This is a genomic window from Amycolatopsis thermalba (assembly GCF_003385215.1).
Taxonomy (GTDB): domain Bacteria; phylum Actinomycetota; class Actinomycetes; order Mycobacteriales; family Pseudonocardiaceae; genus Amycolatopsis_E; species Amycolatopsis_E thermalba.
This window is the reverse complement of sequence record NZ_PQHW01000017.1, coordinates 1-57,105: the sequence shown is the minus strand read 5'-3', so window position 1 is coordinate 57,105 and position 57,105 is coordinate 1. Positions and strand designations below refer to the sequence as shown.

54 protein-coding genes (1 of these 54 only partly in view) are annotated in these 57,105 nt (G+C 73.2%); 8 read left to right on the top strand and 46 right to left on the bottom strand.

Features of this window, described 5'->3' with window-relative positions:
- On the bottom strand, window positions 1–218 hold the 5' portion of the coding sequence (locus D0D15_RS10160; RefSeq protein ID WP_094008087.1) for an ArsR/SmtB family transcription factor. 67 nt of this gene lie to the left of the window's left edge; the window shows 218 of its 285 coding nt (coding positions 1–218); its start codon is at window positions 216–218; its stop codon lies beyond the left edge, outside the window.
- 157 nt (window positions 219–375) lie between these two features.
- Here D0D15_RS10160 and D0D15_RS36960 point away from each other — a divergent pair, with 157 nt between their 5' ends.
- Window positions 376–633: a hypothetical protein gene (locus D0D15_RS36960; RefSeq protein WP_233157467.1), complete on the top strand. Its 258-nt coding sequence runs from the start codon at window positions 376–378 to the stop codon at window positions 631–633.
- A gap of 173 nt (window positions 634–806) precedes the next feature.
- Here D0D15_RS36960 and D0D15_RS10145 read toward each other — a convergent pair whose 3' ends face one another.
- The 4 genes from D0D15_RS10145 to D0D15_RS10130 form a co-directional block, all read right to left on the bottom strand.
- Entirely contained in the window at window positions 807–5,249 is a 4,443-nt protein-coding gene (locus D0D15_RS10145; protein WP_115944385.1) for a hypothetical protein, read from the bottom strand.
- Between the two features lie 10 nt (window positions 5,250–5,259).
- Window positions 5,260–6,060 carry a hypothetical protein gene (locus tag D0D15_RS10140; RefSeq protein WP_094008088.1) on the bottom strand — a complete coding sequence of 267 codons (801 nt, stop codon included), beginning with the start codon at window positions 6,058–6,060 and terminating at the stop codon, window positions 5,260–5,262.
- A gap of 82 nt (window positions 6,061–6,142) precedes the next feature.
- Window positions 6,143–7,615, bottom strand: coding sequence for a hypothetical protein (locus D0D15_RS10135; protein WP_094008089.1), 1,473 nt, complete (start codon window positions 7,613–7,615; stop codon window positions 6,143–6,145).
- Between the two features lie 11 nt (window positions 7,616–7,626).
- A complete protein-coding gene (locus D0D15_RS10130; protein ID WP_094008130.1) occupies window positions 7,627–8,091 on the bottom strand; it encodes a MarR family winged helix-turn-helix transcriptional regulator in 465 nt (154 codons plus the stop codon).
- A 34-nt stretch (window positions 8,092–8,125) separates the two neighbouring features.
- Between D0D15_RS10130 and D0D15_RS10125 the strand changes: the two genes are divergently transcribed.
- Window positions 8,126–8,563 (top strand): PPOX class F420-dependent oxidoreductase, encoded by a 438-nt coding sequence (locus D0D15_RS10125; protein ID WP_094008090.1) that lies wholly within the window; start codon window positions 8,126–8,128, stop codon window positions 8,561–8,563.
- A 43-nt stretch (window positions 8,564–8,606) separates the two neighbouring features.
- Complete coding sequence (locus tag D0D15_RS10120) at window positions 8,607–9,308, top strand: 2OG-Fe(II) oxygenase (RefSeq protein ID WP_115944384.1); 702 nt, start codon at window positions 8,607–8,609, stop codon at window positions 9,306–9,308.
- 145 nt (window positions 9,309–9,453) lie between these two features.
- On the opposite strand, the gene D0D15_RS10115 is transcribed toward D0D15_RS10120, so the two are convergent.
- The 4 genes from D0D15_RS10115 to D0D15_RS10100 form a co-directional block, all read right to left on the bottom strand.
- A complete protein-coding gene (locus D0D15_RS10115; RefSeq protein WP_094008131.1) occupies window positions 9,454–10,482 on the bottom strand; it encodes a glucosyl-3-phosphoglycerate synthase in 1,029 nt (342 codons plus the stop codon).
- 153 nt (window positions 10,483–10,635) lie between these two features.
- Window positions 10,636–11,163 (bottom strand): GerMN domain-containing protein, encoded by a 528-nt coding sequence (locus D0D15_RS10110; RefSeq protein ID WP_094008092.1) that lies wholly within the window; start codon window positions 11,161–11,163, stop codon window positions 10,636–10,638.
- A complete protein-coding gene (locus D0D15_RS10105) occupies window positions 11,160–12,578 on the bottom strand; it encodes a sensor histidine kinase (protein ID WP_094008093.1) in 1,419 nt (472 codons plus the stop codon). The genes D0D15_RS10110 and D0D15_RS10105 overlap by 4 nt, the downstream gene beginning before the upstream one ends.
- Entirely contained in the window at window positions 12,575–13,249 is a 675-nt protein-coding gene (locus tag D0D15_RS10100; protein ID WP_094008094.1) for a response regulator transcription factor, read from the bottom strand. The genes D0D15_RS10105 and D0D15_RS10100 overlap by 4 nt, the downstream gene beginning before the upstream one ends.
- 102 nt (window positions 13,250–13,351) lie before the next feature.
- Here D0D15_RS10100 and D0D15_RS10095 point away from each other — a divergent pair, with 102 nt between their 5' ends.
- Window positions 13,352–14,146 carry a serine hydrolase gene (locus D0D15_RS10095; protein ID WP_094008095.1) on the top strand — a complete coding sequence of 265 codons (795 nt, stop codon included), beginning with the start codon at window positions 13,352–13,354 and terminating at the stop codon, window positions 14,144–14,146.
- Window positions 14,147–14,554: 408 nt separating this feature from the next.
- Here D0D15_RS10095 and whiA read toward each other — a convergent pair whose 3' ends face one another.
- From whiA to D0D15_RS10070, 5 genes are read right to left on the bottom strand one after another with little or no spacing between them, the layout of a single operon-like run.
- Complete coding sequence (gene whiA / locus D0D15_RS10090; protein WP_094008096.1) at window positions 14,555–15,541, bottom strand: DNA-binding protein WhiA; 987 nt, start codon at window positions 15,539–15,541, stop codon at window positions 14,555–14,557.
- A gap of 9 nt (window positions 15,542–15,550) precedes the next feature.
- Window positions 15,551–16,516 carry a gluconeogenesis factor YvcK family protein gene (locus D0D15_RS10085; RefSeq protein WP_094008132.1) on the bottom strand — a complete coding sequence of 322 codons (966 nt, stop codon included), beginning with the start codon at window positions 16,514–16,516 and terminating at the stop codon, window positions 15,551–15,553.
- An 8-nt stretch (window positions 16,517–16,524) separates the two neighbouring features.
- Complete coding sequence (gene rapZ, locus D0D15_RS10080; protein WP_094008133.1) at window positions 16,525–17,382, bottom strand: RNase adapter RapZ; 858 nt, start codon at window positions 17,380–17,382, stop codon at window positions 16,525–16,527.
- Window positions 17,383–17,417: 35 nt separating this feature from the next.
- Window positions 17,418–19,361 (bottom strand): excinuclease ABC subunit UvrC, encoded by a 1,944-nt coding sequence (uvrC, locus tag D0D15_RS10075; RefSeq protein WP_094008097.1) that lies wholly within the window; start codon window positions 19,359–19,361, stop codon window positions 17,418–17,420.
- A gap of 51 nt (window positions 19,362–19,412) precedes the next feature.
- Window positions 19,413–20,258: an esterase/lipase family protein gene (locus tag D0D15_RS10070; protein WP_094008098.1), complete on the bottom strand. Its 846-nt coding sequence runs from the start codon at window positions 20,256–20,258 to the stop codon at window positions 19,413–19,415.
- 108 nt (window positions 20,259–20,366) lie between these two features.
- On the opposite strand from D0D15_RS10070, the gene D0D15_RS10065 reads away from it, so the two are divergent.
- The gene (locus D0D15_RS10065) at window positions 20,367–21,005 is read left to right on the top strand and encodes a TetR/AcrR family transcriptional regulator (protein ID WP_094008099.1); all 639 of its coding nucleotides are present in this window, start codon (window positions 20,367–20,369) and stop codon (window positions 21,003–21,005) included.
- 13 nt (window positions 21,006–21,018) lie between these two features.
- Window positions 21,019–21,795 (top strand): exodeoxyribonuclease III, encoded by a 777-nt coding sequence (locus D0D15_RS10060; RefSeq protein WP_094008100.1) that lies wholly within the window; start codon window positions 21,019–21,021, stop codon window positions 21,793–21,795.
- A gap of 401 nt (window positions 21,796–22,196) precedes the next feature.
- On the opposite strand, the gene D0D15_RS10055 is transcribed toward D0D15_RS10060, so the two are convergent.
- From D0D15_RS10055 to pyrR, 22 genes are all read right to left on the bottom strand, one after another.
- Window positions 22,197–22,661 carry a PH domain-containing protein gene (locus tag D0D15_RS10055; RefSeq protein WP_094008101.1) on the bottom strand — a complete coding sequence of 155 codons (465 nt, stop codon included), beginning with the start codon at window positions 22,659–22,661 and terminating at the stop codon, window positions 22,197–22,199.
- Complete coding sequence (gene ribH / locus D0D15_RS10050) at window positions 22,658–23,164, bottom strand: 6,7-dimethyl-8-ribityllumazine synthase (protein ID WP_094008102.1); 507 nt, start codon at window positions 23,162–23,164, stop codon at window positions 22,658–22,660. The genes D0D15_RS10055 and ribH overlap by 4 nt, the downstream gene beginning before the upstream one ends.
- The gene (locus tag D0D15_RS10045; protein WP_094008103.1) at window positions 23,161–24,438 is read right to left on the bottom strand and encodes a bifunctional 3,4-dihydroxy-2-butanone-4-phosphate synthase/GTP cyclohydrolase II; all 1,278 of its coding nucleotides are present in this window, start codon (window positions 24,436–24,438) and stop codon (window positions 23,161–23,163) included. Before D0D15_RS10045 ends, ribH begins: the two co-directional genes overlap by 4 nt.
- A gap of 29 nt (window positions 24,439–24,467) precedes the next feature.
- Window positions 24,468–25,103, bottom strand: coding sequence for a riboflavin synthase (locus D0D15_RS10040; protein ID WP_094008104.1), 636 nt, complete (start codon window positions 25,101–25,103; stop codon window positions 24,468–24,470).
- A 23-nt stretch (window positions 25,104–25,126) separates the two neighbouring features.
- Window positions 25,127–25,816 carry a ribulose-phosphate 3-epimerase gene (gene rpe, locus D0D15_RS10035; protein ID WP_094008105.1) on the bottom strand — a complete coding sequence of 230 codons (690 nt, stop codon included), beginning with the start codon at window positions 25,814–25,816 and terminating at the stop codon, window positions 25,127–25,129.
- A 44-nt stretch (window positions 25,817–25,860) separates the two neighbouring features.
- Entirely contained in the window at window positions 25,861–26,370 is a 510-nt protein-coding gene (locus tag D0D15_RS10030) for a flavoprotein (RefSeq protein ID WP_094008106.1), read from the bottom strand.
- Entirely contained in the window at window positions 26,367–27,782 is a 1,416-nt protein-coding gene (locus D0D15_RS10025; protein ID WP_094008107.1) for an RsmB/NOP family class I SAM-dependent RNA methyltransferase, read from the bottom strand. Before D0D15_RS10025 ends, D0D15_RS10030 begins: the two co-directional genes overlap by 4 nt.
- Entirely contained in the window at window positions 27,779–28,705 is a 927-nt protein-coding gene (gene fmt / locus D0D15_RS10020) for a methionyl-tRNA formyltransferase (RefSeq protein WP_094008108.1), read from the bottom strand. Before fmt ends, D0D15_RS10025 begins: the two co-directional genes overlap by 4 nt.
- Window positions 28,706–29,000: 295 nt before the next feature.
- Complete coding sequence (gene ggt, locus D0D15_RS10010) at window positions 29,001–30,776, bottom strand: gamma-glutamyltransferase (protein WP_094008110.1); 1,776 nt, start codon at window positions 30,774–30,776, stop codon at window positions 29,001–29,003.
- Between the two features lie 63 nt (window positions 30,777–30,839).
- Window positions 30,840–32,903 carry a primosomal protein N' gene (locus D0D15_RS10005; RefSeq protein ID WP_115944383.1) on the bottom strand — a complete coding sequence of 688 codons (2,064 nt, stop codon included), beginning with the start codon at window positions 32,901–32,903 and terminating at the stop codon, window positions 30,840–30,842.
- 30 nt (window positions 32,904–32,933) lie between these two features.
- Window positions 32,934–34,136 (bottom strand): methionine adenosyltransferase, encoded by a 1,203-nt coding sequence (gene metK / locus D0D15_RS10000; RefSeq protein ID WP_094008134.1) that lies wholly within the window; start codon window positions 34,134–34,136, stop codon window positions 32,934–32,936.
- Between the two features lie 57 nt (window positions 34,137–34,193).
- Window positions 34,194–35,414: a bifunctional phosphopantothenoylcysteine decarboxylase/phosphopantothenate--cysteine ligase CoaBC gene (gene coaBC / locus D0D15_RS09995; RefSeq protein WP_244214944.1), complete on the bottom strand. Its 1,221-nt coding sequence runs from the start codon at window positions 35,412–35,414 to the stop codon at window positions 34,194–34,196.
- Window positions 35,407–35,679 (bottom strand): DNA-directed RNA polymerase subunit omega, encoded by a 273-nt coding sequence (gene rpoZ / locus D0D15_RS09990; RefSeq protein ID WP_017983069.1) that lies wholly within the window; start codon window positions 35,677–35,679, stop codon window positions 35,407–35,409. Before rpoZ ends, coaBC begins: the two co-directional genes overlap by 8 nt.
- A 4-nt stretch (window positions 35,680–35,683) precedes the next feature.
- Window positions 35,684–36,361, bottom strand: a complete 678-nt coding sequence (gene gmk / locus D0D15_RS09985; protein WP_094008113.1) for a guanylate kinase — start codon at window positions 36,359–36,361, stop codon at window positions 35,684–35,686.
- Window positions 36,358–36,675: an integration host factor, actinobacterial type gene (gene mihF / locus D0D15_RS09980; RefSeq protein ID WP_017983071.1), complete on the bottom strand. Its 318-nt coding sequence runs from the start codon at window positions 36,673–36,675 to the stop codon at window positions 36,358–36,360. The genes gmk and mihF overlap by 4 nt, the downstream gene beginning before the upstream one ends.
- Window positions 36,676–36,793: 118 nt before the next feature.
- Window positions 36,794–37,603 (bottom strand): orotidine-5'-phosphate decarboxylase, encoded by an 810-nt coding sequence (gene pyrF, locus D0D15_RS09975; protein ID WP_094008135.1) that lies wholly within the window; start codon window positions 37,601–37,603, stop codon window positions 36,794–36,796.
- Between the two features lie 19 nt (window positions 37,604–37,622).
- Complete coding sequence (gene carB / locus D0D15_RS09970) at window positions 37,623–40,937, bottom strand: carbamoyl-phosphate synthase large subunit (protein WP_094008114.1); 3,315 nt, start codon at window positions 40,935–40,937, stop codon at window positions 37,623–37,625.
- Window positions 40,937–42,067, bottom strand: a complete 1,131-nt coding sequence (gene carA / locus D0D15_RS09965; RefSeq protein ID WP_094008115.1) for a glutamine-hydrolyzing carbamoyl-phosphate synthase small subunit — start codon at window positions 42,065–42,067, stop codon at window positions 40,937–40,939. Before carA ends, carB begins: the two co-directional genes overlap by 1 nt.
- Window positions 42,064–42,570: a PH-like domain-containing protein gene (locus tag D0D15_RS09960; RefSeq protein ID WP_094008116.1), complete on the bottom strand. Its 507-nt coding sequence runs from the start codon at window positions 42,568–42,570 to the stop codon at window positions 42,064–42,066. The genes carA and D0D15_RS09960 overlap by 4 nt, the downstream gene beginning before the upstream one ends.
- Window positions 42,570–43,865, bottom strand: a complete 1,296-nt coding sequence (locus D0D15_RS09955) for a dihydroorotase (RefSeq protein WP_094008117.1) — start codon at window positions 43,863–43,865, stop codon at window positions 42,570–42,572. The genes D0D15_RS09960 and D0D15_RS09955 overlap by 1 nt, the downstream gene beginning before the upstream one ends.
- The gene (locus tag D0D15_RS09950) at window positions 43,862–44,794 is read right to left on the bottom strand and encodes an aspartate carbamoyltransferase catalytic subunit (RefSeq protein ID WP_094008118.1); all 933 of its coding nucleotides are present in this window, start codon (window positions 44,792–44,794) and stop codon (window positions 43,862–43,864) included. The genes D0D15_RS09955 and D0D15_RS09950 overlap by 4 nt, the downstream gene beginning before the upstream one ends.
- On the bottom strand, window positions 44,791–45,381 hold the full coding sequence (gene pyrR, locus D0D15_RS09945) for a bifunctional pyr operon transcriptional regulator/uracil phosphoribosyltransferase PyrR (RefSeq protein WP_094008119.1): 591 nt from the start codon (window positions 45,379–45,381) through the stop codon (window positions 44,791–44,793). The genes D0D15_RS09950 and pyrR overlap by 4 nt, the downstream gene beginning before the upstream one ends.
- Window positions 45,382–45,616: 235 nt before the next feature.
- Here pyrR and bldD point away from each other — a divergent pair, with 235 nt between their 5' ends.
- Window positions 45,617–46,105 (top strand): transcriptional regulator BldD, encoded by a 489-nt coding sequence (bldD, locus tag D0D15_RS09940; RefSeq protein WP_020422358.1) that lies wholly within the window; start codon window positions 45,617–45,619, stop codon window positions 46,103–46,105.
- 170 nt (window positions 46,106–46,275) lie between these two features.
- On the opposite strand, the gene nusB is transcribed toward bldD, so the two are convergent.
- Genes nusB through D0D15_RS09925 form a run of 3 tightly spaced genes read right to left on the bottom strand, consistent with a single transcriptional unit; the run spans window position 46,276 to window position 48,424 of the window.
- Complete coding sequence (gene nusB / locus D0D15_RS09935; RefSeq protein ID WP_094008120.1) at window positions 46,276–46,731, bottom strand: transcription antitermination factor NusB; 456 nt, start codon at window positions 46,729–46,731, stop codon at window positions 46,276–46,278.
- A gap of 1 nt (window position 46,732) precedes the next feature.
- Window positions 46,733–47,290, bottom strand: coding sequence for an elongation factor P (efp, locus tag D0D15_RS09930; protein WP_094008121.1), 558 nt, complete (start codon window positions 47,288–47,290; stop codon window positions 46,733–46,735).
- A gap of 36 nt (window positions 47,291–47,326) precedes the next feature.
- A complete protein-coding gene (locus D0D15_RS09925) occupies window positions 47,327–48,424 on the bottom strand; it encodes a M24 family metallopeptidase (protein ID WP_094008122.1) in 1,098 nt (365 codons plus the stop codon).
- A gap of 69 nt (window positions 48,425–48,493) precedes the next feature.
- On the opposite strand from D0D15_RS09925, the gene D0D15_RS09920 reads away from it, so the two are divergent.
- On the top strand, window positions 48,494–48,913 hold the full coding sequence (locus tag D0D15_RS09920) for a hypothetical protein (RefSeq protein WP_094008123.1): 420 nt from the start codon (window positions 48,494–48,496) through the stop codon (window positions 48,911–48,913).
- A gap of 10 nt (window positions 48,914–48,923) precedes the next feature.
- On the opposite strand, the gene D0D15_RS09915 is transcribed toward D0D15_RS09920, so the two are convergent.
- From D0D15_RS09915 to D0D15_RS09880, 7 genes are all read right to left on the bottom strand, one after another.
- A complete protein-coding gene (locus tag D0D15_RS09915) occupies window positions 48,924–50,405 on the bottom strand; it encodes a glycoside hydrolase family protein (RefSeq protein WP_233157472.1) in 1,482 nt (493 codons plus the stop codon).
- Between the two features lie 71 nt (window positions 50,406–50,476).
- Window positions 50,477–51,394, bottom strand: a complete 918-nt coding sequence (locus D0D15_RS09910; RefSeq protein ID WP_094008124.1) for a GNAT family N-acetyltransferase — start codon at window positions 51,392–51,394, stop codon at window positions 50,477–50,479.
- A complete protein-coding gene (gene aroQ, locus D0D15_RS09905; RefSeq protein WP_094008125.1) occupies window positions 51,391–51,822 on the bottom strand; it encodes a type II 3-dehydroquinate dehydratase in 432 nt (143 codons plus the stop codon). Before aroQ ends, D0D15_RS09910 begins: the two co-directional genes overlap by 4 nt.
- 270 nt (window positions 51,823–52,092) lie before the next feature.
- Window positions 52,093–53,202 carry a 3-dehydroquinate synthase gene (gene aroB / locus D0D15_RS09895; RefSeq protein ID WP_094008126.1) on the bottom strand — a complete coding sequence of 370 codons (1,110 nt, stop codon included), beginning with the start codon at window positions 53,200–53,202 and terminating at the stop codon, window positions 52,093–52,095.
- The gene (locus tag D0D15_RS09890; RefSeq protein WP_094008127.1) at window positions 53,199–53,702 is read right to left on the bottom strand and encodes a shikimate kinase; all 504 of its coding nucleotides are present in this window, start codon (window positions 53,700–53,702) and stop codon (window positions 53,199–53,201) included. Before D0D15_RS09890 ends, aroB begins: the two co-directional genes overlap by 4 nt.
- A complete protein-coding gene (gene aroC / locus D0D15_RS09885; protein ID WP_198958354.1) occupies window positions 53,699–54,910 on the bottom strand; it encodes a chorismate synthase in 1,212 nt (403 codons plus the stop codon). Before aroC ends, D0D15_RS09890 begins: the two co-directional genes overlap by 4 nt.
- Before the next feature lie 350 nt (window positions 54,911–55,260).
- Complete coding sequence (locus D0D15_RS09880) at window positions 55,261–55,731, bottom strand: prepilin peptidase (protein WP_094008129.1); 471 nt, start codon at window positions 55,729–55,731, stop codon at window positions 55,261–55,263.
- Between the last annotated feature and the right edge of the window lie 1,374 nt (window positions 55,732–57,105).

The window sequence follows — 57,105 nt, the reverse complement described above, 5'->3', positions numbered from 1 at the left end:
CGCGGGCCCTCGTCGCGTTGTTCGATCAGGCCGGCTGCGCGCAGGACGGCGAAGTGGTGGCTGCGGGTGGCCTTGGTGACCGGCAGGTCGAACGTGCCGCACGCCTTGGTCCAGTCGGGCGGCTCCGCCAGCTCGCGCAGGATCGCGCGGCGCACCGGGTCGGCGACCGCGGTCAACGCGTCCCGCAGCGGCACGTCCTTCGGGTGGACGTGGGTCAGCCCGCGCGCCTTCGGCCCGTCCTCAACCGCCTCGACGCGGCCACCGGGCTGGGCATCGAGGGCGCGCTGGCCGCGCTGGAGATGGACCGACGACGCGCTGGCGCAGCTGAACAACCCGCTCGGCGGGATCCTGCGCGGCGGCGCGGACATCGCCGCGTTGTACGACAAGGTCTTCCACGGACCGGCGCGGGTGACGGTGGCCTTCGGCGACGTCGTGGAGTACGCCGGGGACGGCCACGCGCTGATCGCCGGGCGAGACGGGGTCCTACGTCGTGGACGGCGGCGAGGTGCCCCTGCGGATCCGCACGAGCCGCTACTTCCGGTACGAAGACGGCCGCTGGCGCAGTTCCACCACCACAGCAGGACCGACGACGCCGACGAGCCGGCCGCCTACCAGGCGGCGATCCGCGGCTGACCGCCGGACCGGCCGGTGCTCGCCGGCCGGAACGGCGGCCGCCGGAAGCGCGAACCACACGGGCGAACGCGGAACTCGCGCACGGGAACGCGGAACTCACGCGGCCGAGCGTGGGACTCGCGCGCCGGAGTGTGGGACTCGCGCGCCGGAGCGTGGGACTCGCGGCTGGGGGTTCAGGCGCTTTCCGCCTGCTCCCCCGGCTTGGTGAACAGCCGGGTCGCCGAGATGCGGGCCGTGCCGTCCGGGTCGGCCAGGTCGTCCAGGTGGTTGCGGATCGTGGCGTCGACCGACAGGTACTTGCGGCCCGCGCGCAGGTCCGCGTCGTTGCGCAGGCGCACGATCAGCGGGAACTCCGACAGCGCGCCGGCGTCGAACAGGCCCGTCGTGTAGATCAGCTGCACCCCGAGCGCCTCCGCGACGACCCGCTGCAGCTCCAGCAGGTACCCGGCCGACGCGCGGCCGATCGGGTTGTCCAGGAACAGCACCCCGGAATGCCGGTTGCGCACCATGCCGCGGTTGTTCGCCCGCAGCGCCGCCAGCGTGCAGTACAGGATGATCGCCGCCGTGAGCTGCTGCCCGCCGGAGAACACGTCCCGGATCTCCGACACCCGCTGGCGTTCCGTGCGCAGCACCGAATCCGGCTTGAGGATGTCCACCCGGAACCCCTTGGGCACCGCCGCCCGCACGCCGCGCAGCACCAGCGACATCCCGTCCCGCTTCACGTCGCGGCCGTCGCTGGTCCGGCCGAGCGCCGCCTCGTCGACGACCTGCCCGAGCGCCTCGGACAGCTGCGGCTCCTCCGGATCGCCGAATCGGATCCGCAGGAACTCCTGCCCGGACCAGCCGCCGAGCCCCTCCGGCAGCCGCGACAGCCGCTGCGCCGACCGCAGCATCCGCAGCGCGCCCTCGACCATGCCCTGCAGCCGCGCCACGATCCCGGACCGGTGCCGGTCGATCTGCGCCAGGTCGTCGGTCAGCGTGCGCAGCCGCGGCTTCAGCGCGGCCGACCACTCCCGCGCGTGCGACGGCAGGCTGTCCCGGCGCACCGACACGATCTGCTGCCGCACCGGGCTGGCCAGCTTCTCGAACCGCTTGTCGGTGGCGTACTGGGCCAGCGCGTCCGCGGCCGCCCGCACCCGCTTCTCCGCGGCATCCACCGCCGCCTCGGCGTCGGTCAGCGCCGTGTTCAGCTTGCGGTAGCGGGCCTGCGCGGCCTCCACGTCGCCGTCGAACACGCTCTCCGGCTCGCCCTCGGGGGCCAGGTGCGCCATCGACTCGGCGAGCATCCGGAACCCGGCCGCCGACGCGGTGGCCGCCTCCAGCGTGCGCTCGGCCTCCGCGCGCCGCGCCTGCGCCTCCTCCAGGGCGCGGGCCGCCGCCGATGCCTCCTCGCCGGCTTCGTCGATCAGTTCCCGGCCGTGCTCGACGTCGCGCGGCCGGACCTCCAGCGACGCGTTCTGCTTCGGCAGCTGGTCCAGCTCGGCCTTGCAGGTCGCGACCAGCCCGATCGCCTCGCTGTGCTCGGCCTCCAGCGCGGACACGGTCCGCCCGGCCCGCGCCAGGGCGGCGGCGCGGGTCGCGGCGTCGGAGCCGTCCGGGGTTTCCAGCAGGCGCGCCGCCTGTTCCCGCACCGCCGGCTCCAGCGCCTCCAGCGCCGCCCGCGCCGCCGACTCCGCGTTCTCCGCCTGGTCCAGCTCGGCCCGCAGGTCGCTGCCCACCTCGACGCGGGCGTAGGCGTCGCTGGCCGCGGCGAACGCGCGGCGCAGCGCGTCGACCGGTTCGGTCGGCACCGGGTCGTCCTCGGACACCGATCCCCCGCCCGGCACCTCGGTCCGCTCGGCGCGCGCGTGGGTGACCGTGCGGCGGTGGCCGTCGGCGGTGCGCTGCTCCTCGGCGGCCTCCTCACGCAGCCGCGCCGCGCGCGAAGCCGCCTGCTCCGCCTCGGCCTCGGCGCGGGTGACGATCTCCTGCGCCCGCTCGACGGTCTCGGTCCACTGTGGAATGAGGGCGACCCGCTCGGCCAGCTCGGCCAGCTTGCGGGCGCGGTCCTCGCTGCCGCGTGCTTCGGCGCGCAGGGCCGGGATCGCGTCCCGCAGCCGGGCCCGGCGCGCGGCCAGGTCCGTCACCGCGCGCTCCTGCGCGGCCACGGCGGCTTCGGCCTCGGTCTGCTCGGTGGCCGCGGCCTCGGCCTCCTCGGCGAGGGTGGCCAGCGCGCCCGCCGGGTAGTCCTCGCGCCAGGTGGTGAGCTTCCACTCCAGCGCCGCGTCGTCGCCGATCGCGCCGGCCAGCGCTTCGAGCTGCTTCTGGCGGCGGGCGTGCCGCGCGGCGATGGCCTGCCGCTCGGTGTCGGCCGCCTCCTCGTCGTACATCGCGGGGTTGGGCGGGACCAGGAAGTCCACGCCGGGCGCCGCACCTGACGCCCGCACGGCCTGGGTGGTGCCGACCGGCAGCACCACGCTCGGCAGCAGCTTGGCGTCGGCGAGCACCTGGCGGGCGCGGTCCAGCTGGGCCGGGTCGTTGATCAGCACCCCGCCGAGCAGGTGCGGCAGGTCCCGCAGCACCCGTTCCCGGCCTGCGGCGTCCATCGTGGACAGATACCGCCAGCCCGACCACGCGGTGATCCCCGCGGCCTCCAGCACGTCCAACGCGGACTGGACCTCGGGCGGCGCGGGCAGCAGGCCACCGGATCCGAGCGCGGCCAGCGCCCGTTCGTCGGCCGATTCCTCCATGCGCAGCGCGGTCTGCTCGCGCTCGGCGGCGGCGCGGGCTTCACGCAGCCGGGTCAGCAGGGCGGGGGTGTCGGTCTCCAGCTGGACGTTGTCGCCGCCGAGCAGCTCCAGCAGCCGCGGGTGCGCGGCGAGGCTGTCCGCGCGCCGGTGCGCCTTGGCCAGCTCCTCCGCCGCGTGCGCCGCCCGGGACTGCGCGGTCGCGGCCCGCTGCTGCGCGGCGTGCAGGGCGGCCTGGGCCTGGGCGTGGTCCTCGGCGACACCCTCCAGCTCGCTCTCCCGCGCGGCCAGCTCCGTGATCGCGTTCTCGCCGCGGGTGCGGGCTTCCTGGGCCGCGGCGGCGACCTGGGTGCCGTCGGTGAGCAGCCCGTCGCGGACGGCCTGCTGCACCTGTGCGCGCACCTCCTCGATGCGGCGGGTCAGCTGCCCCAGCTCGGCGCGGTGGCCGGCGGCGGTCGCGGTCGCCTCGTCGCGCTGGTTCTGCGCGGCCGCGGCGGCGCGGCGGGCGATCTCGGCGCGGGCTTCCGCGGCCTGCGCCTGCTCCTCGGCTTCCCGCGCCAGCGCCAGCAGCCCCCGGGCGAGCGCGGTGGCCGCGGCGTTCTTGGCCTCCAGGGCCGGTTTCGCGCTCTGCTCGCGGTCGCCGACGAGCTTGCGGATGCCGGTCGCCTTGCGCGCGGCGTTGACGTGGGCCAGCACCGTGCCGGTCTCGCGCCACGCGGCCGCGGCCTCGCGCGCCTTCGCCAGCTCCTCGTCGATCCGCGCCTTCTCCGCGGTCGCGTCGGCCAGCCGCATCTCCGCGACCACGCGGCGCAGCTCGGTGACGACGGCGTTGCGGCGCCGGTGGTCGCCTTCGGCCAGCTTCTCCGCGTCCCGCGTTTCGTCCACATAGGACTTCAGCCCGTCGAGGCGCTCGGCCTCCAGCTCGTGCCGGGCGATGACGGATCCGGCCAGCGCGCGGGCCTCCTCGCGCGCGACCGCGGCGAGCTTGCGGGACGCGGCGGCGAGGGACTCCTCCTCGGTGAGCGGCGTCAGCAGGTCCAGCGCCCCGGCCACGAAGTCGCGTTCGGACATCAGCTCGCCGCGCTGCCCGAGGTTGTGCGCGTAGGTCTGCACGACCTCGGCCAGGTCCTTCGGGTCGTCCTCGGGGATCACCGCGCGCAGCAGGAACTCCACGAACGCCTCGTCGGAGGTGAAGGCGAACGCGTCGGCCGCCTCACCCTCGCCGGCGTTCATCGCGCGCTGGTAGCGGAACAGCTCGGTGTCCAGGCCGAGGGTGTCCAGCCGCTCGGTCCACTCGTGGTGGCGGCGGGTGGTGAACAGCTCCAGCTCGGGCTCGGCCTTGTGCGCGCGCTCCAGCTGCTCGGCGAACCCGGACATGGTCAGCAGGCGGGCGTCCTCGGTGAACGGCAGCGACTCCAGCCCCAGCGCGGCGGTGGGCCGGAAGCAGTACCACGAGTCGACCAGGTTCGCCGGGTCGTTGGACACGACGTGCCCGCGCCACTCCGACACCTTGCCGGTGATCACCCGCTGCCCGGTCTCGGTGTGCTGCCACTCCAGGACGACGTGCGCGACGTCCTTGGCCATCACGAACTTCTCCAGCACGCGCGTGCTGGTCGTGCCCACCACCTGGCGGCGGCCGGGCAGCATGACCGAGAAGATCAGCTTGATCAGCACGGACTTGCCGCCGCCGTTCTCCAGGAACAGCACGCTCGCCGGGGACGGCCGCCGCGGCAGGCTCCCGTCGGCGGAGTGGATCCCGGCGGTGAACAACGCGTCCTGCGCCGGGGCCTTGACCAGCGGGCCGACGCCGCTGAAGTCCAGCAGCACGTTCTGGTAGCGCGCGCCCGCCGGTCCGACGGAGTGCAGGCGCACCCGCGCAAGCTCGTACACCGATCTCCCCCTACAGAGTGTCCGAAATGGACGGGCGCAGCGTGCCCCCGCCGTCGGAGACCGCGACCACGCCGAGGGCCAGCAGCTCCTCGAACGCGCTGTCCGCGGCCAGTTCCCGCACCTGCACCTGGTACCGCGGCGTGGTCCGGTAGGTGCCGCCCTGCTCGCCGCTCACCTGCACCAGGAACCCCTGGTCGGCCAGGAACCGCAGGGCGCGGGACACCATGCCGCGCGTGGTGTCCGAGGCCAGCCGGCCGTCCTTGGTGGCCGCCGCCTCGGGACGGCGGGCGTAGGCGCGCCAGGCCTGTTCCAGCTCCGGCGAGTCGGACAGCGGGTCGTTGTTGGCCTCGGCCTTGGCGGCGCGCTCGTCGAGGAGCCGGCACGCCTCGCGCACCACGCCGTCGACCTGGTCGACGCTGACCCGGCCGATGTAGGTGTCGTTGGCCAGGTCGTCGGGGCGCGGGTAGCCGAGCGCGGCGGTGGCGAGGTGGACGAGACCGTGCAGCACCTTCTCGGTGTCGCGGCGCTCGCGGATCTTGCTCTGCCGCGCGTAGCTGTCCATCTTGACCTCGAACACCGACTCGTCGGTGGCGGCCAGGACCGCGCCGGCCTGGTGGCTCACGTCGAGCACCATCAGGCCCAGCCCCGCGGCGACCGAGTTGGTCAGCTGCTTGAACGCGCTGTCCTCGCCGTAGCGGCGGACCAGGTCGGCGTAGACGACGTCGCGCGAGGGCAGGTGCTTGGGCCGCATGCCGAACGAGATCAGCCGTGCCGCCGACTCCGCATCCCCGGTCGTGACCGGACGCGTCATGCCGCCCCCTCAACGGACGCGGCAAGCCGCGGCAATGCCTTGACAGGCATGGCGCTGAATGATTCGGACCTGCGAGCAGTCCTCATGCCGCCCCCTCTTCGTCGTCCCGTTCCAGGCGTGCCGTGCTCAGCAGCAGGTCGGCGCCACCGAACTCGGTGTCCTCCAGCAGCGTGCCGTCGTCGACGGCGAGCAGCGCGCGATCGTCCCCCTGCCGGACGGCGGCGCCCACCTCGGGACTGTAGGAGTGCAGCGCCCGCAGCGCCACCAGGCGCGGCAGCTGCGGGTCGAGCTCGCGGGCCTCGGCCAGCAGGCCGGACAGCCGCCGCGGCACCTCCGGCAGGTCCAGCAGCTCGTCGGCCCGCCGCCACTGCTCGTCACTGTAGTGGTCGAGGCTCTCCGGCGGGACGAGCTCCGGCTCGGGCACCTCGCCGACCACCTTGTCGCGCTCGGGCGCGGGCCGCAGCAGCAGCGAGACCAGCGACGGCAGCGCGGGCACGGTCGGCACGACCAGCCCGGCCGCGGCGTGGAAGTACGACTCCAGCGGCGACACGGCGTCGGCGATCGGCAGTTCCAGCGCGGGCATCAGGATCTGGCCGAACAGGTCGACGGTGGCGCGCTGCGGCGGGCCGGAGAACTGCTGCCGGTCCTGTTCGGCGCGGAAGACCGCCCCGGCGGCCTGCAGCCGGGCCTGCAGCTGCGTGTGCCGGCTGATGCAGTCGCTGACGATGTCGACCAGCTCGGCGGCGCGGCGCTTGTGGTCGACGTCCTCGGCCTCGTCGCGGGCGGCGGTGATGTTGCGCAGGATCGCGTTCTCCGCGCGGAAGCGGGCCTCGATGTGGGTCAGCGCGGAGTCCAGCAGCTCGGGCATCTCGCGGTCCCAGTCCACCGCGCGCACGTCGCGGCGGGTCGCGTCCAGCTTGGCGCGCAGCGTCTCGCCGTACTGGACGGTGCGGTAGCGGGCCTGCTCGGCGGCGAGCTTGGCGCCGGCGAGGCGGCCGCGGCTGATCAGGTTCTCCAGCTTGACCTCGGCCGCGATCTGGGCGGACTCGACGTCGGTGTCCAGCGCGCCGACCAGCACGTTGATCGCCTCGTCGCTGGCCCGCAGGTACACCTCGCCGTCCGGGGCGGCCAGCTCGACGAGCAGCTTGAAGTCGAACGCGCGGCGCCGGTAGGTGCCGTGCGCGTCGAGGCTGCCGTAGACGCGGCGGAAGCCGCGGTCGGTGGTGCCGACGTTGATCAGGTTGTCCAGCACCCACCGGGCGACGCGCAGGTGCTCCTCGGCCGGGCGGCGCGGGGCCTGCGCGGCGATGAACGGCTGCAGGCGCCGGACGACGTCGTCGTGGTTGGCGCCGGTGTCGAAGTCCATCGCGATGGTGACCAGGTCGATCGTGTGCAGCGCGATCTCGGCCATCTGGTAGACGGTCGCGTCGGCCCAGTCCAGTTTCGCCTTGCGCGCGTCCAGGTCGTGCAGGGGCGCGGTGCAGGCGAGCGCCTTGAGCCGCCGGGCCAGGCCCTCGTCCACCAGCCCCCCGCTGATCAGGTCCGAGTCACGCACAGCGGGCCAGACTACCGGTCCGTTCGTTCCCGCTCGACTTCACGCTCGTAGGTGCGCAGCGTGTCGATGACCAGGCGCCGCTGCTCGGGGGTGAGTGGCTCCAGGGCGGTGCGCCAGGCGCGGGCGCCGGCGGCGAGCCAGCCCTCGACCTCGGCGCGGTAGGTCCCGGCGATGCTGACGATCGTGCGGCGGCGGTCGTTGTCGTCCTCGGCGCGGTCGAGGACGCCGCGGCGGCTGAGATCGCCGACCATCAGGCTCACCGTGGTGGGCGCGACCTCGAGCCGCGCGGCCAGCTCGGTGACCGTCATCGGCCCGTCGAACAGCAGGTAGGACAGCAGCGACAGGTGCCGCGGAGCGAGGTTGAAATCGCGCAGCCGCTCCGGCACCGGCAGCTTCTTGGCGCGGCCGACCAGGCGCGGCAGGAGCAGCAGCATGGTGCGGACGGCCTCGTCGGCGGTCGGTGCGTCGCTCGCCATGCGGGTCATGATCCCACGTCGCTAGGGTCGCCCCATGCACGCATTGAGCAGGGACGAGTGGCTGGAGTTCGCCTCCGTCGGCACGCGCACCGGGAAGCTGGGCATCACGCGCGCCGACGGCAGCCCCCACGTGACGCCGGTCTGGTTCGTCGTCAACACCGACGACGGCGCCGACGAGCTGATCTTCAACACCGGCGCGGAGTCGGTGAAGGGGCGGGCGCTGCGGCGGGACCCGCGGTTGTCGCTGTGCGTGGACGACCAGGAGCCGCCGTTCGCGTTCGTCCAGTTCACCGCCGAGGCGACGGTGCACGAGGACCTGGACGAGATGCTGCACTGGTCGACCCGCATCGGCGCGCGCTACATGGGCGAGGACCGGGCGGACGAGTTCGGCAAGCGCAACGCCGTGCCGGGTGAACTGCTGGTCCGGGCACGCATCACGAAGGTGGTCGCGTTCGGCGGTCTCGCCGACTGATTCCCGCCAGCCCGCGGCCGGCCGGGCGCGCAGACTGGGCGGGGTGATCTCGGACGTCGCGGGCTTCGACTGGCCCGCCCTCACGGCAGAACTGAACGACACCGGCTGCGCCCTCACGCCGCCGATCCTGAGCGCGCGCGAGTGCCGGGAGCTGTCGGCGCTGTACGACGACGCGGGCCGGTTCCGGTCCACGATCGACATGGCGCGCTTCCGGTTCGGGTCCGGGCAGTATCGCTACTTCGGCTACCCGCTGCCCGAGCCGGTCGCCCGCCTCCAGGCGGCGTTCTACCCGCACCTGCTGCCGATCGCCCGCGACTGGGCGGCCAAGCTGGGCTGGGACGCGCCGTGGCCGGACGACCTGGAAACCTGGCTCGACCGGTGCCACCGCGCGGGCCAGATCCGGCCGACGCCGATCCTGCTGCGCTACCGGGCCGGCGACTGGAACGCGCTGCACCGCGACCTGTACGGGGAGCTGGTGTTCCCGCTGCAGGTCGTGATCGGGCTCGACGTGCCCGGCGCCGACCACACCGGCGGCGAGTTCCTGCTGGTCGAGCAGCGGCCCCGGGCCCAGTCCCGCGGCACGGTGACCCAGCTGCCGCAGGGTCACGCGCTGATCTTCACCACCCGGGACCGCCCGGTGCGCTCGTCCCGCGGCTGGTCGGCGGCGCCGGTGCGGCACGGCGTGAGCACCGTCCGCACCGGCATCCGCCACACACTGGGCCTGGTGTTCCACGACGCCACCTGAGCGCAGAGTTCGCGCACCCGAACGCAGAACTCGCGCACCCGAGCGCGGAACTCGCGCGCCTGAACGTGGGACTCGCCGGCGCCGCGCGAGTCCTGCGCTCCTGGGCGCGAGTTCTACGTTCGTGAGCGCGAGTTCTACGTTCGTGTCAGGCGATCTCCCGCAGCCCCGAGCCGTCGGCGGCGCGCAGGGTGGCCAGCGGCGGGCGCTGCTCGCACGCCAGGTCGGTGACCACCAGCTCGCGGTCGACGCCGTGCCCGGACTCGCCGCGGCGGAACTGCGCGAGCAGCGTCGCCGGGGGCTCGGCCGACACCAGGCGCCCGTAGCGCTCCAGGCGGTCGAACACGGTGAGCATGATCTGGCCGGACATGCGGCCCAGCGCCTGGGTGTTCTGGTGCCGGTGGGTGCGCTTGCCGAGATCGACCTGCGCGAGCGCGTCCAGGCCGTGGGCCTCCAGGATGTCGATCAGGTGCCCGACCTCGACCCCGTAGTTCGCCACGAACGGCACCCGCTCCAGCACCTCGCGCCGCCCGGCGTACTCGCCGGCCAGTGGCTGCACGAACCCGGCCAGCTCGGGCCAGTACAGGTTCAGCAGCGGGCGCGCCACCAGCTCGGTGACCCGGCCGCCGCCGTCGGCGTCGGTGCTCACCGGCCCGACCAGCGGCCGGTGGTAGAAGCCCTTGACGTAGGCGATCGAGTCGTCGGTGAGCAGCGGGCCGAGCAGGCCGGTCACGTAGTCGCTGGTGAAGTCGTACAGGTCGCCGTCGACGAACACGACGATGTCGCCGCGGGAGGCGGCCAGCCCCTTCCACAGCGCCTCCCCCTTGCCCTGCAGCCCGGGCAGGGCAGGCAGGACCGAGTCCTGCGCCACGACGGTCGCCCCCGCTTCCACGGCCACCCGCGCGGTCGCGTCCCGCGAGCGCGAGTCGACGACCATCACCTCGTCGACCAGCTGGTGGCGCTCGACCAGGTCACGGCGGATCGTGCGCACGATGTCACCGACCGTGGCCTCCTCGTCCCTGGCCGGGATCACCACGCTGACGGTCGTGTCCCCCTTGGCGGCGATCAGGCCGGCTACCGGCCAGTCGCCCGCCTGGCTGCTGCGCCGGGGCAGCCAGGAGCCGACGTCGGCGGACACCTGCGGCGCCGCCACCTTCCTCGCCCTGAAGCCACGCATGCGCATCCCCTTCCCCGAACCGGACATCGGCCAGACCGATGCTTCGGCAGACGGGTTTCGCCAGCCGCTCCGGGATGAAACCGGCAGGTTACGAGTTCGTACCCGGCAGCGGGCGGTCGTAACACGCCTTGCACATCCGGTGCGTTCCGGACGTCAGCGGATGAGGGGGCAGGTCCGGCCCTGCGCCGCTTCCGCGCCGTCCGGCCGCGCCTTGGTGGTGACGTATTCGTCCGCCGGCATCACGCCGGGGGGCCCGGCCAGCCGCACGACCACCCCGTAGGCGCTGGCGCCCGCCTGCGCGTGCACCGCGATCACCGTGCAGACGATCTGGTCCTTCGCCGTCTCGGGCAGGACGTCCAGGGGCACGGTGAGGTGCACGGTCACGACGCCCTGGTCCAGCGTCCCCACGGACGCGCCGACCGCGCCGGGGGGCAGCATGGACGCGTAGTTCACGGCGTATTCGTCCGGGGTCGGGCCGGCCAGGAGCAGGGCGACCGCGTCGGCGACCGTGCCGAGGTGGCCGGTCGCGCGGACGACGGGTTGCAGCTCGCCGGCCTGCAGGAAGTACAGGATCGGCCCGGGCGCCGCGCCGACCGGCGGGTCGCCCGCCGACACCGGATTTGTCGGGCGCACCCCGCACCCGGCGAGCACCAGCACCAGCAGCAGCCCGATCCACCTCATCGCCGCACCTCCGCCCGCGGCAGCCGGAGCACGAACCGGGCACCGCCGCCCGGGTGGTTGCCGGCCTCGATCGTGCCGCCGTGCAGGCCGGCGTTCTTCTCCGCGATGGACAACCCGAGACCACTCCCCTCCGACCGCGACCGCGCGGTGTCGGCCTTGTAGAACCGGGCGAACACGTGTGGCAGCACGTCGTCGGCCAGTCCCGGCCCGTGGTCGGTGACCTCGACGACGGCCTCCCCGCCGGCCGCGGACAGGCGCACCCGCACCGGCGGGGCGCCGTGCCGCAACGCGTTGCCGACCAGGTTCGCCACGATCACGTCGAAGCGGCGCGCGTCCACCGCGGCGACGATCCCGGGCGGCAGCTCGGCCTCGACGCGGTCGCTCCACTGCCGGGTGCGCAGGGTCGCGGCGATCAGCTCGCCGAGGTCGGCCTCGCGCCGGTCCATGCGGGCGCGGCCGTTGTCGAAGCGGGAGATCTCGATGAGGTCGTCGACGAGCCGGGTCAGCTTGCGGGTCTCCTCGCTCACCAGGCGGGTGGCGGTGGCCGCGTCGCCCTGCAGCCGCGCGGCCTCCTCGTCGAGCACCTCGGTCACGGCGGTCATCGCGGCGAGCGGGGTGCGCAGCTCGTGCGACACGTCGGCGACGAACCGGCGCGCGTCGGCCTCCATGCGGCGCAGCTCCCCCACCGACTTCTCCAGGCTCGCGGCGGATTCGTTGAACGTGCGCGCGAGCTCGGCCAGCTCGTCAGCGCCCCGCTCGGGCAGCCGGGTGGCAAGCCGGCCGTGGGCCAGCTGGCGCGCGCCGTCGCGCAGGCGCCGCACCGGCCGCAGCACCGCGCCTGCGGCGAGCCAGGCGAGGAGCACCGCCAGCGGCACCGCGACGGCCGCGGTGCGCCAGCCGTTGAGCGCGAACTCGCTGATCTGCTGCTGCTCGGCGGTCAGCGAGAACCACCCGTACACCTCCAGCCCGGACGGGACGCGGCGGAAGCTGGTGTCGACGGTCATGACGGGCATGCCGACCAGCAGCTGGGGGGTGCCGTAGGAGTCGACCCGCTGGAACACCACCTGCTTTTCCGCGTCGATCCGGGCGATCAGCTCGGGCGGCACCCCGGCCATCGAACCGCCGACGGTGGAGGTCAGTGTGCCGTAGCGGGCGACGGCGGCGGACGGGACGGCGCGCAGGAGCTGGTTGAGCGTCTCCACGTCGGGCGGCATCCGCAGGGTGGGGGCGATGGCGTCCACGTCGTCGCGCAGCTTGGTGATCAGCGAGTCCTGCGTCGCGGCGAGCACGGTGCGCCGCGCGGCGACGTAGTTGACCCCGGTCGCGCCGACGATCGCCGCCACCGCGACCAGGCTGATGATGAGCACCAGCCGCGCGCGGATCCCCCGCAGCCGCGCGAGAACGCGTCTGATCACAGTGGACCGAACCGGTAGCCGAAGCCGCGCACGGTCCGCACGTACACCGGCGCCGCGGGCTGGTCCTCCAGCTTCGCGCGCAACCGCTGCACGCACGCGTCCACCAGCCGCGAGTCGCCGAGGTAGTCGTGGTCCCACACCAGTTCCAGCAGCTGCTGGCGGCTGAGCACGCGGCCGGGCACGCGGGACAGCTCGAGCAGCAGCCGCAGCTCGGTGGGTGTCAGCCGGACCGGTTCGCCGTGCTTGGTGACCTCGCAGGCGGCGCGGTCGATCACCAGCGCGCCGTGTCGTTCGCGGTCCTGGCCCGCCGCGCCGCCGCGGCGCAGGACGGCCTTGATGCGGGCGTCCAGGACGCGGGGCTGGACGGGTTTGACCACGTAGTCGTCGGCGCCGGCTTCGAGCCCGCCGACGACGTCGATGTCGTCGCCGCGGGCGGTGAGCATGATGATCGGGATGGGGCCGGTGGCGCGGATGCGGCGGCACACCTCGAACCCGTCGATGCCGGGCAGCATCAGGTCGAGCAGCACGAGGTCGGGCCTGCGCGCGGCGAGCAGGCGCAGGCCGCCTTCGCCGTCCGCGGCCGGTTCCACGTCGTGGCCGTGCCGGCGCAGGCCCAGGCACAGTCCTTCCCGGACCGCCGGGTCGTCCTCGATCAGCAGCACAGTCGGCACGCGGCCGATTATGGCGGTGTTTCACCAACTGCCGCGACTCTGTTGCAAAACCATGACATGACGACGACGGGACGCGGACATCGGCGGCGGAAGGTGATCACCATGTCCGTGCAGACCAGGCCACTGCGCCGTGGCCCGATCGTCGTCCTCGTCACCGCGGTCGTCGTGATCGCCCTGGCACTGGGCCTCGCGCTCGCGCTCCGCGGCAGCAGCTCCGGCACCTCCGGACCGGCCGAGGACTCGGCGACGAGCGTGCTCGTCTACGACCGCGAGAAGGACCGCATCCTGCGCGGCGCGGGACTCGACACGCGGTACCGGTCGGCGTCGCTGGTGAAGCTGCTGATCGCGATCGACCTCGTGCAGCGCGGCCACGTGACACCGCAGCGGCCGAGCCCGCGCGTGGCGAAAATGCTGTCCTCCAGCGACGACGCGATCGCCAGCCAGCTGTGGGAGTCCGGGGGCGGACCGGAGATCGTCCGCCGCACGGCCGGTTCACTCGGTTTGACGGCCACCGAGCCACCCTCGGACCCGGGCCGCTGGGGCGACACGCTCCTGACGGCCGAGGACGTGCTGACGATCTACCGGGCGGTGCTGGCCCTGCCTGCGGGTGAGCGGCGCTTGATCCTCGACCCGCTGCGGGACACGCCCCCGGTGGCGGCCGACGGGGTCGACCAGTACTTCGGAATCCCGGACGCGTTGCCGGGCCGCCCGTGGGCGATCAAGCAGGGATGGGCGGCGGGCCGCGGCGGGGTCGACGCGCACACCAGCGGGCTGGTGGGTGCCGGGGACCGGTACGTCGTGGTGGTGCTGAGCCACCGCCCCAGCGGCACGGCGATGGAGACGGCGATGCGAGAGGTCACCCAGGCGACGGCCGCGGTGGAAGGACTGCTGGGGTAACTAACAGGCACGAGTCTTTTCAAAGCCCCACGGAAACCGGCGGCCGGCAACGCAAGTGGACCGACCAAGCTCCACACCCAATGTGACCGTTAGGCGCCGTAGGCGCCTCCGCCCGCGGGGCGGGCTCTCCGCCTGCCCAACGTCACCTCTAAAGATCAAGAGATGTCCTCGCCGGACGGGCAGGCTCCGGGATGACGGGGGACCGTTGTCATCTCACCTTGACGAGGTGGTCGCTGTGTGGTCATCCCGTCGCCTTCCGGTTTGTGCATATCACCTTGAGCCAGGGCCGCAAGGTTGGCATGTCAACTCACGCTGGCAGCGGAGGTTGCGGCCCTGGCTCAAGGTGATCGTCACGTGTCAGGCGACGGGATGACCACCCAGCTCGTTGGGTTCGCCGTCCCGGCGTCCTTAGACGCTCTCCTCGAGCATTTCCGGCGTGACGGCGCTTTCGGTGTCCGGGATGTTCAGTTCCTTCGCCCGCTTGTCGGCCATCGCCAGCAATCTCCGGATCCGGCCGGCCACCGCGTCCTTCGTCATCGGGGGGTCGGCCAGCTGGCCCAGCTCCTCCAGGGATGCCTGACGATTCTCCAGCCGCAACCGTCCGGCGGCGAGCAGGTGTTCGGGTGCGGTGTCGGCCAGGATGTCCAGCGCTCGTTCCACCCGGGCGGCCGCCGCGACCGCCGCCCGGGCGCTCCGGCGCAGGTTGGCGTCGTCGAAGTTGGCCAGGCGGTTCGCCGTCGCGCGGACCTCGCGGCGCATCCGGCGCTCCTCCCACTGCAGGACGCTCGCGTGGGCGCCCAGCCGGGTCAGCAGCGCACCGATGGCGTCCCCGTCCCGGACCACCACCCGGTCGGCTCCCCGCACCTCACGCGACTTCGCCTGGATGCCCATCCGCCGCGCCGCCCCCACCAGCGCCAGCGCCGCCTCCGGGCCGGGGCACGTGACCTCCAGCGACGACGACCGGCCCGGCTCGGTCAGCGAACCGTGCGCCAGGAACGCGCCCCGCCACGCGGCCTCGGCGTCGGCGATCCCGCCGGACACCACCGCCGCCGGCAGGCCCCGCACCGGGCGGCCCCGCTGGTCGATCAACCCCGTCTGCCGGGCCAGGCTCTCCCCGTCCTGAACCACCCGGACGATGTACCTCGTCGTCTTCCGCAGCCCGCCCGCGGACAACACGTGCACGTCCGAATGGTGGCCGTACAGCTCGTGGATCTCCTTGCGCAGGCGCCGCGCGACCGAACCCGTGTCCAGCTCGGCCTCCACCACCACCCGTCCCCCCACGATGTGCAGGCCACCGGCGAAGCGCAGCATCGACGCGACTTCGGACCGGCGCGGCCCGATCTTCGTGATCTGCAGCCTGCTGAGCTCGTCCTTCACGGCGGCGGTCATCGCCATGGCCCCTCCCTACCCTTTCCGGCCCTCGGTCCCGCTGAGACCGAGAGCTTCCCGCACACAGCTCGCCAGCGCATCCGGATCGTGCACACCCTCGCGACCAGGGTCCGCCACATCCGCCAGAAGCGCCGTGGCCCCCAGTCCCGCCGCCGCGTCCCGCAGGCGGGCCGGTGCCGGCACCGAGTCCCGGTCGGCGATCACCGCGTCCACCCGCAGCCCGGGCGCGTGCTGGAAGAGTACGTCCAGGTGCCGTTCGGGTGAGAACCCCGCCGTCTCACCCGGCTGAGGGACGAGGTTCAGGACCACGATCTTCGTCGCCGCCGTGCGCATCAGCGCGTCGTGCAGCGCGGGCACCATCAGGTGCGGGATGACGCTGGTGAACCACGAACCCGGCCCCAGGAACACCGCCTCGGCGTCCAGCACGGCCTGCACCGCCTCGTCGCACGCCGCCGGCACCCCGCCCGGCCGCCGCGGCGTGCGCAGCGTGATCCGCTCGACCCGCCCCGGGGTGCTCGCCACCGCGACCTGGCCACGGATGCGGCGCAACGACCCGTCGTCGTCGAGGCCGGACACTTCCGCCTCGATCTCCAGCGGCTCCGGCGACATCGGCAGCACCCGCCCGGACACGCCCAGCAGCCGGCGCGCCTCGTCCAGCGCGGCCACCGGATCGCCCAGCACCTCGAACAACCCGGCCAGCACCAGGTTGCCCACCGCGTGCCCGGTGAGCGCGCCGCTGCCGCCGAACCGGTGCTGGAACACCTCCGCCCACAACGACTCGCCCTTCTCGGCGACCGCCAGCGCGGACAACGCCTGCCGCAGGTCCCCCGGCGGCAGCAGGCCCAGCTCCCGCCGCAACCGCCCGGACGAGCCGCCGTCGTCGGCGACCGTGACCACCGCGGTCACGTCCGGGGTCAGCCGCCGCAGGGCGGTCAGCGTCGCGTGCAGCCCGTGGCCGCCGCCCAGCGCGACGGCTCGCAACGGCCCGGTCACTCGCGTCCCAGGTCCCGGTGGATGACCTTCACCGCCATACCGTCCTCATTGGACAGCAGCCGGGACAGCTCCTCGGAGATCGCGACACTCCGGTGCTTCCCGCCGGTGCAGCCCACCGCCAGTGTCAGGTACCGCTTGCCCTCCCGCCGGTAGCCGGCGCCGATCAGGCGCAGCAGCTGGTGGTAGCGGTCCAGGAACTCCTCGGCGCCCTCCTGCGACAGCACGTAGTTGCGCACCTCGGCGTCCAGGCCGGTGTGGTCGCGCAGCTCGGGGATCCAGAACGGGTTGGGCAGGAACCGCACGTCCATCACCAGATCCGCGTCCATCGGCAGGCCGTACTTGTAGCCGAACGACAGCACGGTGACCCGCGTCTGCGTGGCCGATTCGGAGCCGAACGCGTCCTCGATCTTCGCGCGCAGGTCGTGCACCGACAGCGCGGAGGTCTCCAGCACCAGGTCGGCCTCCTCGCGCAGCGGCGCGAGCATCTGGCGCTCGGCGGTGATGCCGTCGATCAGCCGGCCGTCCCCCTGCAGCGGGTGGCCGCGGCGCACCTGCTCGAACCGCCGCACCAGCACCGCGTCGGTGGCCTCCAGGAACAGCACCCGCGGCTTGTAGCCCCGCGCGTCGAGGTCCTTGATGATCGACGACAGGTCGTCGGTGAACGCGCGCGAGCGCACGTCCATCACCACGGCCACCTTCGTGATCGCGCCGCGGGCCTGCGCCCCCAGCTCGACCATCGTCGCGATCAGCTCGGGCGGCAGGTTGTCCACCACGAACCAGCCCAGATCCTCCAGGCACTTCGCGGCGGTGCTGCGGCCGGCGCCGGACAGCCCGGTCACCACCGCCACCTCCATGCCGGTGCCGCGATCCTCGGCCATCGTCTCTCCCGTCACTTCCGCTCCGACTCCCCACCTGAGGCCAACGCGGCGAAGATCGCTTCGGCGGTGCGCTTCCCCACGCCCGGCACCTGCGCGATCTCGTCCACCCCTGCTTCCTTCAGCCGCTTCACCGACCCGAAGTGCTTGATCAACGCGGCCCGCCGCGCCTGCCCCAGCCCCGGCACACCGTCCAAAGCGGACACCTGCACGCGCTTGGCGCGCTTCTGCCGGTGGTAGGCGATGGCGAACCGGTGCGCCTCGTCCCGCACCCGCTGCAACAGGTACAGCGCCTCGGAGGTGCGCGGCAGGATCACCGGGTCCGGGTCACCGGGCAGCCACACCTCCTCCAGCCGCTTCGCCAGGCCCACCACGGCGATGTCGGTGATGCCCATCTCCGCCAGCACGTCCGCCGCCGCCGTCGCCTGCGGGCCCGCGCCGTCGACCACGAGCAGGTTCGGCGGGTAGGCGAACTTGCGCGGCCGTCCGGTCTCCGGGTCGATCCCCGGCTTCTCGCCGGCCAGGCCCTCCTGCGTTTCGGTCTGGTAGCGAGCGAACCGCCGCCGCACCACCTCGGCAATGGAGGCGACATCCCCCTCGGTGGCGGCCTCCCGCAACGCGAACCGGCGGTACTCCGACTTGCGCGCCACACCGTCCTCGAACACCACGAGCGAGGCGACCACGTCGGTGCCCTGCGTGTGGCTGATGTCGACGCACTCGATGCGCAGCGGCGCGCTGTCCAGGCCCAGGTGCTCCTGCAGCTCCGCCAGCGCGGCCGAACGGGCCGTGAGGTCGCCGGCGCGGCGCAGCTTGTGCTGCTGGAACGCCTCCTCGGCGTTGCGCTGCACGGTCTCGGCCAGCGCGCGCTTGTCGCCGCGCTGCGGCACCCGCAGCTGCACCCGGGAGCCGCGCAGCCCGGACAGCCACTCGGTCATCGCCTCGGGATCGGCGGGCAGTTCCGGCACCAGCACCTCGCGCGGCACCGGCGTGCCCAGGTCGGTGCCCTGCTCGGCCAGCTCGACCTGCTCGCCGTAGAACTGGGTGAGGAACTGCTCGACCAGGCCGGCCACGCCCATCTCGTCGGCCTTGTCGATCACCCAGCCGCGCTGGCCGCGGACCCGCCCGCCGCGCACGTGGAAGACCTGGACCGCGGCCTCCAGCTCGTCGTGGGCGAACGCGACCAGGTCGGCGTCCGTGCCGTCGCCGAGCACCACGGCCTGCTTCTCCATGGCCCGACGCAGCGCGCCGATGTCGTCGCGCAGCCGGGCGGCCTTCTCGAACTCCAGGTTCTCGGCGGCCTCGGCCATGTCCCGCTCCAGCTTGCGCACCATCGCGTCGGTCTTGCCGGAGAGGAAGTCGCAGAAGTCCTCGACGATCCGCCGGTGCTCGTCGGCGCTGACCTTGCCCACGCACGGCGCGGAGCACTTGTCGATGTAGCCGAGCAGGCACGGGCGGCCGATCTGGCCGTGGCGGCGGAACACGCCGGTGGAGCACGTGCGGGCTGGGAACACGCGCAGCAGCAGGTCGAGCGTCTCGCGGATCGCCCAGGCGTGGGCGTACGGGCCGAAGTACCGCACGCCCTTCTTGCGCGGGCCGCGGTAGACGTGCAGCCGCGGGAACTCCTCGTGCAGCGTCACCGCCAGCACCGGGTAGGACTTGTCGTCGCGGTAGCGGACGTTGAACCGCGGGTCGAACTCCTTGATCCAGTTGTACTCCAGCTGGAGCGCCTCGACCTCGGTGGTGACGACGGTCCATTCGACGCCGGCCGCGGTGGTCACCATCTGCCGGGTGCGCGGGTGCAGCCCGGACAGGTCGGCGAAGTAGGAGTTCAGCCGGCTGCGCAGGCTCTTGGCCTTGCCGACGTAGATGACCCGCTTGGTCGCGTCGCGGAACTTGTAGACGCCGGGCTCGTCCGGGATGCTCCCCGGCGAGGGACGGTAGGTGGACGGGTCAGCCACGCCCTCCAGCCTATGGCTCCCCTCCGACAGGTTTGCGCACCCCTCCCGCGCTCAGAACGGCAGGCCCGGGGTACAGAGCACCGGCGCGGGGTGCTCCGGGTCGAGCGCGTTGGCGACCAGCCCGGCCACGGCGGTGTCGAAGGCCATGCCGACGTGCCCCACCGGGTCGGCCGGGCAGGTGTCCTGGACGAAGGCGTTGCGCACACCGGGTTCGCGGACGAACGACGTCTCGTGCGGGGTGACCAGGGCGTCGAAGCGGGTGGCGAGGATCGTGTAGGCCACGCCGTCCTGGGCGATCGGGCCGTCGGTGAGGTCGGCGACCGGTTCGCCGCCGGTGATCAGGCCCGCGCACGCCGGGCAGCCGAAGGTGGCGAGGATCGGGTCGAGCGAGGGGCGCAGGCCCAGGTGGTCGGCCACGGTGACCAGCCCGCCGAAGGTGGTGCCGTGAGTGGGCGGCGCGAGCGCGACGACGCGGCGCACCTCGCCGGCGTAGCCCAGCACCTTCGGCCCGTACAGCGCGTGGAACCCGCCCTCGGAGTGGCCGACGAGATCGACCCGCTCGGCGCCGGTGGTCTCCCGCACGCGGTCGACGAACGCCTCGATCTCGCGGGCCGAGTCCTCGATCGCGATGGTGCCGCCGACCGGGATCTCCGGCACGGCCTGGCCGTAGGTGAGCGTGAAGGCGCAGTAGCCGCGCTGGGCGAGGTACGGGCCGAGGTAGGCGAAGTTGCCCGGCCCGTTGCCGCCGAGCCCGTGCAGCAGCACGACCGGTTCGGGGTGGGCGGCCGACGGGCGGCAGGACCAGTCGCCGAACCCGGAGGTGGGCGCGGCGGAGGCGGCGGGCGCCGCGGCGATCGTGAGCAGGGCGGCGGCGAGTGCGGTGAACACGGCACGCATGGCGACCTCGGCTTCGTCGGCGAGAGCGGATGCCCTCGATTAGAACACGGTGCCTTGTTGCAAACAAGAGAGCTTTTCCGTAACCGGGCGGCCGGGTACGGTCGCGGTGTGGGACGCCGGATCCGCGGCCTGGACGCCGAACAGCGCCGCGAGCAACGACGGGAGCAGCTGCTCGACGCCGCGCTGGAGCTGTTCGCGCGGCAGGGGTACGCGGGCACCTCGATCGAGCAGATCTGCCAGGCCGGGTTCGTCGGCACCAAGGCGTTCTACGAGGTGTTCACCGGCCGCGAGGACTGCTACCTGGCGCTGCTGCGGCGGATCACCGAAAGCCTGATGGCGCGGATGGTCTCGGCGCTGGAGCAAGCGCCGGACGACGAGGCGGCGGCGACCCGGCTGCTGGTCGCGGAGTTCGCGCACGGGCTGGTCGACGACCCGCGGCTGGCGAAGGTCACCTTCGGCGAGTCCGGGGCGATGTCCCGGGCGGTCGAGCAGCAGCGCCGCGCGAACCGGCGGGGCGCGGCCGCGTTCCTGGAGCAGGTGTGGCTGCGCTACGGCGTGCGGCCGCGCGGGGTGGACGCGCACCGCATGGCGGTCGGGGCGATCGGGGGCATGTTCGACCTCGTCGCGGACTGGGTGCTCGACGCCGATCCGGCCGATCCCGCGCAGGTCGAGGCGCTGATCGGTGATCTCGGCGACTTCTACCGCGTGATCGTCGCGGGGCTGCGCGGCGGAGCGGGGCCCGTGTGAAATCCTCGGCGCCATGCGCATCGCCACCTGGAACGTCAACTCCGTCACCGCGCGGCTGCCGCGTCTGCTGTCCTGGCTGGAATCGGCCGAGCCGGACGTGGTGTGCCTGCAGGAGCTGAAGTGCGCGACGGAGGCGTTCCCGGCCGAGGTGGCGCAGGCCGGCTACGAGGTGGCGGCCTACGGGACGGGCCGGTGGAACGGTGTCGCGATCCTGTCGCGCGTCGGGCTGGCGGACGTGCGGCGCGGGCTGGACGGCGAGCCGACGTTCGACGACGCGTCCGAGCCGCGCGCGATCGGCGCGACCTGCGGCGGGGTGCGGCTGTGGTCGGTGTACGTGCCCAACGGGCGCGAGCCGTCACACCCGCACTACGCGTACAAGCTGCGGTGGCTGGAGGCGCTGCGGGCGACGGTGGCGGCCGAGGCCGTGCAGGACCGCCCGTTCGCCGTGCTGGGTGACTTCAACATCGCCCCGACTGACGACGACGTCTGGGACATCACGCTGTTCGACGGCATGACGCACGTGACCGAGGCGGAGCGCGCGGCGCTGGCGGCGCTGCGCGAGGCGGGCCTGACCGACGTGATGCCGCGCGCGCTGAAGTACGACACGCCCTACACCTACTGGGACTACCGGCAGCTGGCGTTCCCGAAGAACAACGGGATGCGCATCGACCTGGTCTACGCGTCGGCGAAGTTCGCCGGCTCGGTGAGCGACGCGTACGTGGACCGGGAGGCGCGCAAGGGCAAGGGCACCTCGGACCACGCGCCGGTGGTGGTGGACCTGACGGTCTGAGCGCGGGCCGCCGGTGGGTTTCACGCACCCGAACGCAGAACTCGGTGTCCCGAGCGTGGAACTCGCCGCCGCCCGGCGAGTCCCACGCTCACGCGCGCGAGTCCCACGCTCGGGTGCGCGAGTCCCACGCTCGGGCGCGCGAGTCCCACGCTCGGGCGCGCGAGTTCTGCGCTCGCTCCGGCGGGGGCGCTCAGTCCTGGGCGGCCGGTGGTCGTGGACCTGACGCTTTCTGAACCGGGGCCGCTGGTGAAGTTCACGCTCCCGAACGAAGAACTCACCGTCCCCAACGCAGAACTCACCGTCCCGAGCGTGGAACTCGCCCACCCCGGCGAGTTCTGCGCTCAGGCGCGCGAGTTCCGCGCTCGGGCGCGCGAGTTCCGCGTTCGATCCGGTGGGGGTGCTCAGTCCTGGGCGGCCCAGGCCTCCCGGTGCAGGCGGCGCAGCGTGCGCACGGCCTCCACGGCGCGGTCCCGGTCCACGGCCTGGATCGCGAGCATCGCGTAGTACTCGTCCTCGGGCAGCTCCAGCCGGGCGAACGAGGCGCCGTCGGGGAAGCTCACCGACAGCACCTCCAGCCAGCTGAACCGGCGCCCCACGAGAACGTTCCGCACCTGCACCCCGGAGGCGTCCGCCCGCACCCGCGGCGTCGCGAACAGCATCGTCGCGCCCGCGAGCAGCAGGCCGATGAACACCATGGCGATCTGGTCGGACCGCTGGAAGATCACGCCGGTGTCGGAGCCGCGCAGCAGGATCGCCACCACCACGAACACCGCGAGCAGCACGACCGCCAGGATCGCCGACATCCACGTCGCCCGGTGCGGCCGGAACACCACGGCCTCCGACTTCTCCGCCACGGCTGCGCTCACACGAACTTCCGATCGGTCCACGGCTGCCGCAGCGACCGCAGCACGTGCGCCGCGTCCAGCGCCGCCTGCGTCGCCTCGCGGCCCTTGTCCTCCTTCGACCCGGGCAGCCCGGAGCGGTCCAGCGCCTGCTGCTCGGTGTCGCAGGTGAGCACGCCGTTGCCGACCGGCGTGCCCTCGTCCAGCGCGACCCGCGTCAGGCCCGCCGTCACCGCGTCGCACACGTACTCGAAGTGCGGGGTGCCGCCGCGGATGACCACGCCGAGCGCGACCACCGCGTCGTGCGTGCGGGCCAGCGCCTGCGCCACGACGGGCAGCTCCACGGCCCCGGCGACGCGCACCACGGTCGGCTCCTCGGACAGCTTCGCCTCCCGCGCCGCCTTCAGCGCGTTGTCCAGCAGCGCGTCGGTGATCTTCGCGTGCCACCGCGTCGCCACGATCGCCAGCCGGAGGTTCGCGCACTCGCTCAGGTCGAGCTCGACGTCCGGCCTGCCCTCACCACTCACTGCGAAGCACCGTTCCCGTTCCGTGCCTCCAGGTCCGCGCCGACCTGGTCGAACTCCTCCAGGTTGGACAGGTCGTGGCCCATCCGGTCCCGCTTCGTGCGCAGGTAACGCAGGTTCTCCGGGTTCGGCGAGATCGGCAGCGGCACCCGGCCGGTGACCTTCAGGCCGTAGCCCTCCAGGCCGATCCGCTTCGCCGGGTTGTTCGTCAGCAGCCGCATCGACCGCACACCCAGGTCGCACAGGATCTGCGCGCCCGTGCCGTAGTCGCGCGCGTCCGCGGGCACGCCGAGCGCCAGGTTCGCGTCCACCGTGTCCGCGCCCAGGTCCTGCAGCTGGTAGGCCTGCAGCTTGTGCAGCAGGCCGATGCCGCGGCCCTCGTGACCGCGGATGTAGAGCACCACGCCGCGGCCCTCGTCGGCGACGATCCGCAGCGCGGCGTCCAGCTGCGGGCCGCAGTCGCAGCGCAGCGAGCCGAACACGTCCCCGGTGAGGCACTCCGAGTGCACCCGCACCAGGATGTCCTCGCCGTCGCCGATCTCGCCGTAGACGAACGCCACGTGCTCGATGCCGTCCAGCAGGCTGTCGTAGCCGACCGCGCGGAACACGCCGGCCTCGAGCGGGATGCGTGCCTCGGCGACCCGCTCGACCTGCTTCTCGTGCCGGCGGCGGTAGGCGATCAGGTCGGCGATCGTGATGATCTGCAGGTCGTGGTCGGAGGCGAACACCTCCAGCTCGTCCCGGCGCGCCATGTCCCCCTCGTCCTTCTGGGAGACGATCTCGCACAGCACGCCGGCCGGGTGCAGCCCGGCCATGCGGGCCAGGTCGACCGAGGCCTCGGTGTGCCCGGGGCGGCGCAGCACACCACCCTCCTTGGCGCGCAGCGGGACCACGTGACCCGGGCGCCGGAAGTCACCGGCCTGCGACTTCGGGTCGGCCAGCAGCCGGATCGTGTGCGCCCGGTCGGCGGCGGAGATGCCGGTGGTGATGCCCTCGGCCGCGTCCACCGTGACCGTGTACGCGGTGCCGCGCTGGTCCTGGTTCGTGTGGTACATCGGCGGGAGGTCCAGCCGGTCGCAGTCCTGCTCGGTGAGCGCCACGCAGACGTAGCCCGAGGTGTAGCGCACCATGAAGGCGAGCAGCTCCGGCGTCGCCTTCTCGGCGGCGAAGATCAGGTCGCCCTCGTTCTCGCGGTCCTCGTCGTCGACGACGACCACCGGCCGCCCGGCGGCGATGTCCGCGATCGCCTTCTCGATGCCGGCGATGTCGACCGGCACCCCCGTCCCGCACGGTGTCCCTGCGCTGCTCACGCGTCCTCCTTCGAGCCTGCCCCGGCTCCAGTGTGCTCCGTGCGGCCGGGCAGATGGGGCGTCGCGAGCTTCTCCACGTACTTGGCGAGCACGTCGACCTCGAGGTTCACCAGATCACCCGGCTCGGCACGGCCGAGGGTGGTCAGTTCCAGTGTCGTCGGAATCAGCGCCACGGAGAACTCGTCGTTCGTCACACTCGTCACGGTGAGCGAGATGCCGTCGACCGCGATCGAGCCCTTCTCCACGATGTAGCGGGACAGGCCCGCGGGCAGCGCGAACCGGGTGAGCCCGGCCGCGTCGCGGGACAGGAACACCCCGGTGCCGTCGACGTGGCCCTGCATGATGTGCCCGCCGAGCCGGTCCCCCACCGCGGTCGCCCGCTCCAGGTTCACCCGGTCCCCGACGGCGATCTTGGCCAGCCGGGACCGCTGCAGCGTCTCGTGCACCACGTCGACGGTGAACTCGGAGCCGAACACGTCCACGACGGTCAGGCACACCCCGCTGACGGCGATCGAGTCGCCGTGCTTGGCGTCGGAGGTCACCACGGGGCCGCGCACGGTGAGCCGCGCGGCGTTGGGAACCTGCTCGACGGCGGTGATCTCGCCGAGCTCCTCCACGATGCCGGTGAACACTGGCGCGCGCCTCCTTGTCGGTGTCAGTGTGCCGCGCCGACGCGGGCGGCACGTTCGCGCAGGGCCGCGACGGCCTTGCCGGGGTCTTCCGCGCCGTAGACGGCCGAGCCGGCGACGAAACAGTCCACGCCGGCCTCGGCGGCCTGCTCGATCGTGTCGGCGTTGATGCCGCCGTCGATCTCCACGACGAGCTTGAGGTGGCCGGTGTCGACCAGGCGGCGCGCGGTGCGGACCTTCTCCAGCACGTCCGGGATGAACGACTGTCCGCCGAAGCCCGGCTCGACCGACATCACCAGCAGCGTGTCGTAGTGCTTGAGGGTCTCGACGTGGTCCTCCAGCGGCGTGCCCGGCTTGATGGACAGGCCGGCCCTGGCGCCCGCGGCGCGCAGGTTCTTCGCCAGCATCACCGGGTCGGCGGCCGCCTCCACGTGCACGGTGACGTTGTAGGCCCCGGCCTCGGCGTAGCCGATGGCCCAGCGGTCCGGGTCCTCGATCATCAGGTGGCAGTCCAGCGGGATGTCCGTGGTCTTCAGCAGCGACTGGACGACCGGCAGGCCCAGCGTCAGGTTGGGCACGAAGTGGTTGTCCATGACGTCCACGTGGACCCAGTCGGCGCGCGCGGCGCCGTCCCCGGCGATGGCGTGGATCTCCTCGCCCAGACGGGCGAAGTCGGCGGACAGGATGCTGGGCGCGATGAGAGGTCGGTGGGCCACGGTTACGGAGTGTAGATCGTGGGTCCGGGCAGCCGTGGCCCCACTCATCCTGTGGGTGCCGGCAACAGGTCCAGGATCTCCGACCAGGGCTTGCCGTACTCCAGCCGCCGCACCCGCACCCCGGCCTCGGCCAGCGTGTCCAGGTGCCGCCGCCAGGCCGGGTGCCGGAAGCGGGCGTCGGTGACCTGGTAGCCGACGATGATCGTGACGGCCGGGTCGCCGAGCACGTCACCCAGGACGGTGAGGGCCTGGTTGTCGGCGATGCCGAGCGCGAGTTTGGCGACCGAGTTGGCCGAGGCCGGTGCGAACAGGAAGACCGGCGGGTCCGGGTGCGGGCGCGGCTCACCGGGCAGGCGCGAGGCGGAGCGGACCGGCAGGTCGGTGAGCGCGGCCAGCCCGTCCAGCTCCCCGGCCGCGTCCAGCCAGCGGTGGGCGGTCGGCGTGAGCGTGACGGCGAGCCGGTGGCCGCGGGCGGCGGCCGGCGCGGCCAGCTCGGCGCGGAACCGGGTGTCCAGTCCCCCGCACGAGCTGCCGATCAGGCCGAGCAGGCTCACGGCTTGCGCAGCACGGCGCAGAACATCGCGTCCGTGCCGTGCCGGTGCGGCCACAGCTGCACGTATGGTCCCTCACCCAGGTGGGGCACGCCGGGGAAGAACTCGCGCGTGTCCAGCACCTCGGCCTTGGTGCGGCGGGCGATCTCGCCGACCACGCCCTCGGTCTCGGCCAGGTGCGGCGAGCAGACGACGTAGGCGACCACACCGCCGGGGCGGGTGAGGTCCAGCGCGGCGGTGAGCAGTTCGCCCTGCAGCCGGGTCAGGTCCGGCACGTCGGAGGGCTTGCGCCGCCAGCGGGCCTCCGGGCGGCGGCGCAGCGCGCCCAGCCCGGTGCACGGCGCGTCGACCAGGACGCGGTCGAAGCCCGGCTGCAGGCCGGTGTCCCGGCCGTCGGCGACGTGCACGGTCACCGGCAGGCCCTCGGTGGCCTGCTCGACGAGCTTCGCGCGGTGCGGGGCCTGCTCGACGGCGTCGACGTGCGCGCCCTGCGTCGCGGCGAGCGCGCCGAGCATCCCGGCCTTGCCGCCGGGGCCCGCGCACAGGTCCAGCCAGCGCTCGTCGGCGCCCTCCAGCGGCACCCGGGTGAGCGCGACGGCGCACAGCTGGCTGCCCTCGTCCTGCACCACGGCCAGGCGCTCGCGGATCGGCTCGGAGTCACCCGGGTCGCCCGAGCCGGCGGGCAGGTGCACACCGTAGGGCGAGTACGGGGCGACGTCGCCGCCGGTGATGGCGGCGAGTTCGTCGGCGCTGATCTCACCCGGGCGGGCGGCCAGGTGGACGGCCGGGCGGGCGTCGTCGGCCTCCAGCGCCGCCTGCAGGTCGTCGCCCTTGTCGCCGAGCGCCTCGGCGAACGCGCGCGCCACCCAGCGCGGGTGGGCGGTGCGCATCGCCAGGTGCCCGATCGGGTCCTTGTCGCGGTCCGGGGTGAGCTGCGCCATCCAGGCGTCCTCGTCCTGCTCGGAGATCTTGCGCAGGACGGCGTTGACGAACCCGGCGACGTGCGAGCCGGCGTCGGCGCGGGCCAGGTCGACCGTGGAGGTGACCGCGGCGTGCTGCGGGATGCGGGTGCGCAGCAGCTGGTAGGCGCCCAGGCGGAGGCAGTCCAGGACCGGGCCGTCGACCTTGTCCAGCGGGCGGTCCAGGCACGCGGCGATGATGGCGTCGAGCATGCCCTGGGCGCGGGAGGCGCCGTAGGCGAGTTCGGTGGCCAGCGCGGCGTCGCGGCCGGAGACGCGGTTGCGGCGGAGCAGGTCGGGCAGCACGAGGTTGGCGTAGGCGTCGCGCTGGCGGACGGCACGCAGCACGTCCAGCGCGACGCGGCGCGCCGGGTCCTCGGCCGGCGGGCGGCGGGGGCCCTGCTTGCGGGGCGCCGGGCGGCCGCGCTGGGGCCGGGAGGGCCTGCGCTCGTTCATGACAGCCGTTCTCCTTGCTCGATGCGGGTGCCGCGGGCCCAGTCGGTGGCCGCCATGCGTTTCTTGCCCTGTGCCTGGACCTCGCCCAGCCGCACCGGTTTCGTCGCCGTGCCGGCCAGGACGCGCTTGCGCTCGACGCGCAGCTCCCCCGGCTCCAGCGCGGGCTCGTCCACGACCGTGACCGGGCCGAGCTTGAGGCGCTCGCCGCGGAACTCCGTCCACGCGCCGGGTTCCGGGGTGACCGCGCGGATGTGGCGGTCGACCGCGTGCGCCGGGCCGGTGAACGAGACGCGCGCGTCGTCGACGGTGACCTTGGGGGCGTAGGTGACGCCGTCGGCGGGCTGGGGCACCGCCTGGACCTCGCCGTCCTCGATGCCGTCCAATGTGGACGCCAGCAGGCGGGCGCCGGAGACCGCGAGGCGGTCCAGGAGCGCGCCGGCGGTGTCGTCGTCGGCGATCTTCTCGGTGACCACGCCGAAGACGGGGCCGGCGTCGAGTTCCTTGACGATGCGGAAGGTGGAGGCGCCGGTGATCTCGTCGCCGGCGCGGATCGCCGCCTGCACCGGGGCGGCGCCGCGCCACGCGGGCAGCAGCGAGAAGTGCAGGTTGATCCAGCCGTGCCGCGGGATGTCCAGTGCGCGCTGGGGCAGGAGCGCCCCGTAGGCGACAACCGGGCAGGCGTCGGGCGCGAGTTCGGTCAGGCGCTGCAGGAAGTCGGGGTCGCCGGCCTTGGCCGGGGTGAGGACCTCGATGCCGTGCTCGTCGGCGAGCGCGCCGACGGGTGAGCGCAGGAGCTTGCGGCCCCGGCCGGCGGGCGCGTCGGGCCGCGTGACGACGGCGACGACCTCGTGCCGCGGCGAGTCGAGCAGCGCCCGCAGCGACGGCACGGCGGGTTCGGGGGTACCGGCGAAGACGAGGCGCATCAACGCACCTCGGCGACGGGTGTGGAGTGGGTGGGCATCGGAGCCAGTCTAGTGACCGGCCCCGGCGCCCCGCCCGGCCGGATCACGCGCCGGAACGTGGAACTCGCGCGCCCGAGTGTTCAACTCGCGCGCCGGAACGTGGGACACGCGCGCCCGAGTGTTCAACTCGCGCGCCGGAACGTGGGACACGCGCGCCCGAGTGTTCAACTCGCGCCCGGCGCGAGTCCCACGCTCACGCGCGCGAGTCCCACGCTCACGCGCGTGAGTTCCGCGTTCGCGGGCGTGACATCCGCGCTCAGGGTGCCGGGTGCACCACCTGCGCGGCTCCGCCGCCACGGCGCACCGGTTCGGCGGCGGCCAGCCAGCGGCCGTCCGGCAGGCGCTCCACGCCGGTGGCGGCGCCGATCTCGGCCGGGGACGTCGAGAACAGCTGGCCCCGCGCCCGCAGGTCGGACGATTCCCGCAGCGCGAGGAACGCCGGCTCGACCTGGGCGGGCCCGGAGTTGCGCTGCGAGGCCCGCGGCGCGGCGATCGCCTCCTCCAGGGTCAGCCCGCGGTCCAGCCTGCCGAGCAGCACCTGCAGCACCGTGGTGATGATCGACGCCCCACCGGGCGAACCGGCGGCCAGCAGCGGCTTGCCGTGCTCCAGGACGATCGTCGGCGCCATCGACGACCGCGGGCGCTTGCCGGGGCCGGGCAGGTTCGGGTCGGGCACGCCCGGGGTGACCGGGGTGAAGGAGAAGTCGGTCAGCTCGTTGTTCAGCAGGAAACCGCGGCCGGGCACCACGATGCCGCTGCCGCCCTCCTGCTCGATGGTCAGCGTGTAGGCGACCACGTTGCCCCACCTGTCGGCGACGGTCAGGTGCGTGGTGTTCTCGCCCTCGTACGGGGTCGGCGCCGCGGCACCCGCCGCGCACGGCTGCGGATGGCGCGGGTCCCCGGCGGCAACGGTGCCCACGGCCGCGCGGTCCGGGTCGATCAGGCACGCGCGACTGTCCGCGAACCGCTGGCTGAGCAGCTGACGGGCGGGCACGTCGACGAACGCCGGGTCGCCGATCCACCGGTTGCGGTCGGCGAAGGCCAGACGGCTGGCCTCCAGGAAGTGGTGCAGGTAGTCGGCCTCGCCGAAGCGGGCGACGTCGAAGTTCTCCAGGATGTTCAGCGCCTCGCCGACCGTGAGACCGCCCGAGGACGGCGCCGGCATGCCGTAGACGTCCAGGCCTCGGTAGCGCGTGTGGGTGGGTTCCCGCTCGATGGTGCGGTAGGCGGCGATGTCGTCGGTGGTGAGCTTGCCGGGCCGGACGTTCAGCCCGGCGGCCGGATCGACCGGCGGCTGCTGCACGGTCGCGGCGATCTCGTCGGCGATCGGGCCGCGGTAGAGCGCGCGGGCGCCCTGGCGGGCGAGCGTTTCGTAGGTGGCCGCGAGGTCCGGGTTGGTGAACGTGCTGCCGACCGCGGGCGGCGCGCCGCCGGGCAGGTACAGCTCGCGCGTGCTCGGGAACGCGGAGAAGCGCTCCGCGTTGCCGGCGATCTGCGTGTGGAACGTCTGGTCCACGGTGAAGCCGTCGCGGGCCAGACGCGCGGCGGGGCGCAGCATCTGGTTCAGCGACCGGGTGCCCCACTTGCGCAGCGCGTCCTGCCAGGTGGCGGGCGTGCCCGGGACGCCGACGGACAGGCCGCTGGTGACGGCCTCGTCGAACGGGATCGGCTCACCGTTCTCGACGAAGAGGTTCTCGTCGGCGGAGGCGGGCGCGGTCTCCCGGCCGTCGAGGGTGTGCACCTGGCGGGTGCGGGCGTCGTAGTAGACGAAGAACCCGCCGCCGCCGATGCCGGCCGAGAACGGGTCGGTGACGCCGAGGGCCGCGGCGGTGGCGACGGCCGCGTCGACCGCGTTGCCGCCGTCGGCCAGAACCCGGGTGCCGATGGCGGTGGCGTCGGCGTCGATGCTGGCGACCGCACCCCCGAACCCGATCGCGACGGGCTGTTTCGGCGGGGCCTGCTCGGCGTACGCCACGCCCGGGGCGAGCAGGACCGCACTGACGAGAACCGCGAGAGCACGCAGAGTCCGCATTTCCGGCAGTCTGCCCGGTTCCGGCCCCGCGCTCAACCGGAGGACGGGTGGCTTCGCCGGGCGTCAGATCAGCGCCAGCGGGTCCAGCTGGATGCGCACCGCCGCGGTTTCCTTCCGCGCGGCGCGTACCGCCTGCACCGCGGCCAGGCAGGACGCCAGCGCCCGGCCCTCGCCGCGGGGGACGCGGATCAGGGCGCGCTCCCGCTCGGAGCGGCCCTCCTCGTCGGGCTCGGTCAGCGGCACCGGGCCCAGGACCTCCGCCGACGGCGGGAGCTCCGTCTCCGCCAGCAGCGCCGCCACCGCCTCGGGGGTGCCCTCCACGCTCGCCATCCGCACCACCGGCGGGAACCCCAGCTCGCGCCGCTCCGCCAGTTCCCGCTCGGCGTGCCAGGCCGGGTCCCAGCGGACCAGGGCCTGCACCGGCGCCAGCGGGGCCTCCGCGCCGACGACCACCCGGCCGCCCACCGACGACGGCCGCACCAGGGCCGCCGCCGCCATCCACCGCCGCAGCGTCTCCTCCGCCGCCCGCAGGTCCTGCCGACCCAGCAACGCCCAGCCGTCCAGCAGCAGCGCCGCGCCGTACCCGCCCTCGGCCACCGGCTCCGCGCCGGGTGTGCAGACCACCAGCGCCGGCCGCCCGGGCACGGTCGCCAGCACCTCCCGCGCCCCCGACGTCCGCACCGGCACCCCCGGGAAGGCCCCGCCCAGCTCCTCGGCGGTCCGCTTCGCGCCGACGACCACGGCCCGCAGCCGCGCCGAACCACAGGCCGGGCACCGGAAATGCGCCTCCGGCGTGCCGCACCACCGGCAGCTCGGCGGGTGCGCCACGTCCGCGCCCGCCCCGCCCGACAGCCCGAGCGGACCGGCGCACCTGCGGCAGTGCGCGGGGGTGCGGCACTGCGCGCACGCCAGCGCGGGCACGTAGCCGCGCCGGGGCACCTGCACCAGCACCGGCGCCCCCGCGGACAGCGACTGCCGCGCGGCCTCGAACGCCACCGACGGCAACCGGGCCACGCGCGCCGCCTCGTCGCGCGCCACGTCGAAGTCCTCCCCGACCGGGGTCACCCGCGGCGCCGCTTTCCGCAGCTCGTCCCGCGATCCGGTGATCGGATGCGCCCACCGGGTTTCGACCAGCAGCTGGGCTTCCGCGGTCCGGGCGAACCCGCCGGCCACGAACGACGCGCCCTGGGCGTGCGCCCGCAACGCCAGCACGTCCCGCACCTGCGGGTAGGGCATGTGCGGGTCGGCGTGCAGGTCGTCGCCGTCGTCCCACACCACGAACAGCCCGGGGTCGGCGACCGGCGCGAACATCGCCGCGCGGGTCCCGACCACGATCGGCACCGCTCCCCGGGACACCGCGAGCCACCGCCGGTACCGCTCGGCCGGCCCGGTGTCGGCGGACAACGCGACCACGGCGCCGGCCCCCGCCACCCGCACGCAGGCGTCGTGCACCCGCGTCAGATCACGGTGGTCGGGCACCACCAGCAACACGCCCCGGCCACTGGCGGCGGCGAGAGCCGCCAGTTCGGCCAGCCTTGCCGGCCAGTCCTCCCCCGGCAGCGCCTGCCACACCGCGTGCGCCTGCCGTGCGGCCCGCACCGCGTCGGTGAACGACTCCCCGAACTGGTACCGCTGCCACGCCGTCACCGGAGGCGCCTCGGTCACCTCGGCGCGCTCCCGGGCGGGCTCGGACTCGGCCTTGGCGTGCCGGGGCGGGATCGCCAGCCGCAGCACGTCCATGAGGGTGCCGCCGTAGTGGTCGGCGACGCGGCGGGCCAGCGCGTACAGCGTCGGGGACAGCACTGGCTCGGGCGAGGTGACCCGCTCCAGGAACGCCAGCCGCCCCTTGTGCTCGGTGGTCGACGCGCGCTCGACGAGGAACCCGTCAACGAGCTGCCCGGCGAACCGCACCCGCACCCGGCAGCCGGGCACCGCGTCGGCGTCCAGCTTGTCCGGCACCTGGTAGTCGAACGTGCGGTCCAGGTGCGCCAGCGGCACGTCCACGACGACGCGGGCGACCGGGTCGTGCTCCGCCGGCTTCTGCTGCCCCTTCCGGGACGGTGGACGCTTCGCCGCGGCCCGTTTCGGGGGCGCGGGGAGGTCCCAGAGCGCGTCGGAAGAGGTCACGCTTGTTCTCTACCAGACGCGTCCCGGGGCTCAGGCCCCGGCGAGGGAGCGCAGCGCGTCGGCGCGGTCGGTGTTCTCCCACGGCAGCTTGACGTCGGTGCGGCCGAAGTGGCCGTACGCGGCGGTCGCGGCGTAGATCGGGTGCAGCAGGTCCAGGTCGCGGATGATCGCGGCGGGACGCAGGTCGAACACCTCGGTGATCGCGGCCTGGATCTTGGCCGGGTCGACCGTCTCGGTGCCGAAGGTCTCCACGAACAGGCCGACCGGCGAGGCCTTGCCGATCGCGTAGGCGACCTGCACCTCGATCCGCCCGGCCAGGCCCGCGGCGACGACGTTCTTGGCGACCCAGCGCATCGCGTAGGCCGCGGAGCGGTCCACCTTCGACGGGTCCTTGCCGGAGAACGCGCCACCACCGTGGCGGGCCATGCCGCCGTAGGTGTCCACGATGATCTTGCGGCCGGTCAGCCCGGCGTCGCCCATCGGGCCGCCGATCACGAACCGCCCGGTGGGGTTGACCAGCAGCTTCACGTCGCTGTGGTCGAGCTGGATCTCGTTCAGCTCGGGCATCACGACCTGCTCGCGCACGTCGACGCCGAGCATGGTGTCCAGGTCGATCCCGTCGGCGTGCTGGGTGGACACGACGACGGTGTCCAGCCGCACCGGCTGGTCGCCGGCGTACTCGATGGTGACCTGGGTCTTTCCGTCCGGGCGCAGGTAGGGCAGCACGCCGTCCTTGCGCACCCGGGCCAGCCGGCGGGACAGGCGGTGGGCCAGCGCGATCGGCAGCGGCATCAGCTCGGGCGTGTCGGAGCACGCGTAGCCGAACATCAGGCCCTGGTCGCCGGCGCCCTGCCGGTCGATCTCGTCGATCGCGTTCTCCACGCGCGACTCGTAGGCGGTGTCCACGCCCTGCGCGATGTCCGGGGACTGCGCGCCGATCGCGACGTTCACGCCGCACGAGTTGCCGTCGAAGCCCTTGGCGGAGGAGTCGTAGCCGATGTCGAGGATCCGCTCGCGCACGATCGTCGGGATGTCGGCGTAGGCCTCGGTGGTCACCTCGCCGGCGACGTGCACCTGCCCGGTGGTGATCAGCGTCTCCACGGCGACGCGGGAGCGCGGGTCCTTGGCCAGGAGGGCGTCCAGGATCGAGTCGCTGATGGCGTCACAGATCTTGTCCGGGTGCCCCTCGGTCACCGACTCCGAAGTGAACAACCTGCGGTTAGACGCGGTCACCACGCTCACATCCCATCAACTCTTCTGTCCCTCCGGCGTCCAGACTAGGCGCGCCGGTCAGTGCCTGATGAATTCCCCGACGGCGTCCCACACCGCGGCCGCCAGTTGCGCTTTGGAGCCCAGCGGGATGGGCCGCTCGGTGCCGTCGGCGGCCAGCAGCCAGCCGCCGTTCTCCTCGACCTCGAACGCCCTTCCATCCCCGACGGCGTTGAGAACCAGCAGGTCACAGCCCTTGCGCCGCAGTTTGGCACGGCCGTGGTCGAGTACGCTACCGCGCTCGTCACCCGTTTCCGCGGCGAAACCGACGATGACCTGTCCCGGCAATCGATTCGTGACCAGTTCCGCGAGAATGTCCGGATTCCGGGAAAGCGTGATGACCGGATCGGGCTGGTCGTCCGTTTTCTTGATTTTGTGGCCGGATCGGCTCGCGGGACGAAAATCGGCGACGGCGGCGGCCATCACGACGACGTCCGCCTCCTTGGCGGCCTCGGTGACGGCCTCGCGCATCTGCTCGGCGGTCGACACGCGCCGCAGCACGGCGCCGGCCGGCTCGGGCAGCTCCACGGTGTGGCCGGCCACCAGCGTGACCTCGGCGCCCCGCTGCGCGGCGACGCGGGCCAGCGCGTAGCCCTGCTTGCCCGACGAGCGGTTGCCCAGGTAGCGGACCGGGTCCAGCGGCTCGCGGGTGCCGCCGGCGGAGACGACGACGCGCAGGCCCTCCAGGTCGCGCGGCAGCGCCGCGGGCGCGGCCAGCAGCAGGCGGGCGAGGTCGACGATCTCGGCCGGGTCGGCCAGCCGTCCCTTGCCGGTGTCGGCGCCGGTGAGCCGTCCCGCGGCGGGTTCGGTGACCACGGCGCCCCGGGACCGCAGCAGCGCCACGTTGTCCCGGGTGGCCGGGTGCTCCCACATCTCGGTGTGCATCGCCGGGAAGAAGGCGACCGGGCAGCGCGCGGTGAGCAGCGTGCCGGTGAGCAGGTCGTCGGCACGGCCCTGGGCCGCACGGGCCAGCAGGTCCGCGGTCGCCGGGTCGACCAGCACGAGGTCCGCTTCCTTGCCGATGCGGACGTGCTGCACCTGGTCCACCTCGGTGAACACGCCGGTGTGCACCGGGTGGCCGGACAGCGCCTCGAAGGTGGCCGCGCCGACGAACTTCAGCGCGGCCTCGGTGGGCACCACGCGGACGTCGTGACCGGACTCGGTCAGCCCGCGCAGCACCTCACAGGCCTTGTAGGCGGCGATCCCGCCGCCCACCCCGAGCACGACGCGGGGTTTACTCACCCTCGGTGTGCTCGAGCAGGCCGGCGTGGATCTCGCGCAGCGCGATCGACAGCGGCTTCTCCCGCGGGCCCGGCTCCACGAGCGGGCCGACGTATTCGAGCAGCCCCTCGCCGAGCTGGGCGTAGTAGTCGTTGATCTGACGAGCGCGCTTCGCGGCGTAGATCACCAGCGCGTACTTCGAGCTGACCTTGGCCAGAAGGTCGTCGATCGGCGGGTTGGTGATGCCCTCGAGTTCCTCGCCGTAAATGCCGAGCGATGCGGTCACGCGCTTATGCTCCTGAGTTCTGTTCGTGAAGTCGGTGGTCTCCCCGCAGCAAGTCTAACAACTGCCGCGCGGCTTCCCCGACGTCGGCGTTCACCAGCCGCACGTCGAACTCCCCCGCCGCGGCGAGCTCGCGCTCGGCCTCGGCGAGACGGGCGGTGACGGCGGTCTCCTCCTCGGTGCCGCGGCCCTTGAGCCGGCCGACCAGCTCGTCCCAGGACGGCGGCATGAGCATGACCAGCCGGGCGTCCGGCATGGCCGCGCGCACCTGCCGCGCGCCCTGGAGTTCGATCTCCAGCACGGCGGGCCTGCCCTCGGCCAGCGCCCGCTCGACCGGTTCCCGGGGCGTGCCGTAGCAGTTGCCGGTGAACTCGGCGTGCTCGAGCAGCTCGCCCGCGGCGACCATCGCGTCGAACGTGGCGCGGTCGATGAAGTGGTAGTGCACCCCGTCGACCTCGCCGGGGCGGGGCGCCCGCGTGGTCACCGAAACACTGAAGTAGATGTCCGGGTCCAGCCGGCGCAGCGCGCCGACCACGCTGGACTTCCCGACCCCGGACGGGCCGGAGACGACCGTGAGCCGGCTCCGGGACCCACGTCGCGCCTGGTCCGGAGCCGGCTCACGGTGCGTCGCCGGGCCGGCATGCCCGCCGGCCCCGGTGACGCGGTCGCTGCCGGTGTCGCTCACTCGCCGCTGAACTCGGCCAGCAGCGCCTTGCGCTGCCGGTCACCAAGGCCGCGCAGCCGCCGGCTCGGTGCGATCTCCAGGCGCTCCATGGTCTGCTGAGCGCGCACCTTGCCGACGCCGGGGAGGGCTTCGAGCAGGGCGGAGACCTTCATCTTGCCGAGAACCTCGTCCTCGTCGGCCTGCTTCAGCACGTCGGTGAGCGTGGTGCCGCCTCGCTTGAGGCGCTCCTTCAGCTCAGCGCGGGCACGACGAGCGGCAGCGGCCTTCTCCAGCGCCGCCTTGCGCTGTTCCTCGGTCAGCTGGGGAAGTGCCACGTTTTCCTCCGTAGTACTCAAAATTCTGGGTGGGTGACGCGACGGTACCCACCCCGCGCCACCGGCCACAATGCGGGGGGTGGTCGCTCGGTTCCGGGACAGGGACCTGATATTGGCGCTATCCGGTCAGACTCGCCTGGGTGCGGCGCACCGCGTCGCGCAGCGCGACGGGGTCCGGACCGTGCCTGAGAACGTCCCTGGACGACGCGGGCAGCACCCCCGGCAGGTCCGCACCGAACAGGCGGCGAAGATCGTCCACGGTGGCTCCCTGGGCCCCGAAACCGGGCGCCAGGACCGGCCCGTTCAGCCCGGTCAGGTCGAGTTCCCCGGCCGGGATGGTGGCCCCCACGACGACGCCGACGTCGCCGAGGGAGGCGGCGCCGGCGTTGCACCGGGCCGCCTCGTCCACAATCGACTGTGCGACGGTCTTTCCGTTGGGCAGCAACGCGTTCTGCAGCGCGCCCGACTCCGGGTTGGAGGTGCGGGCGAGCACGAACAGGCCCTCGCCGGTGCCCAGCGCGGGCGCCAGCGAGCCGAACCCGAGGTAGGGCGAGACGGTGATCGCGTCCGCCCGGACCGGCGCGTCCGGGCCCAGGTAGGCCGCCGTGTAGGCGGCCATCGTCGACCCGATGTCGCCCCGTTTGACGTCCAGCAGGACCAGCGCGCCGCGGTCGCGGGCGTGCTCGGCCACGCGGGCCAGGACGGCCACCCCGGGCGGCCCGAAGGCCTCGAAGAAGGCCGACTGGGGCTTGACGACTGAGACCTCCTCGGCGAGGACGTCAACCGCCGTCAGGGCGAACTTCTCCAGCCCGCCCGGATCGCGGTCCAGGCCCCAGGCGTCGAGCAGGCCGGGGTGGGGGTCGATCCCCGCGCACAGGTTCCCGCGCGCGGCGACCGCCTCCACCAGCCGGGCGCCGAAGCCCGTCACGCTCACGCCTTGGCCCCCCTCACGACTTGGACCGCAGCGCGGCCTGCAGGTCCTGCAGGGACCGGACGCCGATGTCGCCCCGGATGAGCGCCTCGATGCCGTGCACGGCCGCCGCGGCGCCCTGCACGGTGGTGATGCACGGGATGTCCCGCGACACGGCCGCGGTGCGGATCTCGTAGCCGTCGATCCGCGGTCCGCTGTTGCCGTACGGGGTGTTGATCACCATGTCCACCTCGCCTGCGGTGATGACCTCGACCACGTTCGGCTCGCCGGGGGCGCTGCCCTCGGAGTACTTGCGGACCACCGTGCAGGGCACCCCGTTGCGCCGCAGCACCTCGGCGGTGCCCGAGGTCGCGAGGATCTCGAAGCCGAGATCGGCCAGGCGCTTGATCGGGAACACCAGGGCCCGCTTGTCGCGGTTGGCGACCGAGACGAACACCTTGCCCGACGTCGGCAGCGACCCGTAGGCCCCGGCCTGGGACTTCGCGAACGCCTCACCGAAGGAGGTGTCCACGCCCATGACCTCGCCGGTGGACTTCATCTCCGGCCCGAGCAGCGAGTCCACGCCCTTGCCCTCCGGCGTGCGGAAGCGGTGGAAGGGCAGGACCGCCTCCTTGACCGCGACCGGCGCGTCGATCGGCAGGTGCCCCCCGTCGCCCTCGGCGGGCAGCACGCCGCGGGTGCGCAGGTCCTTGATCGAGGAGCCGGTCATGATCAGCGACGCCGCCTTGGCCAGCTGGACGCCGGTCGCCTTGGACACGAACGGCACGGTGCGGCTGGCGCGCGGGTTGGCCTCCAGGACGTAGAGCACGTCGTCCTTGAGCGCGTACTGCACGTTGAGCAGGCCGCGCACGCCGACGCCGCGGGCGATCGCCTCGGTGGAGGCGCGCACCGCCTCGACGTCCTGGCGGCCCAGCGTGATCGGCGGCAGCGCGCACGAGGAGTCGCCGGAGTGGATGCCGGCCTCCTCGATGTGCTCCATGACGCCGCCCAGGTACAGCTCCTCGCCGTCGAACAGGGCGTCCACGTCGATCTCGATGGCGTCGTCGAGGAACCGGTCCACCAGCACCGGGTGCTCGGGGGTGACCTCGGTGGCGCGCTGGATGTAGCCGGCCAGGGAGGCCTCGTCGTAGACGATCTCCATGCCGCGGCCGCCGAGCACGTAGGAGGGCCGCACCAGGACCGGGTAGCCGATCTCGTCGGCGATCCGCTTGGCGCCCTCGAACGAGGTGGCGGTGCCGTACTTCGGGGCGGGCAGGCCCGCGGCCATCAGCACGTCGCCGAACGCGCCGCGGTCCTCGGCCAGGTTGATCGCCTCCGGCGAGGTGCCCACGATCGGCACGCCGGCGTCGGCCAGCCGCTGGGCCAGCTTTAGCGGGGTCTGGCCGCCGAGCTGGACGATCACCCCGGCCACGGTGCCCGAGCGCTGCTCGGCGTAGACGACCTCGAGCACGTCCTCGAAGGTCAGCGGCTCGAAGTAGAGGCGGTCGGAGGTGTCGTAGTCGGTCGACACCGTCTCCGGGTTGCAGTTGACCATGACGGCCTCGAACCCGGCCTCGCGCAGCGCCAGCGCGGCGTGCACGCACGAGTAGTCGAACTCGATGCCCTGGCCGATGCGGTTCGGGCCGGAGCCCAGGATCAGCACCTTGGGCTTGTCCGGCTGGGCGGCGACCTCGGATTCGGCCGCGGGGTCGGACTCGTAGGCCGAGTAGTGGTACGGCGTCTTCGCGGCGAACTCGGCCGCGCAGGTGTCCACCGTCTTGTACACCGGCCGCACGCCGAGGCGGTGCCGCAGCGCGCGCACGCCGTCCTCACCGGCCAGCTCCGGCCGCAGCGCGGCGATCTGCTGGTCGGACAGGCCGACGCGCTTGGCCTCGCGCAGCAGCGGCGCGTCCAGCACCGGGGCGTCGCGCACCTCGGCGCCGACCTCGCCGATCAGCGCGATCTGGTCGATGAACCACGGGTCGATGCCGCTGGCCTCGTGCACCTGCTGCACGGTGGCGCCCAGGCGCAGGGCGCGCTCGACCGCGTAGAGGCGGCCGTCGTGCGGGGTGCGCAGCGCTTCGAGCGTGTTCTCCAGCGTGGCGCCCTCGGGGTCCGGAGTGGTCCAGAACCCGGCCGCCTTGGTGTCGATCGAGCGCAGCGCCTTGCCCAGCGCCTCCGGGAAGCTGCGGCCCAGCGCCATCGCCTCGCCGACGCTCTTCATCGTGGTGGTCAGCTCCGGGTCGGCGCCCGGGAACTTCTCGAACGCGAACCGCGGCACCTTGACCACGACGTAGTCCAGGGTCGGCTCGAACGAGGCCGGGGTCTCGCCGGTGATGTCGTTGCGGATCTCGTCCAGCGAGTAGCCGATGGCCAGCTTCGCGGCGATCTTGGCGATCGGGAAGCCGGTGGCCTTCGACGCCAGCGCACTGGAGCGGGACACGCGCGGGTTCATCTCGATGACGACCATCCGGCCGTCGCGCGGGTTGATCGCGAACTGGATGTTGCAGCCGCCGGTGTCGACGCCGACCTCGCGCAGCACGGCGATGCCCACGTCTCGCATGTGCTGGTACTCGCGGTCGGTCAGGGTCATCGCCGGGGCGACGGTCACCGAGTCACCGGTGTGCACGCCCATCGCGTCGATGTTCTCGATCGAGCAGATCACCACCACGTTGTCGTGGCGGTCGCGCATCAGCTCGAGCTCGTACTCCTTCCAGCCGAGCACGCTCTCCTCGATGAGCACCTCGGTGACCGGCGACTCGGCCAGGCCGATGGAGGCCAGGCGCTCCAGCTCCTCGTCGGTGTGCGCCATGCCCGATCCCAGGCCGCCCATGGTGAACGAGGGCCGGATGACGACCGGCAGGCCCAGCTCGGCGACGGTCTCGCGGACCTCGTCCATCGAGTGGCACACGCGGCTGCGCGGCACGTCGCCGCCGATGGCGCGCACGATGTCCTTGAACTTCTGCCGGTCCTCGCCGCGCTGGATGGCGTCGATGTCGGCGCCGATCAGCTCGACGCCGTACTTCTCCAGCACGCCGCGCTCGTGCAGCGCGACGGCGGTGTTCAGCGCGGTCTGCCCGCCGAGGGTCGCCAGCAGGGCGTCGGGGCGCTCGGCCGCGATGACCTTCTCCACGAAGTCCGGGGTGACCGGCTCGATGTAGGTCGAGTCGGCGAACTCCGGGTCGGTCATGATCGTGGCCGGGTTGGAGTTCACCAGCGAGACCCGCAGGCCCTCCTGGCGCAGCACCCGGCAGGCCTGCGTGCCCGAGTAGTCGAACTCGGCGGCCTGGCCGATGACGATCGGGCCGGATCCGATGACGAGCACGTGCTCGATGTCTGTACGTTTCGGCATCAGCGGCTCTTCTTCTCCATCAGGGTCACGAACTCGTCGAACAGCGGCGCGGCGTCGTGCGGGCCGGCGGCCGCCTCGGGGTGGTACTGCACCGAGAAGGCCGGCACGTCCGCGCAGCGCACGCCCTCGACCGTGTCGTCGTTGGGGCAGTAGTGGCTGACCCGGGCGGCGCCGAAGGGCGAGTCGAACCGCTGCCCGGGCTCACCCTCCAGGGCGAAGCCGTGGTTCTGCGCGGTGATCGCCACCCGCCCGGTCTCCACGTCGATCACCGGGATGTTGATGCCCCGGTGGCCGTAGCGCATCTTGTAGGTGCCCAGCCCCAGCGCGCGGCCGAGGATCTGGTTGCCGAAGCAGATGCCGAACAGCGGGATCTCGCGGCGCAGGACCTCCTCGGTCAGCGCGACCGCGTGGTCCTGCGTGGCCGGGTCGCCGGGGCCGTTGGACAGGAACACCCCGTCCGGCTCGACGGCCAGCAGCTCCTCGGCCGAGCTGGTCGAGGGCAGCACGTGCAGCTCGATGCCGCGGCGGCTCATCTGGCGCGGGGTGTTGGACTTGATGCCCAGGTCCAGCGCGGCGACGCGGAAGCGGCGCTCGCCCTCCGGCGCGACGACGTAGGGCTCCTTGGTGGTGACTTCGCCGGCCAGGTCGGCGCCCTTCATCGGCGGGCTCGCCAGCACCTGGGCGGTCATCGCCTCCTCGGTGTCCAGCGCGTCGCCGGAGAACACGCCGGCCCGCATCGCGCCCCGCTCACGCAGGTGGCGGGTCAGGGTGCGGGTGTCGACGCCGCTGATGCCGACCACGCCCTGGCGGGCCAGCTCCTCGTCGAGCGTGCGGCGGGACCGCCAGTTCGACGGGGTCCGGGCCGGGTCGCGCACGACGTAGCCGGACACCCAGATGCGGGCGGACTCGTCGTCCTCGTCGTTCCAGCCGGTGTTGCCGATCTGCGGCGCGGTCTGCACCACGATCTGGCGGTGGTAGGACGGATCGGTCAGCGTCTCCTGGTAGCCGGTCATCCCGGTGCAGAACACGGCCTCGCCCAGCGTGCGGCCCTGGGCGCCGTAGGCCGATCCGCGGAACACCCGCCCGTCCTCCAGCACCAATGCGGCCGGTGTCCTGGTGCCCACGGTCACTGGGCCCCTCCCTTGATCTCTCGTTCGGACAAGCTTTCGATCCACTGTGGATAGACGTCGAGGTCGTCGCCGCGGAAGCCGGTGTCCAGCTCCTTGTCACCGAGCCGCCAGGTGATGACGATCAGGCTGTCGGTGCCCATCACCTTCCCGGCGATCCCGCTCGCGCGCTTGACCTCCACAATGGACTCGCGCGGGATGAAGAACCCGGGCGCGCCGGCCCGGTCGATCTCCACGCCGTCGCGGTAGAGCCGCAGCACCGCCCGCCCGCGCAGGCCGACCCCGCGCGTGACGATGCGATCCTGCCAGTCACCCGCCGTGGTGGTGCTCACGTAGAGCCCCTTGGCCGGCGGCAGCAGCTCCTCCCCCGGCTCGGCGGGGGTCTGCGGGAACGGCGGCAGCTGCGCGCTCTGCGAGCGCGCGCGGCGCCGCCAGCTTCGTCGCATGGCCCAGAGGCCGAGCAGGAAGCAGGCGAACACCAGCAGGGTGAGCAGCAACCGTTCCATCAGCAGATCTTCCCTTCGCGGGCGGTCACGCGCCCGCGCAGCAGCGTCGCGGTCACCACGGCGGGCAACCGCATTCCCTCGTACGGGGTGTTGGCGGCGAGGCTGGCCAGCTCCGCCCCCCGCACGGTCCATTGTGCGCCCGGGTCGACCAGCGCGAGGTTGGCGGGTTCGCCCACGGCGAGCGGTCGTCCCTGGTCAGGCAGGCCGGCGATCTCCGCGGGGCGCTCGCTCATGACCTTCGCCACGCCGCGCCAGTCCAGCAGGCCGGTCTCCACCATGGTGGCGGCGACCACGGACAGCGCCGTCTGCAGGCCGAGCATGCCGGGGCGGGCCGCCGACCACTCGCAGTCCTTGTCCTGCGGCGCGTGCGGGGCGTGGTCGGTGGCGACGCAGTCGATGACGCCCTCGGCCAGCGCGGCGCGCAGCTTCTCGACGTCGGCGTCGGTGCGCAGCGGCGGGTTGACCTTGTTCACCGGGTCGTAGGTGGCCAGGCGCTCGTCGGTGAGCAGCAGGTGGTGCGGCGTGACCTCGGCGGACACCCGGGTACCGCGGTCTTTCGCCCAGCGCAGCACGTCGGCGGTGCCACTCGTGGAGACGTGGCAGACGTGCAGGCGGGCGCCGGCGTGCTCGGCGAGCAGGCAGTCACGCGCGACGATCGACTCCTCGGCCGAGGCGGGCCAGCCCGCGTAGCCCAGGCGCGAGGCCTGCGCGCCCTCGTGGGCCTGCGCGCCGACGGTCAGCCGCGGCTCCTCGGCGTGCTGCGCGATGACCACGTCCAGCGCGGTGGAGTACTCCAGGGCGCGGCGCATGATGAGCGGGTCGTGCACGCAGTGGCCGTCGTCGGAGAAGACCCGGACCCCGGCGGCGGACTTCGCCATCGTGCCCAGCTCGGCCAGCCGCTCCCCCCGCAGGCCGACGGTCACGGCGCCGACCGGGTGCACGTCGACCAGGCCTACCTCGCGGCCGCGGCGCCACACGTGCTCGACGATCACCGCGTTGTCGGCGACCGGGTCGGTGTTGGCCATCGCGAAGACCGCGGTGTAGCCGCCGAGCGCGGCCGCGGCCGAGCCGGTCTCGATGGTCTCGGTGTCCTCGCGGCCGGGTTCGCGCAGGTGGGTGTGCAGGTCGACGAAGCCGGGCAGCAGGACCTGGCCGTCCGCCTCGATCACCTCGGCGTCCTCGGAAACGGACCCGATCGCTGTGTCTATCCGACTGATGGTGCCGTTCGCGACCAGGACGTCGGCCGGGTCGCCCTCGCCGTAGAGCCGGGCGCCCTTGATCAGAACCTGGTTCACTTCGCGTCTTCCTCTCCGGCGAGCAGGTGGTAGAGCACGGCCATCCGCACGTGCACCCCGTTGCGGACCTGTTCGGTGATGGCCGCGGACGGCGCGTCGGCGACCGCGGAGGCGATCTCCATGCCGCGCAGCATCGGCCCGGGGTGCAGCACCACGGCGTGCTCGGGCAGCAGCCGCAGCCGCGCCTCGTTCAGGCCGTAGGCGATCGAGTACTCGCGCGCCGACGGGAAGAACCCGCCGTGCATCCGCTCCGCCTGGACCCGCAGCATCATGACCGCGTCCAGGGCGGGCAGCTCGGCGTCCAGGTCGTGCGACACGGTCACCGGCAGCGCGCTCACCCCGGCGGGCAGCAGCGTGGGCGGGGCGACGAGCACCACCTCGGCGCCGAGCGCGGACAGCAGGTGGATGTTGGACCGGGCGACCCGGCTGTGCAGCACGTCGCCGACGATCGCGATGCGGCGGTCCTTGATGCCGCCGAGCCGTTCCCGCAGGGTCGCGGCGTCGAGCAGGGCCTGGGTGGGGTGCTCGTGCATGCCGTCACCGGCGTTGACGACCGAGGTGCCGGTGCCCTCCAGCCAGCCGACCAGGCGCTGTGCGGCCCCGGAGGCGGGGTGGCGGACGATGACGCAGTCGGCACCGGCGGCGGACAGGGTCAGTGCGGTGTCCCGCAGCGACTCGCCCTTGCCGACCGAGGAGCCGCCCGCCGAGACGTTCACCACGTCCGCGCTCATCCACTTGCCGGCGATCTCGAACGAGACCCGGGTGCGGGTGGAGTTCTCGTAGAACATGGTGATGACCGTGCGGCCGCGCAGCGTCGGCAGCTTGCGGACCTCGCGGCCGAGCAGGGTGCGCTTGAGGCCGTCGGCGGTGTCCAGCACCGCGGTCGCCAGGTCGGGGTCCAGGCCTTCGGTGGCCAGCAGGTGCTTCATGCCTTCGCTTCCCCCTCGCGCAGCAGCACCGCGTCGCGCCCATCCACGTCGGACAGCAGGACGGCGACGTCTTCGGCGCGCGCGGTCGGGATGTTCTTGCCCACGTAGTCGGCCCGGATCGGGAACTCGCGGTGCCCGCGGTCGACGAGGACGGCCAGCTGCACGGCGCGGGGGCGGCCGTGGTCGCGCAGGGCGTCCAGCGCCGCGCGCACGGTCCGGCCGGAGAACAGCACGTCGTCGACCAGGATCACCACGCGGTCGTCGATGCCGGTGTCGGGCAGGGTGGTGTCCGCGAGCGGCCGCGTCGGGCGGCGGCGCAGGTCGTCGCGGTAGAGGGTGATGTCCAGGGCGCCCGTGGGGACCTCGACGCCGGAGAACTCGGCGATCCGCTCGGCCAGCCGGGCCGCGAGCGAGGTGCCCCGGGTCGGGATGCCCAGGAGAACGGGAGGTGCGCCCGTGCCGCCGTCGAGGGCGGTCTTCTCGATGACCTGATGGGCCATCCGGGCGATGGTGCGCGCGACATCACCGGCGGAGAGCAGCTCGCGCTCGCCACCTGGTGCTGCCGCGTCACGAGGGCGTGACGCCACAGCGGACTCCTTCCCCGCCTCACCGGACGGGTCCTTAAAGGACGTCGATCTCCTGCTTGCCGAGGAAATCGACCCGATGTTAACAGGCGGCACCGTTGCCCCGTCCGGGTGGTCCCGGGGGCATCATGTTCTTGACCTGGTGACGACAATGCGTAACCATTACTCTGAGTGTTCAACTCGGCAGTCCCCCGGCGGCCCACGAGACCGACTGGGCGAGGAAACGGAGAACCACCAGATGGGCGATTACGCCAAGGCGCTCGGGGCGAAGCTCCGCGGGATCCGCCAGCAGCAGGGGCTGTCCCTGCACGGGGTCGAGCAGAAGTCCGGCGGCCGGTGGAAGGCTGTCGTGGTCGGTTCCTACGAGCGCGGCGACCGGGCGGTGACCGTGCAGAAGCTGGCCGAGCTGGCCGACTTCTACGGCGTGCCGGTGGTCGAGCTGCTGCCCGAGGGCCGGGTGCCGTCCGGGGCCGAGCCCGCCACCAAGATCGTCATCAACCTGGAGCGGCTGCAGCAGCTGCCGGCCGAGAAGGTCGGCCCGCTGGCCCGCTACGCCGCGACGATCCAGAGCCAGCGCGGCGACTACAACGGCAAGGTGCTGTCCATCCGCACCGAGGACCTGCGGTCGCTGGCCATCATCTACGACATGACCCCCGGCGAGCTGACCGAACAGCTCATCGACTGGGGCGTCCTGCCGCCGGAGGCCCGTCCGGCGAAGGAGGACTAGACGCCGGATGCCCGGCCGCTTGCGTGGCGGCGCGGGGTGGCGGACCTGACGACAGACCCGCGGCGGTGCGAGCTGACTGCCCTCCCGCCGCGAGGGAAAATCGCCTGACCAGCGGAAAAGCCCGGCGCGATCTCCGCGCGCCGGGCCTTTCTGCTGTCTTCTGCCGGGTGCTACAGGACGGCGCGGATGCGGTCGGCGATCGTGCCGATCCGGCCCAGCACGCCGTTGACGAACCGCGGCGAGTCGTCCGTGGACAGCTCGCGGGCCAGGCCCACCGCCTCGTCGATCGCCACCGGGTCGGGCACGTCCGCGGCCCACAGCAGCTCGTAGATGCCCACCCGCAGCACGGCCAGGTCGACCGGCGGCATGCGCTCCAGGCTCCAGCCGTGCGCGTGCTCGGCGAGCAGCTCGTCGATGCGCTCGCGGTGGGCGGTGACACCCTCGACGAGCGAGATCGTGTAGTCGCCGACCGGGTCGGCGTCGGTGGAACCCACCCGGTCCGCGAGCAGCGTCACCGGATCGAGTGAACGCTGGGCGGCCTCGTACAGGATCTCGACGGCGCGCCTGCGGAGAGCGCGGCGGCCGGGCTGACCGCCGCGCCGGGGCGCCGAGGTGGAGTCGGACAACCTACGCCCTGCCCAGGTAACGGCCGTCGCGGGTGTCGACCTTGACCTTGGCGCCGGTGCTCAGGAACAGCGGCACCTGGATCTCGGCGCCGGTCTCCAGGGTGGCCGGCTTGGTGCCGCCCGTGGAGCGGTCACCCTGCAGGCCGGGGTCGGTGTGCTGGATGACCAGCTCGACCGAGGTGGGCAGCTCGACGTAGAGCGGCACGCCCTCGTGCATCGCGACCTGGACCTCGGTGTTCTCCAGCAGGTAGTTCGCGCCGTCGCCGACGGTCTCCCGCGGCACGGTGATCTGGTCGAAGGTCTCGCCGTCCATGAAGACGAAGTCCGACCCGTCGTTGTACAGGTAGGTCATGTTGCGCCGGTCGACGGTCGCGGTGTCGACCTTGGTGCCCGCGTTGAAGGTCTTGTCCACCACCTTGCCGGACAGGACGTGCTTGAGCGTGGTGCGCACGAACGCACCGCCCTTGCCCGGTTTGACGTGCTGGAAGCTCACGACGGACCACAGCTGTCCGTCGAGGTTCAGCACCAGGCCGTTCTTCAGGTCGTTGGTGGTGGCCACGGGTTGTCCAGTTCTCCTGTTTCCGATCGGGCCGCGTCAGACGACCACGAGTTCCTTGCTGCTCAGGGTGAGGAGTTCGGGATCGGCGTCCCGCACGACCAGCGTGTCCTCGATGCGCACACCACCGCGGCCGGCGAGGTAGACGCCCGGCTCCACGGTGACCGTCATGCCGACGGCCAGTGTACCGGCGGCGTTTCCCGCGAGCCTCGGTGCCTCGTGCACCTCCAGCCCGACGCCGTGACCGAGCCCGTGGGAGAACTCCTCGCCGTGCCCGCCCTGCTCGATGACGCGGCGCGCGGCCAGGTCGACGTCGGCGACTTCCTGCCCGGCCAGCGACGCCTCCAGCCCGGTCTCCTGGGCGCGGCGGACCAGCTCGTAGAGGTCTTCCTGCCAGCCGGCGGGGCGGCCGAGCACGACCGTGCGGGTCATGTCCGAGTGGTACCCGTCGACGGTGGCGCCGAAATCCAGTTTGACGAAGTCGCCGGTGCGCAGCGCGCGGCTGGTGGGCCGGTGGTGCGGGATGGCCGAGTTCGGCCCGGCGGCGACGATCGACTCGAACGAGGGCCCGGACGAGCCGTGGTCGAGCATGCGGTTCTCCAGGTCGCGGGCCACCTCCAGCTCGGTGCGGCCGGGCCGGATCCCGCCGTGCTCCAGCAGCGCGGCCAGCGCCCGGTCGGCGGCGGCGCAGGCCATCCGCAGCGCCTCGATCTCGGTCTCGTCCTTGATCAGCCGCAGCTGCTCGACCAGGCCCGGGGCGCGGGTCAGCTCGATGCCCTCGGCGAGGCGGGTGAACGCGTCGTGCGCCTCGACGCTGACGTGCTGGCTTTCGAAGCCGGTGCGCCGGTGGGCGGCGGCGTCCCCGGCGGCGCGCGTGAGCAGGGCCGCGGCGCTCTCCCGCTCGATGACCCGCTCCAGGTCGGGCACCTCGGCTCCGGCCTGGGTGGTGTAGCGGCCGTCGGTGCAGAACAGCGTGCGGTCCTCGCCCGCGCCGTGGACCAGCAGCGCGGCGTTGGAGCCGGTGAAGCCGGTCAGGTAGCGGACGTTGAGCAGGTCGGTGACGAGCAACGCGTCGACGCCGGACTCGTTGAGCACCGTGCGCAGGGCGTCGCGCCGGGAGGCGTGGAGGTCGGGCACAGGAGCAGCTTAGTGCGGTGCGACGATGGGTGGATGGGTATGCGGTCCTGGCTGGTTCGAGGTCTGGGCATGGCGGTGCTGCACGCGATCGCCGAAGTCGCCCTCGCCAAGGCGACGGTCTACGAGCCGACGGGCCTGACGACGGCCCGGATCGCCGTGATCGCGCTGCTGGTGGGCGCGGCGGCGTTGTGGAGCGCGCTGGACGCGTGGCTGCGCCGCGCGGACGCCGGGCGCACGTGGTTCATCGCGTCGCTGGTGACCGGGCCGGTGTCCGGGGTGCTGTACGTGATCGGCCGCGCGGTGTTCGTGGACCGGACCGGCGCGGAGGAGCTGTGGCCGGCGATCTCCGGGGGTGCGGCGTTCACCGCGCTGCTGGTGCTGGTGCCCGCCGGGCTGGGGTTGTTCGTCGGCGGGCGGCTCAAGCGCCCGGCCGAGCCGGAGAAGCGGCCGCGTCCCACCCCGCGCCCCCGCGCCGCCGCGAAGGACTGACGCCGCGGGCTCAGCCGAGCGCCGGGCCGGCGGGGTAGCTGCGCCACTGCGCGGGTGTCACGTCCTCGGTCGCGGAGCCGTTCGCGGTGACCGCGTCCGCGCGCCGCACCGGGTACAGGCGGCCGTCGTCGAGCAGGAAACCGACGCCGAGGCCGGTCGCCTTCAGGGCCCGCGTGCCGGATTCGAGCCGGGCCGCGACCGGGAACTGGTTGAGCACGTCGAGCCGCGTGTCGAGCACGTGTCCGGCCAGTTCCTGCGCCACCGAGCGGCGGTCGATCCGCACCACCTGGCCGGAGACGACCAGGTCCATGGTCCGCACCGGCGAGGGCATCGCGAACCCGTCCAGCACGGTCAGCGCGCGCTGGGGGTCGGCGCAGGCGTTGACGCCGACGATGTCCAGCCCGAAGCGCCGCAGGTCGGTCGGCGCGCCGGCCTCCCCGGTCACCGTCGCGCGGACGACGTCCACCGGCACCCGCCCGCACGGGTCCTTCGCCGACACCGGCGCGTGCCCGTCCGGCCGCCGCACCAGGCCCGGCCCCTCCCGCCACACGCCGGGGATCAGCAGCGGCTGGTACGGGGTGTGCACGAAGTCGCGATCCCAGAACGTGATCGTCGTGCCGTCGGCGGTCTCGTGCGCGATCGCCCACGCGCCGAGCGCGTCGATCCACATCAGGTCCGCGCTGAACGCGTCGACCAGCGATTTGGTGCGTGGCGCGGTGGTGCTCGCCACCGGCGCGAACCCGGCCTCCCCCAGCGCTTCGACGCCGCCGGCGAACGCGGGGTCCGTCGACCGCAGCACGAACTGGCCGGCGCCGTTCCAGCCCGCGGCCAGGCCGGTGGTGTCGGTGAACATCAGGTAGAACCAGCCGTCGAGGTACACCGCGGCCGGCTGGCCCGCGCCGTAGAGGTTCTCGCGGTGGGTGTCGTGGGCCGGGTCGACGATCGGCCTGCCGCCGCCCGCGCGCTGCCAGGTGATCCCGTCGGTGCTGGTCGCGAGGCCGATCGAGTTGCCGAGCGCGTGGTCGCCCGCGGCGCCGGTGTAGTACTGGTAGTAGGTCCCGTTCACGCGGATCACCGACGGGTCGCACGCGTGCACGCCGTCGAACTGGCCGGGGTTGCCGGACAGCACCGCGGGCGGCACCGAGCCGCCGGGGCCGGTGAACGGCCCGTCCAGGGAGGCCGACTCCGCGTAGAGGATGTCGTCGCCGGGCGGCGGCGAGCCGGGGTACTGGCTGCACCACCACATGCGGTTCGTGGCGCCGTCGGCCATCACCGTCGGGCCGTAGTTGTAGGGCGCGCCGGGGCCACCGGCGGCGACGACACCGGCGCTCTCGCGCGGCGAGTCGGTCTTGAGCCGGACGTCGTCGGGCGGGGCCGGGGTGGTTTCCGGCTGGGCGCCGCCGATGACGGCGCGCTCGGCGCCCTCGGCCTGGGGCGGCACGCTGCCGGTGCACCCGGCCAGCGCGGAGACGGCCAGCACCGCGGCCAGCATCCCGCCGAGCACCTTGCGTCCGCCCACCCGTCGTCCTTCCGTTTTCGCCGCCAGCCCAGTGTAGAGAGTGATTAACCCGGTTGAGTGACGTGCGGGGGGTCGGCGACCAGTTCGACCTCGAAGTTGTCGGCGTTCTCCAGATACGCGGCGTGATGATCAGGGCCGCCGGCGTGCGGGTAGCGGTCGGCGAACAGCGGCCGCCAGCCGTGTTCGAGCGCGGCCGTGGCGAGTTCGTCGACGTGTTCGGGTGGTCCGGCGTGCAGCGCCAGGTGGTTGAGGCCCGGCGCACAGCGGTCGTGGACGGTGCCGGTCAGTGCCGGGGACTGCTCGATCACGAGGTAGCCGGGGCCGAGTTTCCAGCTGACGCCGTCCCGCCAGCGCTGGTGCTCCCGCCAGCCGAGTTCGGTGAGCAGCCAGCCGAAGCTCTCCTCCGCCCGCGCGAGGTCGGGCACCCACACCTCGACGTGGTGCCAGTGTCCCTGGGTGGCGGGCAGCGCGACGAACACCCGGTGCGGCGCGCCGTAGTGCCGGCCGCCGCCGACGTCGGTGAACCCCAGGCGCCGCACCAGGTTCTGACTGGCCACATTGGACTCGTGCACGAGCGCCCACACCGCGGGCAGCCCGAGGGTGGTGAAGGCGTGGCGCAGCAGCGCGTCGGCCGCTTCGGTGGCCAGGCCCTGGCCGCCGTGGGCGGGGTCCAGGAAGTACCCGATCTCGACCAGGTCGCCGGGCAGCTCGGTGGACGGCCGCAGGTGCGCCAGGCCGATGACCGCGCCGTCGCGTTCGATGATCCAGTGGCCGGTGCCGTCCGGCCCGGTGTAGGCGAGCCGCTGTGCGATCGAGGCCCGGCACCGGTCCGGGTCGCTGAGGTCGGCGGCGAGGAAGCGGCTGGTCGCCGGGTCGGCGAAGATCCGGGTGACGGCGCCGGTGTCGGTGGCTTGGAGTCCGCGCAGGCGCAGCCGGGCGGTGCGCAGGTCCGGGACGGTCATCCGGCGTTGGCGGCGAGCCAGCGCAGGGCCAGCGGATAGCCGTCGACGCCGAGCCCGGCGATCACCGCTGTGGCGATGTCGGAGAGCACGCTGTGGTGGCGGAAGGCCTCGCGCTTGTGCACGTTGGAGATGTGCAGCTCGATCAGCGGAGCGGTGAGCTGAGCGGCGGCGTCCCGCACGGCGATCGAGTAGTGGGTCCAGGCGCCCGCGTTGAGCACGACGGGGTGTCCGGCGTCGGCGGCCTCGTGCAGCCAGCCGACCATCTCGCCCTCGTGATCGGTCTGCCGCACCTCGACGTCGATGCCCAGCTCACCGCCGGTCCTGACGCACAGCTCCGCGAGGTCGGCATGGGTGGTCGAGCCGTAGACGGAGGGCTCCCGCTTCCCGAGGCGGCCGAGATTGGGCCCGTTGAGCACGAAGACCTTCACCGCAGCACGCTCCCCCGCTCGGCCCGCCGCGCCCCGGCCACCGCCGAGCAGCCCGCAGCCGCAATTGTCACGCCGCCCTGGCACACCAAGCCTTTCACAGCAACACGCTCCCACGCTCGGCGCGCCGCGCCCCGGCTACCGCTGTGCAGCCCGCAGCCGCAATCGCCACACGGCCCCGGCACACCACGCTCCCACCCTCGGCCTGCCGCGGCCCGGCCACCGCCGAGCAGTCCGCAGCATCCGCCGCGCCGCCCCGGTACACCAAGACCTTCACAGCAACACTCCCCCACCCTCGGCCTGCCGCGGCCCGGCCACCGCCGAGTACGCCGCGGCCAGCAGGGCCGGGTCCGGTCCCTCCAGGCGCCCGGGCTTGGCCAGCCCGTCCAGCACCACGAACCGGAGCACGCCGGAGCGGGTCTTCTTGTCCTTGCGCATGGACTCCAGCAGCTGCGGCAGCGCGTCCGGGTCGTACTTGGTGGGCAGGCCTAGCCGCTCCAGGATGGCGGCGTGCCGCTCGGCGGTGGCGTCGTCGAGGCGTCCCGCGAGGCGGGCCAGCTCGGCGGCGAACACCAGGCCCACGCTGACCGCCGCGCCGTGGCGCCACCGGTAGCGCTCGCGGCGCTCGATGGCGTGGCCGAGGGTGTGGCCGTAGTTGAGGATCTCGCGCAGGTCGGACTCGCGCAGGTCGGCGGCCACGACGTCGGCCTTGACCTGGATCGAGCGGCGCACCAGCTCGCCGAGGACCTCCCCGGCCGGGTCGGTGGCGGCCTCCGGGTCGGCCTCGATGAGTTCGAGGATGCGCGGGTCGGCGATGAACCCGGCCTTGACGACCTCGGCCATGCCGGCGATCAGTTCGTTGCGCGGCAGGGTTTCCAGGGTCGCGAGGTCGACCAGGACGGCGCTGGGCTCGTGGAAGACGCCGACGAGGTTCTTGCCCGCGTCGGTGTTGATGCCGGTCTTGCCGCCGACCGCGGCGTCGACCATGCCGAGCAGCGTGCTGGGCACGTTGACCAGCCGGACACCGCGCATCCAGGTGCCGGCGACGAACCCGGCGAGGTCGGTGACCGCTCCCCCGCCGAGGCCGATGACGACGCCCTGGCGGTCCAGGCCGATGCGCCCGAGGACCTCCCAGCAGAAGCCGGCGACGGAGAGCGCCTTGCCGTCCTCGGCGTCGGGGATCTCGACGCGGTGGGCGTCCAGGCCGGCGGCGTTGAGTTCGTCACGGACGGCTTCGGCGGTGGTGGTGAGCGTGGGCTGGTGGATGATCGCCACGCTGGAGGCGTCCTTGACGGCCTCGGCCAGCTCGCCGAGCAGCCCGCGGCCGACGACGACCGGGTACGGCCGGGCGGTGCGGACCTCGATCCGGACCGGGTCGGTCACTGCGTTCCCTCCAGGGCTAGTTCGCGGGCGATGGCGTCGACGATCTCGGCCGGGGTGCGGTCGTCGGTGGCGACCTCGATGGTGGCGACCGCGCGGTAGACCGGCAGCCGCGCTTCGAGCAGCGAGCGGTAGGTGGCGCGCGGGTTGACCCCGGCCAGCAGCGGGCGCGCGGTGGACAGGCCGACGCGCTGCACGCCCGCGGCGAAGCCGACGTTGAGGAAGACGACGGGGTGGCCGACCAGGCGCTTCTGGGTGCCTTCGGCGAGGACCGCGCCGCCGCCGACGGAGAGCACCCCGTCGTGTTCGGCGAGCGCCTCGGCGATGACTTCTTCTTCGAGCGCGCGGAAGGCCGGTTCACCGTCGTCGGCGAAGATGTCCGCGATCGGACGGCCGGCGCGGGCGACGATGTCGTCGTCGCTGTCGCGGAACGGCACGCCCAGGCGCTGCGCGAGCAGCGGTCCGACCGTGCTCTTGCCCGACCCGGGCGGGCCCGCGATCACGATGCAGGGAGGTTGGCCCACCGTTCCTCCAGTGCCGCGAGGTAGGACTCGGCGTTGCGCTTGGTCTCCGCCAGCGAGTCGCCGCCGAACTTCTCCAGTGCCGCGTCGGCGAGCACGAGCGCCACGACGGACTCCAGGACGACCCCGGCGCGCGGCACCGCGCACACGTCGGAGCGCTGGTGGATCGCGACGGCCGGCTCGCCGGTCTTCACGTCCACTGTGGACAGCGCCCGTGGGACGGTGGAGATCGGCTTCATCGCGACGCGCACCCGGACCGGCTCGCCGTTGGTGATGCCGCCCTCGAGGCCGCCGGCCCGGTTGGAGCGGCGGGTGACCCCGGCCGGGCCGTCACCGCGGTCGATCTCGTCGTGGGCCTGGCTGCCCCACCGGCGGGCGGTGGTGAAGCCGTCGCCGACCTCGACGCCCTTCATGGCCTGGACGCCCATCAGGGCGCCCGCGAGGCGCGCGTCGAGGCGGCGGTCCCAGTGGACGTGGGAGCCGAGCCCCGGCGGCAGCCCGTAGGCGATGACCTCGATGACGCCGCCGACCGTGTCACCGGCGTGGCGGACGGCGTCCACCTCGGCGACCATCGCGTCGGTGGCCTCCTGGCCGAACGCGCGGACCGGGCTCTCGTCGACGGCAGCGAGGTCCTGCGGCCCCGGCAGCGGGCCCTCGGGAGCGACGGCGCCGCCGATCGACACGACGTGGCTCACGATCTCCGCGCCGAGCAGCTGGCGGAGGAAGTTCCGGGCCACGGTGCCCAGGGCCGTGCGGGAGGCGGTCTCGCGGGCGCTGGCGCGCTCCAGGACGGGGCGCGCCTCGTCGAAGCCGTACTTCTGCATGCCGGGCAGGTCGGCGTGGCCGGGGCGCGGGCGGGTGAGCGGCTCGTTGCGGGCCAGGCCCTCGAGTTCGGCCGGGTCCACGGGGTCGGCCGACATGACCTTCTCCCACTTGGGCCACTCGGCGTTCTCGATGTGCACCGCGACCGGTCCGCCCTGGGTGACGCCGTGCCGGACGCCGCCGAGGAACTCGATGTGGTCGGTCTCGAAGCCCATGCGGGGGCTGCGGCCGAACCCGAGCCGCCGGCGGGCGAGCTGCTCGCTCACGTCGGCGGTGGTGACCTCGACCCCGGCCACCATCCCTTCGAGCACGGCCGCGAGGGCCGGACCGTGCGATTCACCAGCGGTTATCCAGCGCAGTACCACCAGACGATCCTGTCATGTCGGCTACGGCCCGGTGCAGGCGGCTCCGGCGCAGGCGGCTCAGTGCAGGAAGCTCAGTGCAGGAAGCCCGGTGCAGGCTGCTGGGGCGGGTGGGCGCACGGTGGACCTCTCGCGCGGGGGCCGGCTCGACGGTGGCGCGCGTCGTAGCAGCCTGCCCGGACCTCAGCCGTCACGGTCCCGGCGGCCACCGCCGCACTGGACGCCCGCCCGCGGCTACCGCACCCCCAACTGCGAGAGCACCCACCCCTGCCCCGGCGGTCACCTGCGTCGCACGGTCGCGGCGCCCTCGGTTGCACGATGGCCCGTCTCCCGCTGCCGCGCTCGCGGGGCTGCCGTCACCCGGGACGGATCAGCACCAATGTGATGGCCGCCGCCAGTAGCCCCGGGCCGTGCGGCACCCCGTCCGGCCAGCGGCGCGTCGCGGCCAGGACGGCCGTGATCAGCGCGGCCAGCACGACGGCCACCGGCAACGCGAGCCACCCCGCCGAGCCGAGTGCCGCGCCGAGGGCGCCCGCCAGCTTGACGTCGCCGGCGCCCATCGCGTGCGGTGCCAGCAGGTGGACCGCCAGGTGCGCGCCCCCGAAGACCGCGGCCGCCGCGAGCGCCTTCGCCGGATCCGGTGCGACGCCGACGAAGAGCGGGTACGCGGGCAACGTGAGCACATCCGGCAGCCGCCGGTGGCGCAGGTCCGCCGCGATCAACGGCACGGCGAGCGCGGCCAGCACGAAGGCCGTCCAGGCGGGCGCCACCGTGGCGAGCCCCGCCCAGGCAGCTCCGGTGCCGAGCACCACCACGGCGGCCGGCACCGGGGCGTCGGCTCTCCGGAGGAGGCTGGCCGTCCCGGCACCCACTGTTGCTCCGGCGGCGCCGAGCGCCGCCACGATTCCCCAGTTCACGAATCCAGCCTGCGCGGTCGGCCGCGTAACGCCAAATGCGGGCGCGTACGAGATTCCCACTCGCACGGCGCCCTTCGCGCGAATGGTCATTTCGTCGCCGCACGAGAGTTCCAGTCGCGACCGCACGAGAATCCCAGTCATCGCACTGGCGTGATGGGTGGCCGCGTAGCGGGCTCACGAAAGTCCCACTCGCGTGGAATGTGCCGCGGGTTGTGCCACTCACCGCCACGCGAGGTGACCAGCCATCGGCGCGCGAGATGCCCAGTCGTGCCAGGGCGACTCGCGTGCGGAGTCGCAACGTAAGGAGGAACTGCGCTACGCGGCGCAGTGCGGGCTATCCCTCGCAGTACGGGTCACCACGTGCAGTGCGGGCCACCCCAGCAGTACCGGGTACCCATGCAATGCGGGCTACCGCGTGCAGTGCGGACCACCCGCGCAGTGCGGACCACCCGGCGCAATGCGGGCTACTTCACGCAGTACCGGCCACCCGTGCAATGCGGGCCACCCCGCGCAGTGCGGGCCACCCGGCGCAATGCGGGCTACTTCACGCAGTACCGGCCACCCGTGCAATGCGGACCACCCGCGCAGTGCGGACCACCCGGCGCAATGCGGGCTACTTCACGCAGTACCGGCCACCCGTGCAATGCGGACCACCCGCGCAGTGCGGACCACCCGGCGCAATGCGGGCTACTTCACGCAGTACCGGCCACCCGTGCAATGCGGGCCACCCCGCGCAGTGCGGGCTACGTGGTGCGGGCTTCCCCGCGTGGTGCGGCAGGAGCACCACGGCGTGCCGCAACAGAGGTACGAGGCCACAAGGAACGCGCAATGAGGAAACGGTGGCGGCGCAAGGGGCGCGATTCGATGAGAAGACGGCCTCACACGAGGTGCGGCAGCGTGAGCGACAACCTCGCTTGAAGCACGGAGCACGAATACGAGACACAGCGCCACAAAGCTCAACGAGGGACGACACTGCAAGGCTCAAACGACGTGCGACACCACGAGGAACGGGAAGGTGCCACGACAAGAGCCGCGGCAACGCGACGCCGGAAGACGTGCATTCCGCCCCGTGGCAGCCCGAACCGCGTCGCCGGGAAAGGGGTGCAACCATCGTCCGCGTCGCTGGGAAAGGGGCCCAGCCACCGTCCGAGTCGCCAAAAAAAGGCTCTTTGTACTGATGTGTGGGTGGGTCTGCCCAGGTAGCGGAGGGGCACGTCGTTGCTGGGTCTAGGTTTCTGAGCTGTCGAGGAACAGAAACCGGATAGACGGAGAACGACGTGCCCG

Bases quoted from the DNA above. Each gene is read 5' to 3' on its own strand.
- D0D15_RS10140 (WP_094008088.1), bottom strand. From the start codon at position 6,060: ATGACGCGTCCGGTCACGACCGGGGATGCGGAGTCGGCGGCACGGCTG.
- D0D15_RS10130 (WP_094008130.1), bottom strand. From the start codon at position 8,091: ATGGCGAGCGACGCACCGACCGCCGACGAGGCCGTCCGCACCATGCTG.
- D0D15_RS10125 (WP_094008090.1), top strand. From the start codon at position 8,126: ATGCACGCATTGAGCAGGGACGAGTGGCTGGAGTTCGCCTCCGTCGGC.
- D0D15_RS10115 (WP_094008131.1), bottom strand. From the start codon at position 10,482: ATGCGTGGCTTCAGGGCGAGGAAGGTGGCGGCGCCGCAGGTGTCCGCC.
- D0D15_RS10110 (WP_094008092.1), bottom strand. From the start codon at position 11,163: ATGAGGTGGATCGGGCTGCTGCTGGTGCTGGTGCTCGCCGGGTGCGGG.
- D0D15_RS10095 (WP_094008095.1), top strand. From the start codon at position 13,352: ATGTCCGTGCAGACCAGGCCACTGCGCCGTGGCCCGATCGTCGTCCTC.
- whiA (WP_094008096.1), bottom strand. From the start codon at position 15,541: ATGGCGATGACCGCCGCCGTGAAGGACGAGCTCAGCAGGCTGCAGATC.
- rapZ (WP_094008133.1), bottom strand. From the start codon at position 17,382: ATGGAGGTGGCGGTGGTGACCGGGCTGTCCGGCGCCGGCCGCAGCACC.
- D0D15_RS10070 (WP_094008098.1), bottom strand. From the start codon at position 20,258: ATGCGTGCCGTGTTCACCGCACTCGCCGCCGCCCTGCTCACGATCGCC.
- D0D15_RS10060 (WP_094008100.1), top strand. From the start codon at position 21,019: ATGCGCATCGCCACCTGGAACGTCAACTCCGTCACCGCGCGGCTGCCG.
- D0D15_RS10025 (WP_094008107.1), bottom strand. From the start codon at position 27,782: ATGAACGAGCGCAGGCCCTCCCGGCCCCAGCGCGGCCGCCCGGCGCCC.
- fmt (WP_094008108.1), bottom strand. From the start codon at position 28,705: ATGCGCCTCGTCTTCGCCGGTACCCCCGAACCCGCCGTGCCGTCGCTG.
- ggt (WP_094008110.1), bottom strand. From the start codon at position 30,776: ATGCGGACTCTGCGTGCTCTCGCGGTTCTCGTCAGTGCGGTCCTGCTC.
- carB (WP_094008114.1), bottom strand. From the start codon at position 40,937: ATGCCGAAACGTACAGACATCGAGCACGTGCTCGTCATCGGATCCGGC.
- D0D15_RS09960 (WP_094008116.1), bottom strand. From the start codon at position 42,570: ATGGAACGGTTGCTGCTCACCCTGCTGGTGTTCGCCTGCTTCCTGCTC.
- D0D15_RS09950 (WP_094008118.1), bottom strand. From the start codon at position 44,794: ATGAAGCACCTGCTGGCCACCGAAGGCCTGGACCCCGACCTGGCGACC.
- bldD (WP_020422358.1), top strand. From the start codon at position 45,617: ATGGGCGATTACGCCAAGGCGCTCGGGGCGAAGCTCCGCGGGATCCGC.
- D0D15_RS09920 (WP_094008123.1), top strand. From the start codon at position 48,494: ATGGCGGTGCTGCACGCGATCGCCGAAGTCGCCCTCGCCAAGGCGACG.
- D0D15_RS09915 (WP_233157472.1), bottom strand. From the start codon at position 50,405: ATGCTGGCCGCGGTGCTGGCCGTCTCCGCGCTGGCCGGGTGCACCGGC.
- D0D15_RS09910 (WP_094008124.1), bottom strand. From the start codon at position 51,394: ATGACCGTCCCGGACCTGCGCACCGCCCGGCTGCGCCTGCGCGGACTC.